The organism is Variovorax paradoxus B4, from assembly GCF_000463015.1.
Taxonomy (GTDB): Bacteria; Pseudomonadota; Gammaproteobacteria; order Burkholderiales; family Burkholderiaceae_C; genus Variovorax; species Variovorax paradoxus_E.
The window spans coordinates 4,644,858-4,701,000 of the sequence record NC_022247.1 but is presented as its reverse complement, the minus strand read 5'-3'; the positions used below and the strand labels follow the sequence as shown (position 1 = coordinate 4,701,000).

50 protein-coding genes and 2 pseudogenes (2 of these 52 only partly in view) are annotated in these 56,143 nt (G+C 65.7%); 33 read left to right on the top strand and 19 right to left on the bottom strand.

Translation table 11 applies throughout. The features are described from left to right. From VAPA_RS33590 to VAPA_RS21870, 12 genes are all read left to right on the top strand, one after another. Positions 1–375, top strand: partial view of an MrcB family domain-containing protein gene (locus VAPA_RS33590; RefSeq protein ID WP_021008955.1) — the final stretch only. Its footprint begins 642 nt before the window's first position; the window shows 375 of its 1,017 coding nt (coding positions 643–1,017); its start codon lies off the left edge, out of view; it ends in the stop codon at positions 373–375. A 562-nt stretch (positions 376–937) separates the two neighbouring features. Beyond that, entirely contained in the window at positions 938–1,963 is a 1,026-nt protein-coding gene (locus tag VAPA_RS34540; RefSeq protein WP_021008953.1) for a hypothetical protein, read from the top strand. A gap of 13 nt (positions 1,964–1,976) precedes the next feature. Next, positions 1,977–2,564, top strand: a complete 588-nt coding sequence (locus VAPA_RS33985) for a hypothetical protein (RefSeq protein ID WP_021008952.1) — start codon at positions 1,977–1,979, stop codon at positions 2,562–2,564. A 288-nt stretch (positions 2,565–2,852) separates the two neighbouring features. Next, complete coding sequence (locus tag VAPA_RS33980) at positions 2,853–4,613, top strand: reverse transcriptase domain-containing protein (RefSeq protein ID WP_021008951.1); 1,761 nt, start codon at positions 2,853–2,855, stop codon at positions 4,611–4,613. Between the two features lie 819 nt (positions 4,614–5,432). After that, positions 5,433–6,323, top strand: coding sequence for a LysR family transcriptional regulator (locus tag VAPA_RS21905; protein ID WP_021008949.1), 891 nt, complete (start codon positions 5,433–5,435; stop codon positions 6,321–6,323). 143 nt (positions 6,324–6,466) lie between these two features. Beyond that, positions 6,467–7,441: a Bug family tripartite tricarboxylate transporter substrate binding protein gene (locus VAPA_RS21900; protein WP_021008948.1), complete on the top strand. Its 975-nt coding sequence runs from the start codon at positions 6,467–6,469 to the stop codon at positions 7,439–7,441. Between the two features lies 1 nt (position 7,442). After that, entirely contained in the window at positions 7,443–8,624 is a 1,182-nt protein-coding gene (locus VAPA_RS21895) for a CaiB/BaiF CoA transferase family protein (protein WP_021008947.1), read from the top strand. Further along, positions 8,621–9,379 (top strand): enoyl-CoA hydratase, encoded by a 759-nt coding sequence (locus VAPA_RS21890; protein ID WP_041946191.1) that lies wholly within the window; start codon positions 8,621–8,623, stop codon positions 9,377–9,379. The genes VAPA_RS21895 and VAPA_RS21890 overlap by 4 nt, the downstream gene beginning before the upstream one ends. A 137-nt stretch (positions 9,380–9,516) precedes the next feature. Further along, the gene (locus VAPA_RS21885; RefSeq protein WP_230558909.1) at positions 9,517–10,458 is read left to right on the top strand and encodes a class I SAM-dependent methyltransferase; all 942 of its coding nucleotides are present in this window, start codon (positions 9,517–9,519) and stop codon (positions 10,456–10,458) included. Between the two features lie 640 nt (positions 10,459–11,098). Then, on the top strand, positions 11,099–12,337 hold the full coding sequence (locus VAPA_RS21880) for an HlyD family secretion protein (RefSeq protein ID WP_230558908.1): 1,239 nt from the start codon (positions 11,099–11,101) through the stop codon (positions 12,335–12,337). Positions 12,338–12,380: 43 nt separating this feature from the next. Next, entirely contained in the window at positions 12,381–13,724 is a 1,344-nt protein-coding gene (locus VAPA_RS21875; RefSeq protein ID WP_021008943.1) for a hypothetical protein, read from the top strand. Then, on the top strand, positions 13,712–17,122 hold the full coding sequence (locus VAPA_RS21870) for an efflux transporter outer membrane subunit (protein ID WP_021008942.1): 3,411 nt from the start codon (positions 13,712–13,714) through the stop codon (positions 17,120–17,122). Before VAPA_RS21875 ends, VAPA_RS21870 begins: the two co-directional genes overlap by 13 nt. Positions 17,123–17,209: 87 nt before the next feature. Here the strand turns inward: VAPA_RS21870 and VAPA_RS21865 are convergent, their stop codons facing one another. Next, positions 17,210–17,491, bottom strand: coding sequence for an HU family DNA-binding protein (locus tag VAPA_RS21865; protein WP_015867040.1), 282 nt, complete (start codon positions 17,489–17,491; stop codon positions 17,210–17,212). Between the two features lie 279 nt (positions 17,492–17,770). Between VAPA_RS21865 and VAPA_RS34900 the strand changes: the two genes are divergently transcribed. Genes VAPA_RS34900 through VAPA_RS21850 form a run of 3 tightly spaced genes read left to right on the top strand, consistent with a single transcriptional unit; the run spans position 17,771 to position 18,606 of the window. After that, a complete protein-coding gene (locus tag VAPA_RS34900; RefSeq protein ID WP_021008941.1) occupies positions 17,771–17,923 on the top strand; it encodes a hypothetical protein in 153 nt (50 codons plus the stop codon). 37 nt (positions 17,924–17,960) lie between these two features. Then, positions 17,961–18,368, top strand: a complete 408-nt coding sequence (locus VAPA_RS21855) for a hypothetical protein (protein WP_021008940.1) — start codon at positions 17,961–17,963, stop codon at positions 18,366–18,368. Next, entirely contained in the window at positions 18,361–18,606 is a 246-nt protein-coding gene (locus tag VAPA_RS21850) for a hypothetical protein (RefSeq protein WP_021008939.1), read from the top strand. Before VAPA_RS21855 ends, VAPA_RS21850 begins: the two co-directional genes overlap by 8 nt. A gap of 209 nt (positions 18,607–18,815) precedes the next feature. Here VAPA_RS21850 and VAPA_RS21845 read toward each other — a convergent pair. From VAPA_RS21845 to VAPA_RS21825, 5 genes and pseudogenes are all read right to left on the bottom strand, one after another. Beyond that, positions 18,816–20,172 (bottom strand): annotated as a pseudogene (locus tag VAPA_RS21845) (IS1182 family transposase). 80 nt (positions 20,173–20,252) lie between these two features. After that, the gene (locus VAPA_RS21840; protein WP_021008938.1) at positions 20,253–22,259 is read right to left on the bottom strand and encodes an AsmA family protein; all 2,007 of its coding nucleotides are present in this window, start codon (positions 22,257–22,259) and stop codon (positions 20,253–20,255) included. A gap of 192 nt (positions 22,260–22,451) precedes the next feature. Continuing rightward, positions 22,452–22,898 carry a universal stress protein gene (locus VAPA_RS21835; protein WP_021008937.1) on the bottom strand — a complete coding sequence of 149 codons (447 nt, stop codon included), beginning with the start codon at positions 22,896–22,898 and terminating at the stop codon, positions 22,452–22,454. Between the two features lie 130 nt (positions 22,899–23,028). Beyond that, on the bottom strand, positions 23,029–23,721 hold the full coding sequence (locus VAPA_RS21830; protein ID WP_021008936.1) for a response regulator: 693 nt from the start codon (positions 23,719–23,721) through the stop codon (positions 23,029–23,031). Beyond that, complete coding sequence (locus VAPA_RS21825; RefSeq protein ID WP_021008935.1) at positions 23,718–25,307, bottom strand: ATP-binding protein; 1,590 nt, start codon at positions 25,305–25,307, stop codon at positions 23,718–23,720. Before VAPA_RS21825 ends, VAPA_RS21830 begins: the two co-directional genes overlap by 4 nt. A gap of 152 nt (positions 25,308–25,459) precedes the next feature. On the opposite strand from VAPA_RS21825, the gene VAPA_RS33975 reads away from it, so the two are divergent. The 3 genes from VAPA_RS33975 to VAPA_RS33970 are packed head-to-tail and all read left to right on the top strand — an operon-like array spanning position 25,460 to position 26,846. Beyond that, positions 25,460–25,741 (top strand): hypothetical protein, encoded by a 282-nt coding sequence (locus VAPA_RS33975; protein WP_230558907.1) that lies wholly within the window; start codon positions 25,460–25,462, stop codon positions 25,739–25,741. Then, positions 25,738–26,568, top strand: a complete 831-nt coding sequence (locus VAPA_RS21815; RefSeq protein ID WP_021008933.1) for an intradiol ring-cleavage dioxygenase — start codon at positions 25,738–25,740, stop codon at positions 26,566–26,568. Before VAPA_RS33975 ends, VAPA_RS21815 begins: the two co-directional genes overlap by 4 nt. A gap of 47 nt (positions 26,569–26,615) precedes the next feature. Continuing rightward, positions 26,616–26,846: a hypothetical protein gene (locus tag VAPA_RS33970; protein ID WP_230558906.1), complete on the top strand. Its 231-nt coding sequence runs from the start codon at positions 26,616–26,618 to the stop codon at positions 26,844–26,846. Here VAPA_RS33970 and VAPA_RS21810 read toward each other — a convergent pair. From VAPA_RS21810 to VAPA_RS21800, 3 genes are all read right to left on the bottom strand, one after another. Beyond that, on the bottom strand, positions 26,807–27,487 hold the full coding sequence (locus VAPA_RS21810) for a response regulator (protein WP_021008931.1): 681 nt from the start codon (positions 27,485–27,487) through the stop codon (positions 26,807–26,809). The genes VAPA_RS33970 and VAPA_RS21810 overlap by 40 nt on opposite strands. Positions 27,488–27,503: 16 nt before the next feature. After that, positions 27,504–29,906, bottom strand: a complete 2,403-nt coding sequence (bamA, locus tag VAPA_RS21805) for an outer membrane protein assembly factor BamA (protein WP_021008930.1) — start codon at positions 29,904–29,906, stop codon at positions 27,504–27,506. 74 nt (positions 29,907–29,980) lie between these two features. After that, the gene (locus tag VAPA_RS21800) at positions 29,981–30,649 is read right to left on the bottom strand and encodes a nuclease-related domain-containing protein (RefSeq protein WP_021008929.1); all 669 of its coding nucleotides are present in this window, start codon (positions 30,647–30,649) and stop codon (positions 29,981–29,983) included. Between the two features lie 201 nt (positions 30,650–30,850). On the opposite strand from VAPA_RS21800, the gene VAPA_RS21795 reads away from it, so the two are divergent. The 3 genes from VAPA_RS21795 (at position 30,851) to VAPA_RS21785 (ending at position 33,680) form a co-directional block, all read left to right on the top strand. Continuing rightward, positions 30,851–32,008: a porin gene (locus VAPA_RS21795; protein WP_021008928.1), complete on the top strand. Its 1,158-nt coding sequence runs from the start codon at positions 30,851–30,853 to the stop codon at positions 32,006–32,008. Positions 32,009–32,388: 380 nt separating this feature from the next. After that, positions 32,389–33,012: an ATP-binding protein gene (locus tag VAPA_RS21790; protein WP_021008926.1), complete on the top strand. Its 624-nt coding sequence runs from the start codon at positions 32,389–32,391 to the stop codon at positions 33,010–33,012. 155 nt (positions 33,013–33,167) lie between these two features. Continuing rightward, the gene (locus VAPA_RS21785; protein ID WP_230558905.1) at positions 33,168–33,680 is read left to right on the top strand and encodes a hypothetical protein; all 513 of its coding nucleotides are present in this window, start codon (positions 33,168–33,170) and stop codon (positions 33,678–33,680) included. An 11-nt stretch (positions 33,681–33,691) separates the two neighbouring features. Here VAPA_RS21785 and ureG read toward each other — a convergent pair whose 3' ends face one another. From ureG to ureE, 3 genes are all read right to left on the bottom strand, one after another. After that, a complete protein-coding gene (gene ureG, locus VAPA_RS21780) occupies positions 33,692–34,342 on the bottom strand; it encodes an urease accessory protein UreG (RefSeq protein ID WP_021008924.1) in 651 nt (216 codons plus the stop codon). Between the two features lie 18 nt (positions 34,343–34,360). Further along, positions 34,361–35,032 carry an urease accessory protein UreF gene (locus VAPA_RS21775; RefSeq protein WP_021008923.1) on the bottom strand — a complete coding sequence of 224 codons (672 nt, stop codon included), beginning with the start codon at positions 35,030–35,032 and terminating at the stop codon, positions 34,361–34,363. Positions 35,033–35,097: 65 nt separating this feature from the next. Then, positions 35,098–35,700 (bottom strand): urease accessory protein UreE, encoded by a 603-nt coding sequence (gene ureE, locus VAPA_RS21770; RefSeq protein ID WP_021008922.1) that lies wholly within the window; start codon positions 35,698–35,700, stop codon positions 35,098–35,100. Between the two features lie 71 nt (positions 35,701–35,771). Here ureE and VAPA_RS21765 point away from each other — a divergent pair, with 71 nt between their 5' ends. Continuing rightward, on the top strand, positions 35,772–35,999 hold the full coding sequence (locus VAPA_RS21765) for an AbrB/MazE/SpoVT family DNA-binding domain-containing protein (protein WP_021008921.1): 228 nt from the start codon (positions 35,772–35,774) through the stop codon (positions 35,997–35,999). Continuing rightward, the gene (locus tag VAPA_RS21760; protein WP_021008920.1) at positions 35,996–36,400 is read left to right on the top strand and encodes a type II toxin-antitoxin system death-on-curing family toxin; all 405 of its coding nucleotides are present in this window, start codon (positions 35,996–35,998) and stop codon (positions 36,398–36,400) included. The genes VAPA_RS21765 and VAPA_RS21760 overlap by 4 nt, the downstream gene beginning before the upstream one ends. A 3-nt stretch (positions 36,401–36,403) precedes the next feature. On the opposite strand, the gene ureC is transcribed toward VAPA_RS21760, so the two are convergent. The 4 genes from ureC to VAPA_RS21740 are packed head-to-tail and all read right to left on the bottom strand — an operon-like array spanning position 36,404 to position 39,397. Then, a complete protein-coding gene (gene ureC, locus VAPA_RS21755) occupies positions 36,404–38,152 on the bottom strand; it encodes an urease subunit alpha (RefSeq protein ID WP_021008919.1) in 1,749 nt (582 codons plus the stop codon). Beyond that, positions 38,152–38,457, bottom strand: coding sequence for an urease subunit beta (locus tag VAPA_RS21750; protein WP_021008918.1), 306 nt, complete (start codon positions 38,455–38,457; stop codon positions 38,152–38,154). The genes ureC and VAPA_RS21750 overlap by 1 nt, the downstream gene beginning before the upstream one ends. Positions 38,458–38,465: 8 nt before the next feature. Next, positions 38,466–39,062 carry a HupE/UreJ family protein gene (locus VAPA_RS21745; RefSeq protein WP_021008917.1) on the bottom strand — a complete coding sequence of 199 codons (597 nt, stop codon included), beginning with the start codon at positions 39,060–39,062 and terminating at the stop codon, positions 38,466–38,468. A 32-nt stretch (positions 39,063–39,094) separates the two neighbouring features. Continuing rightward, entirely contained in the window at positions 39,095–39,397 is a 303-nt protein-coding gene (locus tag VAPA_RS21740) for an urease subunit gamma (RefSeq protein WP_015867014.1), read from the bottom strand. 105 nt (positions 39,398–39,502) lie between these two features. Between VAPA_RS21740 and VAPA_RS21735 the strand changes: the two genes are divergently transcribed. Together VAPA_RS21735 and VAPA_RS21730 are read left to right on the top strand one after the other, a co-directional pair. Then, positions 39,503–43,138 carry a hybrid sensor histidine kinase/response regulator gene (locus VAPA_RS21735; protein WP_041946188.1) on the top strand — a complete coding sequence of 1,212 codons (3,636 nt, stop codon included), beginning with the start codon at positions 39,503–39,505 and terminating at the stop codon, positions 43,136–43,138. A gap of 27 nt (positions 43,139–43,165) precedes the next feature. Further along, the gene (locus VAPA_RS21730) at positions 43,166–44,275 is read left to right on the top strand and encodes a response regulator transcription factor (protein ID WP_041946552.1); all 1,110 of its coding nucleotides are present in this window, start codon (positions 43,166–43,168) and stop codon (positions 44,273–44,275) included. Between the two features lie 219 nt (positions 44,276–44,494). Here the strand turns inward: VAPA_RS21730 and VAPA_RS21725 are convergent. Further along, a pseudogene (locus VAPA_RS21725) lies at positions 44,495–45,851 on the bottom strand (IS1182 family transposase). Between the two features lie 168 nt (positions 45,852–46,019). Here VAPA_RS21725 and VAPA_RS21720 point away from each other — a divergent pair. Next, positions 46,020–46,673 (top strand): hypothetical protein, encoded by a 654-nt coding sequence (locus VAPA_RS21720; RefSeq protein WP_051255401.1) that lies wholly within the window; start codon positions 46,020–46,022, stop codon positions 46,671–46,673. 12 nt (positions 46,674–46,685) lie between these two features. Here the strand turns inward: VAPA_RS21720 and VAPA_RS21715 are convergent, their stop codons facing one another. Continuing rightward, positions 46,686–47,606 carry a LysR substrate-binding domain-containing protein gene (locus VAPA_RS21715; protein ID WP_021008913.1) on the bottom strand — a complete coding sequence of 307 codons (921 nt, stop codon included), beginning with the start codon at positions 47,604–47,606 and terminating at the stop codon, positions 46,686–46,688. A 289-nt stretch (positions 47,607–47,895) separates the two neighbouring features. Between VAPA_RS21715 and VAPA_RS21710 the strand changes: the two genes are divergently transcribed. Together VAPA_RS21710 and VAPA_RS21705 are read left to right on the top strand one after the other, a co-directional pair. Next, a complete protein-coding gene (locus VAPA_RS21710) occupies positions 47,896–48,918 on the top strand; it encodes a pyridoxal-phosphate dependent enzyme (protein ID WP_413470475.1) in 1,023 nt (340 codons plus the stop codon). Between the two features lie 31 nt (positions 48,919–48,949). Continuing rightward, the gene (locus tag VAPA_RS21705; RefSeq protein ID WP_021008911.1) at positions 48,950–49,933 is read left to right on the top strand and encodes a Bug family tripartite tricarboxylate transporter substrate binding protein; all 984 of its coding nucleotides are present in this window, start codon (positions 48,950–48,952) and stop codon (positions 49,931–49,933) included. A 49-nt stretch (positions 49,934–49,982) separates the two neighbouring features. On the opposite strand, the gene VAPA_RS21700 is transcribed toward VAPA_RS21705, so the two are convergent. Beyond that, positions 49,983–50,291, bottom strand: a complete 309-nt coding sequence (locus VAPA_RS21700; RefSeq protein ID WP_021008910.1) for a hypothetical protein — start codon at positions 50,289–50,291, stop codon at positions 49,983–49,985. 195 nt (positions 50,292–50,486) lie between these two features. On the opposite strand from VAPA_RS21700, the gene secA reads away from it, so the two are divergent. The 5 genes from secA to VAPA_RS21675 all read left to right on the top strand — a co-directional run. Continuing rightward, positions 50,487–53,285, top strand: a complete 2,799-nt coding sequence (secA, locus tag VAPA_RS21695) for a preprotein translocase subunit SecA (protein ID WP_021008909.1) — start codon at positions 50,487–50,489, stop codon at positions 53,283–53,285. Between the two features lie 29 nt (positions 53,286–53,314). Beyond that, a complete protein-coding gene (argJ, locus tag VAPA_RS21690; protein ID WP_021008908.1) occupies positions 53,315–54,544 on the top strand; it encodes a bifunctional glutamate N-acetyltransferase/amino-acid acetyltransferase ArgJ in 1,230 nt (409 codons plus the stop codon). After that, on the top strand, positions 54,541–55,416 hold the full coding sequence (locus VAPA_RS21685; RefSeq protein WP_021008907.1) for an ATP-binding protein: 876 nt from the start codon (positions 54,541–54,543) through the stop codon (positions 55,414–55,416). Before argJ ends, VAPA_RS21685 begins: the two co-directional genes overlap by 4 nt. Beyond that, positions 55,413–55,868 carry a (deoxy)nucleoside triphosphate pyrophosphohydrolase gene (locus tag VAPA_RS21680; protein ID WP_021008906.1) on the top strand — a complete coding sequence of 152 codons (456 nt, stop codon included), beginning with the start codon at positions 55,413–55,415 and terminating at the stop codon, positions 55,866–55,868. Before VAPA_RS21685 ends, VAPA_RS21680 begins: the two co-directional genes overlap by 4 nt. Positions 55,869–55,932: 64 nt before the next feature. Further along, positions 55,933–56,143: the beginning of an acyltransferase family protein gene (locus tag VAPA_RS21675; protein WP_021008905.1), read on the top strand. Its footprint extends 1,736 nt past the window's final position; the window shows 211 of its 1,947 coding nt (coding positions 1–211); it begins with the start codon at positions 55,933–55,935; the stop codon falls past the right edge of the window.

Below are 56,143 nucleotides of genomic sequence, written 5' to 3'. Positions count from 1 at the left end.
ACTCTCAGTGCCGCGGGCGAGCTGCCGTCCGGGTCCCTGGATGGCGCCAAGAAAGTGATTGTGCATAAGCAGATTGAGAGGAGACATCGGGATAGAAAGCTAATCGAGCGAGTGAAAAAGCAACTTGGTGTTGAGTGCCAGGCCTGCCACTTCGACTTTGCTAGCGCATATGGATCCCTGATGGAAAAGTTCATCGAGGCTCATCACAATGTGCCGATTTCAACCCTGCCAGATACGGGCGCTATTCTCAAACCGACTGAAGCCGACTTCATGGTGCTTTGCAGCAACTGCCACCGTGCGATTCACAGGGCTGGCTGCCCGGATCTCATGGAGTTCAAGAAGCACCACGTCAAGGGGCACTTCTACAAGAGCTAACAGCGGGCGATTCACGCCTAGCAAACCATCGCGAATTTTGCAGATGGCTACCCTGCGCAGGTCGCACCGGAACGGATCGTCTGCGCATCTCGGCAAGATAAGCGCGGACGGCATCACCTGAGTTGCAAACAACTCTCACCCGCGCGTGCTGCGTCTCCGAACATCACAGGGACTCAGTCCATTAGCGCACTTCATGCGGCTCGTTGAATGCGATCAACTTGCGACCCAGGCAAGTTTTTTGGGGTTCGCTGCCATGATTCTTCTCGCTGTTGTCGCGGCGTCAACCATGGCTCGGAGAAAAATCAGCGGGAAGGCCCCGAAGATGCGGCGCAGTCGTTTTTTACGCTTCTCGCTGACGATAGCTCTCCTACACTGGCGCCGCGTCCTGCGAGGCAGACGGCAAGACGAGCATGAAGGTATCGAAGCTGAGCGACGAGGCGCTTCAGCGTAAATGGAAGCAAAGGCTCTCGGCGAACAGGAAGACAGAAGGAAACTACCTAGTAGTTTTTTATGACATCGTGTTACAAGCCTTGCAACATAAACAGATGCGGGAGCGTCCGGCATGCGAGAGGAAGCACGAGTCACATTGCTAAAGTTAAAAGCATGCGGCTATTTTAGATGGGGCGTCAACCATGCACCTGAATTTGGCGATGTCGTTGAGACGCTTCGCGATTTGAATCGCTGGGGTCAAGGAAAACAACTAGGACTTACCAAAACCTTCGATGGTGATGAATCGAAGCTACCTGCCTATTTGGTTAACGTTCACGAGCGGCGAGGGGATTGGTTACTTACGCTCTGGAATGAGATAGAGAGTACCGATGGCGCAGTGGCGTCGATTGACGGCTACGGTCAGGTGGGTGATGCTGACGTGACCATGAATGAATTTGAGGCGGGAGCAATCCCCGGCTTTGCGACCTATTTTTGGTTTATGCCAAATGAAGGCCTAGTCGCAACTGTGCGTTTTCAGCATTCGTCCGCTGGGCACTATCAGATGAATAAATACCTGCACGGATTTATGAGCCAATTCTCGCCGCACGTCGTGGTGGGAGAGGAACTTGGTGACGATGGGGAAGTTCAAGTGCTCGGGTATCGAGAGAATGATGCTGCCGCATTAACCCGCTTTAGACCTCGCTTCAAATCTGAATTGTTGCGCAAGGCTGGTCCCATAGATTTTTTGCTCGAAAGAACTGACAGAATTAGGAAAATCACCAAGCGGGCGAATCTATTATTGGAAGAACGACCAAAGCGTGCACTTTGGGAAAAGATGCTAGATCAGTTGCACCTCACCGCGCCGAATGCTCGACCGCACGAAGTCAAAGTCAATTACTCAGTCGAAGTCGACGGTCTTTCCCCCCTCGCCCTGAGGGGTATTGTGGCGGAATGGGCGCAGGAGGAACAAGAGGACAACAATTACGGTTTCGACCTGCGCGGCGAAAGCAACAACACATATTGGCTCGATCACGCCTTTGTTAAGGATGCGCTCTGGGTCGATATTGATAGAAAAGATGCAGAAATAATTGAGCCGAATTCGTTGCTTTCGGCATTGCAGGGGCATCGGCGTTATATGCTTGGACGGGCTAACGAATAGCCCGATAAGTCGCATGATACAAAAGACACTCGGCTGGTCAATTGTCGTCGCACTTGTTGCCGCTGCTGGATGGTTTGGCCGAGTTGTGCCTTTTGCGGAGCAGTGGCCGATGTTCGAAGCTCTTCGAACTACGGCGGCAATTATCTTCGCGGTAATCGGTGCATGGATGGCGATTATTTATCCCGAACGCTTGAAGCTCTCTATGCGAAATCCCGATCAGGCCGAGCAGGGAAATTCGAGCGGGATGGGGCAGTTGTTCACTCCGGTGGTAAATTCCACGGCGATCCTTTGTGTCATCTTAATCTTGGGTGCGGTTGCACCGGTTGCGAAGAAGTATCCCCTTCCTTTTGATCCAAGTCTTGCGAGGGGGATTTCGTACGCGCTACTAGTTGCTCTCACTATTTGGCAGCTGTGGACCGTGATTTTATCGTTAGTGCCCGCAAGCTTGATTAAGTCATACGCTGATCGTGAAGACGCGACTACGCGGGTGCGAAATGGAATGTTTGCTATCGCCGGTCGGCTGAAGGCCGATGTGAAGGACGCGGGGGGCGGGGAAGTGCCCACAGTGCCGTCGAAACATACGCCCGAACGTGACGCATAAGCGGACGCATCGAGGAACAACGTTGACGCTCATAGAGCCGTTGATTTTCAGGCTTACCGCTTCCTCGATGAAACCGCGGGTATCCCCCCGGGGCGAGCCTTTGGAAATTGTAGTTTCACGTCAGAAACATGGCTACACTTTGTGGGCCGCCTCGGCAGAGACTTAATCTTGCCCGCGTTAACGCAGGCATTGCAGCATGGTAACCCCGATGCTGGTCGATCCTAACGTATTCGCCAATATTATCGCTGGTCGTAAAGGTGAAAGATACCGAGGCGGCACCTTATCGGAATGGCAATACTCGGTAAAAACGAATTTCATGACTTTCTGCTCCGAGCAGACGTGCCTTATTTCTCGCGGCACATCTTTGGGGCTGAATATTGGAAAATTGAAGGCCTCCTTTATCCTACTCCTCGGTACACGAATTTCGTGATCGCCAAGGCGAATGGTAAAAATCGTCATATCGCGGAGCCGAGCAAGAAGATAAAAGCGCTCCAATATCGGGCGCTCGCGTATTTAAAAGGAACCGTGCCCCCGGCTAAACCATGTGTGCATGGCTTTGTCGAGGGGCGCAGCATCCTCACTAACGCGGAGAAGCACTTAGAGCGTCGGCCGTATCACATTTTGAATCTAGATTTGTCCGATTTCTTTCCGACAATCACCTTTTTTCGCGTCCGAGGTGCGCTCATGGCGCCCCCCATGAAGTTTTCCTTTGAGATGGCTACGATGCTTGCGCACCTTTGCACGCATGAAGGTTCGTTGCCGCAAGGGGCTCCGACCTCCCCTTTTCTCGCCAATCTGATTTGTCGCACACTTGATTCGCAACTGACCTTATTATCCAAAAGGCATAGAGCAACGTATACGCGCTATGCAGATGATTTGACCTTTAGCTTTTCTCATCGCAGCGCTGAACGTCTGCCTGCAAATGTTGTTGCGTTTGATGGAGGGACGGTAAGCATTGGGAGTGAGCTTAGATCGATAATCGAATCAAACTCATTTCACATAAACGAGGGAAAGACACGAATCTCCACTCGTCTACGGCGCATGGAAATTACAGGTGTTGTGGTCAATGAATTTCCCAATGTCACCCGAAAGTTTATAGACAAAATTAGAGGTGCCTTGCATGCATGGGAAGCGCACGGTTATGTTGCCGCTCAAGCAACTTGGACAGCGCGGATCACTGAGAAGCTAAAAAATCCCCCGCGAGAACGGCCTTGGGCACGTCAGACCCGCACAGGCAACATCCCATCGTTGCAGAATGTTTTGTGGGGGCGGCTCTTATTCGTTCGAATGATCCGAGGAAATGATGACCTGCTATACACACGATTGGCTGAGAAATACAATCATCTTTGCCGGCTGCATCAAACGATCGATCCAGGATTTCGAGGTGCTTCGTTACCGATAGATCTTCAAGTCAGAAACACGCTGGATGTTGATTTCGCGACTTTCGTTCTAGAATGGAGTGGTGACTACACCGCCCCTGGCACGGACGAGTCGGAACCATTAGTGTCGCAGGGTACAGCATTTGCGTACGGAACAGGGCGCAGATTCATTACATGCAATCATGTACTTACGGGACAATCAAAGGATGAAGAAATTGATATTTCGAATCCATTCGTCCAGAACGTCTCAATAGTATTGAGAAACCCTCTGACTGGTACGGTTTCTCCTGCGCGAGTGCTGAATCGAGACTCGGCGCGAGATTTGGCGCTCCTAGAATTTGTTGATTCTGAGACTCGTGCACAGCGATATTTCGATGGCCGCCCTGAACCGTTGGAGCGTTCGGCCCAAGCCCGATTAATTGGATTTCCTAATTGGACTCCTGGGCGGACGGCGAATAATACAGAGGTTTCTGTTCAGCATCGCTTTGCTAGAGCCGGATTGCAGCGGCTCGAAATTGGACAAACGATCCGCCAAGGAAATTCCGGTGGACCGCTCGTTGATAGTTCGTATAAATTGGCCGGCGTAGCGCAGCAGGGAGCGTCTCAATCGAGTGGCAATGATGAGTGCCTCTGTGTCATGGAATTGGATCGATGGCTAACCGCTTTGTGAGCGGTGTCATAGTCGAGGAGCAAAACGAGCGGACTCGGTGTCTCTGCTATCACCGGCAGTCACCATCTGCTTGTGAGCGAGTCTCCAGTCTCCGCACGAAGTGCCTACAGAGCATCTAGCGAAACTCAAGGCGTGGCATCTATCATGGTATTCTGAGACTAAGATATTGATTCAGATACAAAAATTGCTCCCACACTCTCCGCCAGAATCCATCTTTGGCAGTTTCTTGAAGTCCCGCGCAGTTCATGCGACGGGACTTTTTCATTGGGGATGCGTCCGTCTGAGTTCGGCAAAGGCGACGCGCTTGAAGACGATCAAATTCGGGAATTTGCAGCAGTGCGTTCCCGCGGCCACCAGCAGAAGTTATGCGTATTTCGGCCATCATTTCTACAACCCGATCTCATCCATCTCTTTTAGCCATTGGTGGTCGATGATTCAGCTCTAATTCCGACCGCTCGATTGGATGGATCTTCTGGCGGTCATTCGCCAAGGACAGGTATGGCGACGGAAAAACTGTGCGCCCAGCGGCAGGTGCCCGGGGATGTGGTGCCGCTTTTACAGGCGCAGTGTCGCGACCCAGGCATAGCAACGCTCTCCCGGCCTGCGCACAGGCTTTTCCACCGTCTTATCCACCGCAATGGTGGAGAACTCGCCCTCTGTGATGCGTGGGCCTGGAGGCGGCGCGGAGCAAAGTTGTACACATTTGGTATTACATATCAGTCATAACTAACTGTGCAAAACGAGCGTTGGGCCCCTCCACCGCTGCTGGCTTCATCACAATGCCCGGCATACCCCCGCCGTGCCCTGACCCCCACCCTCATGAAGCTCGACTCCACCACCGTCCAACTCGTCCTGTGCATCGCCGAGGAAGGCAGCATCTCCCGGGCCGCCGACAAGCTGAGCCTGGCCGTGGCTGCTGCGTCCAAGCGCGTGAGCGACCTGGAGGCGCAGTTGGGCGCCAAGCTGTTCAAGCGGGTGCCCCACGGCGTGTTGATCACCGAGGCCGGCAGCCGGCTGATGGCGCACATCCGGCAGATCGACAACCTCATCGGCCGGCTCGAGGGCGATGCCCAGGTGCTGAGCCACGGTCAGGACGGGCGCATCCTCATCGGCGCGCCGAAGGCGGCCATCATCCAGTTCCTTGCGAAGGACATCGCCCGGCTGCGTGACGCCTACCCGCAGATCACGCTGAAGATCCTGGAAGAGAACAGCAAGATCGTGCAGCAGTTGCTGCGCGACAAGGTGATCGACGTCGGCATCTACGAGAAGAAGAGCGGATTCCTGGACCTGCCGAAGTTCGACTATCGGCAAGACAGGCTGGTGCTCGTGTACAGCCGCCGGCATTTCCGGTTTGCGGATGGGCCCGTGGGCATCGACGACTTTCTGGATCTGCCGATCGTGAGCCTCGGCAAGGGCTCGGCGATCCTGTCGGCCTTGCAGGGGGCCTACCGCAGCCGCGGCCGATCGTTCCCGAACAATTTCTCGACCAGCGGTTTCGACACCATGCTGGCACTGGTGCGCCATGGCCTGGGCGTGGGCCTGATGCCGCCGGACGTGCTGCGCAGCTTCCATCCCGAGGACGACCTGGGCTCGGCCGAGATCCAGGGCGACTGGCACCAGCGTGCCTATGTGCTGTCGTGCGTGGAAGGCCATGCGCAGGAGCAGACGCTGCGCAACGTGGTGGCCCAGTTGATCGGCACCAGCACCTAGGAAGAAAAGAAAGCGGCTTTCCTGCGGCACTGGCTTCGCGGATCACGAAGCCAGGCATGCATTCCACGTTCTTGCGACGTCCTCTGCGCTACGGGAGAGTAGCGGCACTACTACTACGACAGAGACAGAGGACGCACGACATGATGAAACGCCGAGACTTCATTGCGGCCAGCGCCGGCGCGCTGGCCGCGCCCTGGGCCCTGGGAGCCACCGAGTTGCCCAAGGGCATCGTCAAGATCTACGTGGGCTGGGCGCCCGGCGGCGGCACCGATGTGTTCGCCCGCATCGTGGGGCAGAAGCTCTCGGAGCTGTGGGGCCGCTCGGTGGTGGTCGAGAACAAACCGGGCGCCACCGGCGCACTGGCCGCGGACTTCTTTGCGCGGACCCGGTTCACCGAGGGCGTGAACCTGCTGATGGCCCACGTCAACACGCATGCCATCTCGCCGCACATCTTCAAGAGCATCACCTACGACCCGCTGAAGGACTTCGCGCCCGTCGTCATGGTTGGCGCGACCCCGCACATCCTGGTGACCAGCGCGAAGAATTCCACCGGCTCGGTCAAGGAGGTGGTCGAGCAGTGCAGGAAGAGCCCGGGGAAGATCAGCTTCGGCTCCTCCGGCACGGGATCGGTGCAGCACCTGGCGGCCGCGATGTTCAACATGGCTGCCGACGTCAAGAGCATCCACGTGCCCTACAAGGGGTCGGGTCCGATGCAGACGGACCTGATCGGCGGGCAGATCGACTACAGCTTCGACACCATGACGGCGGCCACGGCCCAGGTCAAGGCCAAGCGGATGACGGGCATCGTCCAGACGCGCCTGCAGCGGGCCAAGGGCTTTCCGGAGTTGCCGACCATGGACGAGCAGGGCTTCAAGGGCTTCGACGTGTCCAGCTGGTATGGCGTGGTCGGCCCCAAGGACATGTCGAGGGACCTGGCCCTGCAGATCAACGCCGACATCAACAAGGTGCTGGCGCTGCCGGATGTGGTCACGCGCTTCGATGGCTACGGCGTGGAGGACGGCGGCGGTTCCGTCGACAAGTTCGCGGCCTTCATGGCCGCAGAGTTCAAGAAATGGGGCGACGTGGTGCGCACCGCCAAGGTCACCGAGGAGGGCTGAAATGAACCACGCACGACAACTGCCGCTGCAGGGCATCCGGGTTCTGGACGTGAGCCAGGTCATGGCCGGGCCGTTCGCCTGCATGCTGCTGGCCGACCTGGGCGCCGATGTGATCAAGGTCGAGCCGCCGAGTGGCGACCAGACCCGCGGTGCCATGGGTTTCAAGATGAAGGGGCCGGACAGCATGGGCTTCCTGAACATGAACCGCAACAAGCGCTCGCTGACGCTGGACCTCAAGAGCGAGGAAGACCGCGCGTCCTTCTACAAGCTGGCCCGGACCGCCGACGTGATCGTCGAGAACTACCGCCCCGGCGCGGTGCAGCGGCTGGGCATCGACTACGAGTCGATCAGGAAGATCCACCCGAAGATCGTGTACGTCAGCATCTCGGGCTTCGGCCAGAGCGGTCCGTGGGCCGACCGGCCGGGCTTCGACCTGATGGCGCAGGCCATGTCCGGCGTGATGAGCGTGACCGGCTACCCCGGCGAGAAGCCGGTCAAGGCCGGCGTGCCCGTGGCCGACATCGGCTGCGCGCTGTTTGCCACCTACGCGCTGCTCGCGGCCTACATCGGCGCGCAGAAGTCGGGCGTGGGCCAGCACATCGACGCCTCGCTGTTCGACGCGGCGATGGCCTTCTCGGTATGGGACATGTCCGAGTACTGGGGCACGGGCGTACGGCCGACGCCGCTGGGCACCAGCAACAAGATGAGCGCGCCCTACCAGGCGGTCAAGGCGCGCGACGGCTACTTCGTGATGGGCGCGACCAACCAGAAGCTCTGGACCCGGCTGTGCGAACTGCTGCAGCGGCCGGACCTCGTCGAGCACGCGGACTACGCGAGCGTGTCCCTGCGCCTGAAGAACCGCGAGGCGCTGATCGAGGCGCTCGAGCGGGAGTTCGGCCAGCGCGACAGCGCCGACTGGATCGACGCCATGCTGGCCGCCGGCATTCCGGCCGGGCCCATCCTGTCGTATCCCGAGGCTTTCGAAGGCGAGCACGGCACGCACCGCCGCATGTGCATGGAGATCGAGCATCCGATCGAGGGCAAGGTCAAGAACATCGGCTTTCCCGTCAAGCTGCTGGGTACGCCGCAGCAGGTGCGCCGGCACCCGCCGTTGCTGGGCGAGCACAACGAGGAAATCATGGCCGAGATCAACGTGCCGGCCGGCGCGGCGGTGGCCTCATGAGTCTTGCCGAATGCGTGCAGCTCGGCGTCCATGCCTCGGGCGTGGCCGAGATCGTGATCCATCGCCCCGAACGCCACAACGCGATGACGCGGCAGATGTACGAGGCACTGCTGGACCACATCGGCGCGTGCGCGCGCAATGGCGCGGTGCGCAGCGTGCTGTTCAAGGGGGCGGGCGGCAAGTCCTTCATCTCGGGCACGGACATCGCCCATTTCAAGGACTTCCGCGAAGGCCGCGACGGCATTGCCTACGAGGCGTTCGTGGAGCGCGTCATCGATGCGGTCGAGCGCATTGCCGTACCCACCGTGGCCGTGATCGACGGCTGGGCCGTCGGCGGTGGCCTGGCCCTGGCCACGGCCTGCGATTTCCGGGTCTGCAGCGACGCATCGCGCTTTGGTGCGCCAATTGCAGGGACGCTGTCCAACACCTTGTCGTCGCGCAACATCGCGCGGTTGCAGGCCGCCCTGGGCGTGCCGCGCGTCAAGCGGATGCTGCTGCTCGCCGACTACCTGGCGGCACAGGAAGCGCTGGCCTGCGGCTATGTGCATGCCGCCTGCGCGCCGGGCGAACTGGATGCCGCTGCCCATGCGCTGGCGCAGCGGCTCATGGCGCTGTCGCCGGTCACGCACAAGGCCGTCAAGGAGAGCATTCGCCGCATCGTCGTCGAGCAGCGGCTGGACGACGACGACCTGATCGAGGAGGTGTATGGCAGCCAGGCTTTTCGCGACGGGGTGGCCGCTTTCATTGGCCGATGACGGCGGATATCGGTGCCTGATATCGCCCAAATGAGGTAGCCAATAGGGCAGTTTTTAAATAGCGCAACTTGTAAGCGTATTAAAAATATTAACGATGAAATCGGAAGTCATGTAATTCTTGGGCATAACTTGTCTCAATGTCGCGCCAGATTTTTGAAGGATTCAAAATGTTCGGAGACATCTTATTGCCAGAAGTGAATTTGAAGCGTTCGGGGGCTTACTTCGAATCAGGGTTCGAATGCAAAACCGATGCCATTACGGCCAATGCCACCTATTTTGGAAATACGCAATGGGCCCAGGAATACCTGGATTTCTGCCACCGCGACGCGCATTTCAAAAGCCGGTGGCTCGCAGCTGCCGGCGACTGGACGGACAAGGTGGTCATCGATCTGGGCTGTGGGCCGGGCAACATCTTTGCCACCCTGGGTGGTAAGCCGCGCCTCCTGATCGGCGTGGATGTGGCCCCCGGTTCGCTGGAACTGGCGGCCAAGCTGGGCTATACGGCGGTGCTGGCCGATGCGGCCTACACGCCTTTTCGCTCGCAGGTGGCGGACATCGTCGCCATCAATGCGTCGCTGCATCACTGCGACGACATGGCCGCGGTGCTGCGCGAGGGCGCACGCCTGGTGAAGCCTCATGGCGTGCTGGTCACCGACCACGATCCGCAGCTCACCGCGTGGAACTACAAGGGCCTCGCCAAGCTGATGTGGGATGCGCGGCTGTGGATTTATCGCGCGATCGGGCATGGCTTTCACAAGACCGGCAGCCAGCAGTCATGGGGCCTGCGAACCGAGGTCCATCATCAGCCGGGCGACGGCGTGACCAGGGAGTTCTTCCACTCCACGCTGGAGCCGATGGGTTTCGAGGTCCGCGTCTACCCGCACAACCACCAGATCGGTGCCGATGCGCTGCGCGGCGTCGTGGGGCCGGCGCAATGGAAATACCGCGTGGGCAACGTGCTGTCCGGCCGGCGGCCTTCATCGCCTGCGAGCGCGCTGTCGCTGATGTGCGTGGCAAGGCGTCGCGGCGATTCCGTATCAGCTGTGCCAGCAGCGTCAGAACAGCGAACGTCAGGATGACTCCGACGCCCGGATAGAGCATCGCCAGCTGCGTTCCCGGCGCAATTGCCGCGGTCACCACCGCGAGCCCGCAGGCCCCGCCCACCTGCAGCGAACTGTTGAGCAGCTCCGCGGCAATTTCCGCGCGTGGATGCTCGGCGAAACAGGCTGAACCTGCCCGGGACACGATCAGTATCGTTACTGAATCTTCCCCGCAGCCACATTCCTGCCGCTTCGCGGTCAAATGTCGAGGTGCCCGCCATGCCGGGTGGGATGCACCCTGCGCCCTGGCCTCCCGAGGGGAAACCCGGCTCTCGCACCCTCTGCATGCCCAATGCAGCCTTTTGTGGTCAATTGCGCGCAATCTGACACCAATGTAGGACTTTATCTCGACCTTCGGTGTTGCCGGAATGTGAATCCAGCACATCTTGTTTCGCTCCGAAGCAGTCCGGATCCGGGTTTCGACGTACCTTGATATTGCACCGCAACATGCGGACGCCGGCCCTTGGCTCGGCGTTCCTTCGTTGCGGGGCGGTCCTTCAATCCTGGATGTCGCGCCGCTCATTGGGGCGCGACTTGGTTCTCACGAGAGGTGGCTATGCGTGCGTCAAAACCGAGTTCGGTTCTCTTTTTTCACAGCCAGCGGCGCATCGCTGGTGCCATGGGCGGTCGCGTTCCTGGCGCTGGTTGTCGGCGCCGGCAGTCGGGCGCCTTCGTCCCCAAGCTCGCGGCCTATGCGCTGCTGGCCTTCGTGCTGTGGCTGATGGTCGCAACGCTGGTCCAGCCGCTGTTGTCGTCGCAAGCCACCCGCGCCGTCTTGCAGGCGCCCGTGGCGCTGATCACCTCGCCGATCAACGGGGTGGTGTCGCAGATGGTGGTGCATGCGCGCGACAAGGTGGAGTCCGGCACCATCGTGGCCACGGTGCGCAACCCGACCGTGAGCCAGGAAATCCTCACCACCCTGAGGTCGCAGCACCTCGCGCTGCAAAGCCAATTGGCCCAGCTGGGCAACCAGTACAAGTCCGACAACCAGGAAATGAGGTCGGTCGGGCAGGAGGCCGGCGTTCACCGCGAGGCCTCGCTGGCCCAGGCCTGGGAGGCCTGGCAGATCGCGCGGCGGCAGCGCGACGTGGCGCACAGCGTGGTGGAAGAGCAGGAAAACAAGGTCCGGACCAACCAGGCCCTGCTGGAGCAGGGAGCGATCAGCGAGCAGGTCATGAACTCGTCCATGGCGCAGCTGAATACGGCGCGTGCCAATGCCGCGGTGGCGGAACAGTCCTTTGCCGGGCAGGCCCAGACGGTGGCGAGCGCCGGGCAGGGGGCCTTCGTGGGCACCGGGGGCAGCAACCTGTTCCAGACGCTCGCAAGCCGCCGCGAGGCGCTGCGCAACAGTGTCGGCCGCGCCCAGCAGGACGCCACCGCGATCTTCAAGCAGCTCAAGCAGGTCAGGGACCTCGAGGAAGAGGAACGCCGCCGGGTGGAAAAGCTGTCCTTCTACGAAATCAAGGCGTCGCAGGCGGGGCAGGTTCACTCCGTGCTCGCACCCGAAGGCGCGTATGTCACGGCGGGTGCCTCGCTGGTGCGGGTGACCGATTGCAGCCGGCTCGGCGTGGTGGCGGTGTTTCCGGCGCGGGTGGCCAAGCGGCTGGGTATCGGCTCCGTGCTCGACGTGAAGCTCGCTGAATCCGCCAGGCCGGTGCCGGCGCGCGTGGAGCAATTGCTGCCGGTGGCATCGGACGCCCTGCAGAGCACCTACAGCGTGCCGTTCCCGTATGCCGAGCAGGGCTCCATCTATGCCGTGGCACGCATCGAAGGCAAGGAACCGCAGGAGGCTCCGCCGGACGGGGGCAGCAACATGTGCGCACCCGGCAAGGTGGTGTCGGCCAGCCTCAGGTCCTGAGCGCAGGCAGAAATGCACCACCCAACCGCATCGGAACAGAGCCATGTCGGTCTTTCCCTTTTCCCGGACCCTGGTGTCCTGTGTTGCCGCATTGGCGGCCTCGGCCTTGCCGATGCCGGGGGCCTTCGCCCAGCCGTCCGGCCGGCAGGCCGGCCCGCAAGCCGGCAGCGCCACGCAGCAAGCGCTTGCACGGCAGAGCTGCGAAGGGCTGCGGCGGGCGGTTGCGGAGGACCAGAAGGGCGCGGCTTCAGGACCGCTGTTTCTCACCAGCTACCGCCTCGCCGACCCGAAGCAGGGCACGCCGCTGGAACCCGCGCTGGCGGGCGCCGCCTTCACCTATGACAACGCGCTGGCCGGCATCGCGCTGCTGGCCTGCGGCGACGCGGCCTCGGCCCGGCGCATCGGCGACGCGGTGGTGCGCGCGATGGAGCGCGACCCGAACGCGGCCGACGGGCGCGTGCGCAACGCCTACCGCGCCGGCCCGATGACCGAGGAAAAGGCCGCGTTGCCGGGGCGCTGGGATGCGGCCAGGAACCAGTGGATCGCAGACGCCTACCAGGTGAGCACGGCCACCGGCAACGTGGCCTGGGCCGCCTTGCTGCTGCTGAACCTGAACGAGGCCGAGCCGTCGCCCGCCTATCTGGCAGGCGCACGCAAGCTGCTCGGCTGGATCGAGCAGCGCACCCGCGCCAGGAATGCGCCCGACGGCTACAACGGCGGCTGGTATGGTTGGGACAACGCGCAGCGTGCCCAGACCTGGAAATCCACCGAGCACAACATCGACATCGCGATGGCGGCCGCCTGGGCGGCGCGCGCCGGCGGGCAGGCCGAGGCCGAACGCCAGCAGGCGCGCACCGCGCTCGACTTCGTGGGCCGCATGTGGAACGCGTCGGAGCAGCGTTTCAACATCGGCACCAAGGAAGACGGCGCCACCATTGCAACGGATGGCTCCGGACTGGATGCGCAGCTGTGGCCGCTGCTGGCGGCGCCCGAGGGCTCCTGCCCCTGGATGCGGGGGCTCGACTGGGTGGAGAAGCACCATCGCTTCGGTGAAGGCTACGGCTTCTCTCGCAACCCGGACGGCATCTGGACCGAGGGCACCGCCCAGGCGGCCGCCACGTTGGCGGCGCGCAAGGGCGCGGCGCCCGAGGCCTTGTGGCAGCTGCTGGCCTCGCAGCGCGCCGGCAACGGCCTGTACTACGCAACCCCCAGCTCCCGCATTTCCACCGGGCTGGCCATCGGCCCGGATTCGACCGGCGCCGACTTCTTCTACTACCGCTGGCCACATCTGGGCGCGACCGCATGGATCGCGCTGGCCGCAACGGGGTTCAACCCCTTCACCGGCAAGACCGCCGCAACAGGAGCCACGCCACCATGTCCCACCTGATCGCCACACCGGAATTCCAGCTCAATGCACTCGTTGCGGGGCTGGCGCTCCTCCTGATGACATGGGGGCGCGTCGACCGCACGTCCCACCGCATGCTATTCGGCGCGTTGACCGCGCTGCTGCTGATGCGCTATGCCGTCTGGCGCGTGGTCGCCACCATGCCGCCTTCGGACCTCGGCTTCGAAACCCTGTTCGCCTGGGTGTTCCTGTGCTTCGAGCTCACGGCCATCGTCTACACGCTGATGTCCATCCACATGCTGGTTCGGCGGCGCGACAACCATCAGCTGGCCGACCGCGGCGAAGCCGCGCTGCGCAGCCGCGGCGCGCAGGTGCCGGCCGTGGACGTCTTCATCTGCACGTACAACGAAGAGCTGGCCGTGCTGGAGAAGACCATCATCGCCGCGCAGGCCATCGACTATCCGCAACTGAAGGTGTGGGTGCTCGACGACACCCGGCGCGACTGGCTGCGCGACTATTGCGAGCGCAGGGGCGTGCACTATGCGCGCCGGCCCGACAACAGCCATGCCAAGGCCGGCAATCTCAACAACGGGCTGCGCATTTCGGCGGACGTGACCAACGCGCCGTACATCCTGGTGCTCGATGCCGACTTTGCGCCGCAGCGGCAGATCGTCTATCGCATGCTGGGCCTGTTCGCGGACCGCAAGGTGGGTCTGGTGCAGACGCCGCAGTTCTACTACAACGCCGACCCCATCCAGCACAACCTGCGCGCCACCGACAGCTGGGTCGACGAGCAGCGCGTGTTCTTCGACGTGCTGCAGCCCGCCAAGGATGCGGTGGATTCGGCCTTCTGCGTGGGCACTTCGTTCATCGTGCGGCGCGACCTGATCACCGCCGCGGGCGGCTTTCCGGTTGGCAGCGTGTGCGAAGACATCCACACCACCTACCTGCTGCTGCGGCATGGCCACATCACGCGCTGGCTGGGCGAGCGGCTGTCGAACGGCCTGTCGGCCGAGAGCATCATCGACTACATCAACCAGCGCAGCCGCTGGTGCCTGGGCACGGTGCAGCTCGCGCTCCTGCCTCAAGGGCCGCTGCGCGGCAAGGGCTTCAGCCTCTCGGCACGGCTGCACTTCCTGCATGGCCTGCTGCACTGGCTCGGCAAGCCTTTCATGGCGCTGATCATGCTGGCGCCCGCGCTCTACTGGTATGCCGGGGTCTCGGTATTCCATGCCACGCCGCAGGCCTTCGCCGCCTACGGGTTGCCGCCGCTCATGATGTTCTGGGCCTACAGCTACTGGATCAGCCAGCGGCGCTGCCTGCCCGTGTTCAGCGAGGTGAGCCAGCTCGTGGCGGCCATGGCCGTCACCAGCACGCTCGCGAGCGCCATGCTGCGGCCCTTCGGCCGGCCTTTCAAGGTGACGAACAAGGGGCTCGACCGCTCGAAGACGGTCGTGCACTGGAAGCTGGTTGCCATGTTCGGCGGGCTCCTGGTGGCGCTGCAGCTCGGCGGCGCGTCGGTCGCCTTGAGCGGCGAGGCGCTCACGCCGGGCGACGAGCTCAACCTGGTGTGGACCGGCATCGCACTGCTGCTCTGCCTGGCCGCGCTCATGGCCTGCGTCGACCTGCCACGGCCGGAGCAGGAAGAGCGCTTCCCGTGGCGGGCGCGCACCAGGGTCCGTACCGCGGCAGGCGAGGGCGATGCGCGCTTCGTCAACATCGCGGCGGACGGCGCCCTGCTGGAAGCCAAGGCGCCGCTGAAACGCCTGCGCGTGGGACAGCCGCTCGAGGTGCATGTCGATCCCGTGGGTTGGCTTCCGGCGCGCCTCGCCCGCAAAAGTTCCGCGGGCGCCGAGTTGCGCTTCGACGGCATCTCCGAAACCCAGCGCGAGCAGCTGGTGAGCCACGTGTTCACCGTGCCGCCGAGCCATGTCGCGGTCCAGGTGCGGCCGTGGCGAGCCGCTTCGGCATTGCTCGCCAGCGCGGGATTCGGAGCGCCCGGAGCGGGGTTCATGCGCCTCTTTCTGCGGCTGTTCCTGCTGGTGCTCGCGACGTGCGTGGTGCTGGTGGTGAGTGGATGCAATCTCACGCCACCGCTCAAGCAGCCCGACCTGACAGTGCCTGCGCAATGGCCGGCCGGCGCGACGGTACCGAACGCGGAACCCGTCGACTGGCGCGGCTTCGTGCAGGACGAGGAACTGCGCGGGCTGATTGCAACCGCCCTCGCGCAGAACCGCGACCTGCGCGCCTATGCCGCCCGCGCCCGCGAAGCCCGGGCCGTGTATGCCGGCAGCCGCGCCTCGCTGTTCCCGCAGATCGGCCTGTCGGGCCATGCCCAGCGGGCGCAGACCACCACGCAAGGATCGCTCAGCCCGCTCGGCAACGTGCCATCCGATGGCCGGGTTTCGAACAGCTTCGACATCCAGGCCGGCGTGACCTCGTACGAGCTCGACTTCTTCGGCCGCCAGCAGAGCGCGACCCAGCAAACCGGCTCGCTGGCCGAGGCGGGCAACAAGGACTTTGCGGCCGCGCACATGAACCTGGTGGGAGAGGTGTCGAATGCCTACCTCACGCTGCGCGCCGACCGTGCCTTGCTCGCACTGGCCAATGCCAACGAGTCCGGCCTGTCTGCCAATGCCGACATGATCGGACGCGCCAAGGCGGCAGGCGGCGCGGCACAGCTCGACGTCTACCGCTCGCAGTCGCTGCTGCAGAACGCCCGCGTGAAGCAGGAAGAATTCCGCATGCGCGTCGCCCAGGACATTCAATGGCTGAACGTGCTCGTCGGCCAGCCGGTGTCGCCCGACACCGGCAGTGCCCGGCCCTGGCCGGAGCGCTCCACGGCGCAGGTGGCCGCGGGCCTGCCGTCCAGCCTGCTGCAGCGCCGCCCCGATCTGCTGGCGGCCTATTCCCGCGTCGAAGCCGCCAATTCAGGCGTGGGCGCGGCCAAGGCCGCGATGTTGCCGACCATTTCGCTCACGGCGCTCGCAGGTGGCGTCAGCAGGGAGCTGTCGACGCTGCTGAGCAGTGGCAACAGCAGCTGGGCCGGAGTGCTGGGGGTGTCGCTGCCGCTGTTCGACTGGGGCCGCCGGTCGGCCAACATCACGGCCAACGAGGAGCGGCTCGTGGCGGCCATGGCCTCCTACGAACACGCGGCGCAAATGGCGTTCCGCGAGACCGCCAATGCCCTGATCGCCGACGACCATCTGCGTCCGCAACTGGAGGCGCAGCAGGCCCGCGTGCAGGCGCTGGAAAAGGTGGCGAACATTGCGCGCACGCGCTTTCGCAGCGGCCTGGAAGACTACTTTGCCAGCCAGGATGCCCAGCGCGAGCTCTATGCCGAGCAGCAGCAGTTGATCGAACTGCAGCTCAAGGAGGCCGTGAACATGGTCAATCTCTACAAGGCCCTTGGGGGCGGATGGCAGGGCGCACAGGCCTGAGCGCGCCGGCGGGAGGAACCATCGCGTGCGATCCGTCCTCCTCGCCCGGCGCCGACTGCCTCGCCCAGGCACCGGTTCGCCCCGGGATCAGCCCACCTGGTTGATGGCGTCCTTCAATGCCTTTCCTGCCGCGAATTTCGCGCTCTTGCTCGCCTTGATCGTGATCTGCTCGCCGGTCGACGGGTTGCGGCCGGTGCGCTCGGCACGGTCCGCGACGCTGAAGGTGCCAAAGCCGATCAGCTGGACGGTCTCCCCGCGGACCAGGGCGCGCGAGAGTTGCTCGAGCGCAGAGTCGAAGGCGCGGCCGGCGTCGGCCTTGCTGAGGTTGGTGTCTTCTGCGATGGCGGCGATGAGTTCGGTCTTGTTCAAAACAGGAATTCCTTTCGATAGAACAGTTGTGAAAACCACGGGTGGTCGTCCCCGAGTTTGACCGAATGCGGCGGCCGGATTCCCGGCCGGCCTGCAGAAGTGCTTCTAAATCTGCGGACCTGTGACGGATGTCCGCTTCGCACAACCGTGAAGTACTGGGCAGAACTGCGGCCCGGTTACCGTTTCTCACGTAAACCAAAGTCGATCGTGAAGCATTTCCTGTCTAAATGTTAGTAATTCACATATCTTGTGCCCTATTGATTTCACCAAGGAGCCCACATGAAAAAAACCGCCGCCACCGTGATCTTCTCGTTTGCGATGTCCTTGCTCCTGAGCGCCTGCGTGTACCCCGTGGTGGACCCGGGCCCGGGCCCGGGGGCGGGGAAGGGCGGCTTCTGCCCTCCTGGGCAAGCCAAGAAGGGCAACTGCTGATCCGCTCGCCGCAAGCAGCCTGCTGGCGCGCTGCCTCATGACTTCCGTATACAAGCTCAGCCAGAACCGGATCGCGCTCGTGGACTCCGACGCCCTGCAACGCATGTGCACGGGCAGTTCGCTGAAAGCCATCGGCATCGACCACGCTTCCTTCGAGCATCTTCATGGGCTGATCAACGCCGTGCGCGAAGGGCGGCGCTTCGATGCCATTCTTCTTGGGCTGCACGCGGATGCCACGCCGGACGTGGCGCTCATTTCCGACGTGTGGAGCGCGCTCGGCCAGCGCGTTCGCGTGTTCTTCATGGCGCATTCGACCGAACTGCGCCATGCGCGAGAGGCGCTTTCCCGGTCGGCTGTCGGCGGCTTGCGTTCGGAGGTGATTCTTTCCCCCGCGAGCGATGCCGAATTGCGCGCCGTCTTTCATGGGGAGGGATTCCATGCGTAGCCCGTTCCTCGGAGACCTGAGTCCGGACGAGCCGCCTCCACCTCCCGCGCGGCCGGCCTGGCTGGCCTTGCTGCCCGTGTTCCTGTACGTTCTGGCGACCATTTCCTTCCTGGCCATGGCCATGCGGGTGCCGAACATTGTTGCCGCGGCCCTGTTCGTGACCGCGGCCATCGTGTCGCTCGGGGCGGGCGTCATTCTCGGCTTGAGCCTGTGGCTCTTTCCGGAGCTTCCGCGCTAGTTCTGTTGCCGCGCTGCTTCCTCGGCATCCAGCGCCGCTAGGAGACCGTCGGACTTGAGCTCGAACGAATCTGAATGATGGCAGCGACGGAGTTTTTTGGATGGCGTCGGGCTGAATGAGCACCCCTGATGGTTGCCGAGGCACTGTGAGGGCGCATGGGGTCGCGCGGCGACTCGATTTTTGCGTGATCGGGGCGCACTTTTTTTCCTTCAAGTGGCTCGCAGCACGTGCATGCGCTTGATGTTCCATGCCATGGTCACGAGGTTCCACTCGCCTTGCGCCTTGGCCAGCCCGCGCATACTCATCTGACGCCAGCCCATCACCCGCTTGATGATGCCGAACACCGGCTCGACCGTCTGCTTGCGCAGTTTGTACAGTGCCTTGCCGACTTGCGTGGACAGCCGGTGAACCATATTCACGACCGCATCTGTCGTCTGCGGCGCATCGGGGTCGGGTGCAAATCGCTCCATCAGGGGTTCGTGATGCGACTGTCGCTTGATCGCCAGCAGCGGCTCGATCCCCGCCTGCGTGCACGCGACCACGTTGGCTTGGCTGAAGAAGCCGTTGTCGGCGATGAGCGTGTGCACCGTGCCTAACGCCTCGGGCAGCGTATCGATTTGCTTGAGCGTGGGCACCACTTCGCGCTTGTCGTTACACGCCTGCGTGACGTGCGCGGTGATCACCATCATCGTGTCGGTGTCCACGCCGGCCTGCGCGTTGTAGCTCTGCTCGAAGCCCCCGCCGGACACCGGCATGATGCGCGACTGCTCATCTGTGAGGTTGACCTGGTCGCCGTCCTTGGGGCCGGCCTGGGGCGGCTCGGGGTCCTTGCCGCGTGGCTTCTTGCCTGCATCACGTTGATGCCTTGCGCTTGGCCTGCTTGCCCTCGAATTCCTGTTGCTCGCCCTGGTAGCGTTCGCCCGCACGCTGCTCGATCTTGGCCTTGGCCTGCGTGATAGCGCTCAGGCGGTCTTCACGCCTGGCAATCTCCGCTGGTACGTCCATGCCATCGGGTAGCGCTGTACGGTCGCTGGTCTCCGCCAGCGCCAGCAGGGCCTGCACTTCCCGGCGCAACTGCGCTTCGATCTTGTTGGCGTGCGCCCAGGACAGCGCCTTGTGCTTGCTGGCGCTGGCGCCGATCTTGGTGCCGTCCAGCGCGATGTGGCCGAGCTTGAGCAGCTTCATCTCGCGTGCGAGCACCAGCACCTGCACGAACAGCGCCTCGACCTCCTTCAGGAAGCGGCGGCGGAATGTCGCCAGCGTGTCGTGATCGGGGTGGGTATTGGCCGCCACGTAGCGAAACGCCACCGAGTCGTAAGTCGCGCGCTCGATCTTGCGGCTGGAGTGAATGCCGTTGGCGTAGCCGTAGATCAGCAAGCCCAGCAGCACCGCCGGATGGTGAGCGGCCGAGCCTCGCCCCGCATATTGGCGGGTCAGATCACTCAGATCGAGCTGCTCGATGACTTCGACCACGAAGCGCGCCAAGTGATCATCAGGCAACCATTCGTCCACCGACGGCGGCAACAGGTACGCAGTGTCTCGGTCTACAGGTACGAAGCGGCTCATCAGGGCGGACTCTCAGTTGTGCAGCAGCAATTGTCTCGGATAGCGCCTTCAGCCGGAAGACTGCTAAGCCCGACGGGCTCCTAGCGTGCCGTGGGCTGCTTGCCGGCCTTCGGCTTCTGGCGTGCGGCAGCCTCCAGCGGCGCACATTCCGCGAACTCCTGCGAGCCCATGTTCAACAGCGGCAGCAGCGCAGCAGCAGGCGCCACCGCGCCCAGCGCAATCGCCGAACCCAGCTTGAGCGCGACGGCGCCCTTGTCGACGCCGACGTCGGGGTTCTTGAAAGTGCCCTCGACGTACAGCGGCGAGCGCAGCGAAAGAACGCGCAGCGCCTTGTTCCTCGGCTGGATCTCCAGCGCAAGCTGTTCCCTGGAAAGATCGACGAGCCCGCTCACGTTGACGACCGATTCGTCCGTGTCCAGAACGAAGGAGCGCGTCTGCATGACACCCTGCGTCACCTTGAAGTCGCTCGCCAGGCAGTTCAGCTGGACCTGCCTGTCGCCGAACAGCTTGGTCGCCACCACGCTGCCGATGTTCAGGCCCATGGCCTCGAGCAAGAACTTGCTCATCGTGCCCTTGCTCACTAGTGCCTTCACCTCGCCATTGGAAGTGCCCAGCAGGGCCGCGACGGAGTTGCCGGATGCGGACAGCGCCGCATCGCCGCCGACTTCGCCCAGGCTGGCCCGCATGGTGTCCAGCGTCGGGAAGAGTTCCTTGATCCTGAGCCGGCGCGCCGAGAGCTGCAGGTTGGCGCGGATCGGGTCCTGCCTGCCGTCGAGCTTGACCGTGGCGGCCAGGTTGCCGCCCGCAACGCCAAAGCTCAACGGCGTGAGCGAGAGCACGCTGTCCTTCAGGTGAAGATCCGCCACCAGGCTGTCGATGGGCAGGTCCTTGGCATGGAAGATCTTGCGGCCGGCAAACTTCACGTCGGCGTCGATGCTGCCCCAGCTTGCGGTGTCGAACTTCTCCACCGGCAGCACCTTGCCCGCCGGCTGGACGGCTGCGGCTCCCCGCTTGGCCTTGCTCGCGTTCGAATCGGCACCGATCAACGGCGCCAGGTCTTCCAGGCGCAGCTGGTTGGATTGCACCTGCCCGCGCAGCAGCGGCCGCGGCTGCTGCGACACGTATTCCAGCGTGCCCGCAATATCGCTGGCACCCACGCGGCCCTTGAAGTTCTCGTACAGCCAGCGCCCGCCGGCCTTGTCGAGCTTGCCGACCAGATGGCCTTCGGTGCTGAACGGGGGTGTGTTGGGCAGTGTGATGCCGGTGATGGGGTACAGGTGCGCCATGCTCGCGCCCGCAAGCTTGAGCCGCAGGTCCAGTGCCGCCAGCGCGTCGGGCTTGGTCAGCGTGCCGGCGATGTCGATGCGCGTGGCGCCGATCTGCACGCCGGCCTGCAGCGGGTAGGGCTTCGTGTCCTGCTGCAGCGAGAGCACGGCGCCGGCCTTGCCGCTTCCTTGCACGGGCGCCTGGCGGAAGGTGCCGCTGAGCTTCCAGCCGACGCCATAGCCCTCGGCGCTTTCCTTGGGCAGGCTGTCGATGTCGACCTTGAGGTTGAGCTTTTCCGTCGCATCGGCAAGCTTCACCGTGCCATGGCTCAGCACCAGCCGTTGCAGGTCGAGCTTCCAGCTCGAGGGCTCTGCGTTGCCGGCTGCCAGCGTCCAGTTGTTCTGGCCGTCCGCGGTGCGTTCGAGAGAAAGAACGGCGCCGGCGAGTTCGAGCGTCGGAATGCGGATCGTGCGGTTCAGCAGGGGCAGCGGGTTCAGCGAGAAAGTCAGCTGCCTGATCTCGGCCAGATGCGGGCCGGTCTTGCCCCAGTCGGCATTGCCCAGGGTGATGTCCTGCGCGCTCAGCCTCGGCCAGGGCACCCAGCGGCGCCAACCTGTTTCGGCTTCGGGGCGATTCCACTGCAGGACCAGGTCGCCGCGGATCGCGAACGGGCGGCCCGTCGCTTCGCTCACGCGCTGGTTGATCCATGGCCTTGCGCGGTTCCAGTCGAAGCTCAAGGCGACCGCGATGCACAGCGCCACCAGGGCCGACAGGAGAAGCAGGCCCCAGCCCACGGCGCGGGGAAACATCGATGATTTCATTTTCACTCCCTTGAGACGGCCCTTGCGCAATGCAGCCATTGCCGGGCACTGTACCTTCCGCAGCTCTGCGCGAGATGCGAATGAGGCAGCAGGAGAGTGATTCGCCCTGAGAGCGACGCGTTCACGAGGGGCGGGCAACGCCGGCGCCCGATCGTGAAAAATTTCACTTCGAGCGCAATTCAGTCGGGGCTTCTATCGCAGCACCAGCACCGGAATGTGCGAGTGGGTCAGCACATGCAGCGTCTCGCTGCCCATCAGCAGCCGCGCAAGGCTGCGCCGGCCGTGCGAGGCCATCACGATCAGGTCGCACTCCTGGTTCTTGGCTGTCGCGATGATGGCTTCGGCCACCTGGTTCGACTTCATGACGATGGCTTGCGCGCTGCGCACACCCCTGGCGATGGCGGCGCTCCTGACCGCATCGACCAGGCGCTGGGCGGCCTGCTGCGTCTGTTCTTGCGAGGCTTCGATCTCGCGCTGGTTCAGCACCATCGAACCTTCGAAATAGCCGTAGGGCTGAAGGTGCGCGACGTTGACGCTCACCAGTTCCGCCTGGGCCAGCAGGGCAAGATCGATGGCGGTGGCGACCGCCTGTTCGGAGAGCGAAGAGCCATCGGTGGCGACGAGAATACGCTTGTACATGGCCGACTCCTTGGCCCCCGGCACTGCGGGTGCCTTCGCATTCAGTCTAGTTCCCGGGTATCGGCCCTGCAAGGAAAGAAGCTGGGCTGCGGCCCCTAATCGCAAACGACGGGAGAGCGCCGATGCAGGCTCAGCCCTGCCCCGGCGCCTCCCATGCAAACCCCACGCCGTAGACGGAGCGGATCCAGTCGTGCGAGGGCGTGACGGCGCCGAGCTTGCGCCGCAGGTTCTTGACGTGGCTGTCGATGGCGCGCTCCGTCACGTCCATGGTGTCGTCGTAGGCCAGCTCGAGCAGGCGGGCGCGCGAGAAGATGCGGCCAGGGTGCCGCGACAGCACCTGAAGCAGGCCGAACTCGCGGCGCGTGAGATTGAGCGGCGTGCCTTCGAGCGATGCCCGCCAATGCACGTCGTCCAGCATCAGGCCGTGCATGCCCTGGAGGGCCTGGCTGCGTTCCGCGGGCGGTGCGGTGCGCCGCAGCACGGCGCGCACGCGCGCCACCAGTTCGCGCGGGGAGAAGGGCTTGCAGACATAGTCGTCGGCACCCAGCTCCAGGCCGAGCAGGCGGTCGACCTCCTCGATGCGCGCGGTGAGCATGATGATGGGATGGCTGGTGTGTTCCCGCGCGCGGCGCAGCACCTCGATGCCGTCGAGCCGCGGCAGCATGATGTCGAGCAGCGTGAGCTCGGGCGGTGACGCGATGAGATGGTCGAGCGCGCTCTGGCCATCGGCGAAATGCGTGGTCTCGTAGCCGGCATGGCGCAGGTAGTCCTGAACCACCGAAGCGATGTCGAGTTCGTCCTCGACGATGACGATGCGGGTCATGGCGATGCGGTCCTGGAGAGCGGGAGCGTGATGGTCACGCGCAGTCCGCCGAGTTCGGAAGCCTGGGCGTCGATGGTGCCGCCATGGGCTTCGATGGTCGCGCGGCAGATCGACAGGCCGAGTCCGGAGCCGCCCAGTTCGCGGCTGCGCGACGACTCGCCGCGGAACAGCCGGTCGAACAGGCGCGGCATTTCCGGTTCGGGAACGCCCGGGGCGCTGTCGTCGAAATGCAGCGTCAGGCTGTTGCCCGTCCAGGCCCCGTCGACCGTGGCGCCGATGCGCAGCTGGCCGCCGGCATCGGTGTAGGCGAGGGTGTTCTCCAGCAGATTCATGAAGACCTGGTGCAGCCGGTGCGCGTCGCCGTCGATCATCGGCTGGGCCTGTGCCGAGACGCGGTCGATGGCGCTGCGCTCGACCGTGATTCCGCGCGCGGCGAAGCGGTCGCGCGTGTGGTCGAGCGCTTCCTTCAGCAGCGAGAGCGGGAACACGGCCGTCGTGAGCAGATCGCTCTGCGGCTCGCGCATGCTGCTGCGCAGGTCGTCCACCAGCTGGCCGAGCCGGATCACCTGGCGATGAAGGCGCAGCGCGGTGCGCTCGTCGAAGGTGCGCACGCCGTCCTGCAGCGCCTCGATTTCTGCGCGCATGGCGGCCAGCGGCGTGCGCAGCTCGTGCGCGGCATCGGCCAGCCAGGCGCGGCGCGAGGCTTCCACCGTGTCGAGGCGCTGCGCCATGTCGTTGAAGGTCTTGCCGAGCAGCGCCAATTCGTCCGAGCCACGGACGGCCACGCGCGTGGACAGCCGTCCGCGCGCCACGTCCTGCGCCGCCTGCGTGAGTTCGTCGATCGGCCTGAACCAGCGGCGCGCCAGCAGCCACGACAGCATCAGGGCAAAGGCCAGCCCGCACAAGCCGGTGAGGGCGATCACACCGGACTGGCGTGCGAGAAAGGCGCGATCGGCCTCGCTCTCGAGGCCCTGCATCGGCGCCAGCACCAGATAGCCGACGACCGACCGGCCATGCCGGATCGGCAGCCGCGCGGCATTCTCCTGATCGATCTTCGCGCCGACCACGTGCGCGCCGTGCGCGTCGACCACGCCCAGGCGCTGGTAGATCGAGTCGGCGGCCTCGCGCGGATCGGGAAAGAACCACAGCGGCGGTGGCGGCGCAAACCGCCTGGGCAGCAGCTCGAGCTGGGGCGAGGGCGGGGGAGGCGGTGGCCGGGACCCGTTCTCGCCACCTCCTTCGGGCCCATTGCCGCCTCCGCCCGGCCCGCGGTTCTCGTACCAGGGCGGGAGCTTTCTTTCGTCGGCGTTGCTTGCGCCATCGAGTACAGCGGCGAGCCGGCCCATCTGCAGGCGATGCCAGGCGTCGTCGTTGCCCTGCAGCTTCTTCCAGTCGCCGTTGGCCGCATAGTGCTTGAGCAGCAGCTGCGAGAGCCAGTCCATGCGCCGGATCTCGATCTCGGCAACGTAGGAGCCGAGGCCGCGTTGCAGCGCAACGATGGAGAGCCCCGCGAAGCTGAGCAGAAGCACGATCAGCAAGGCGGCCAGCGCCAGGAAGATCTTCCTGGAAAGTGTCAGGCGCGGCATGGGCTCGGGGGATGCATGGCCGCATTCTGCGGCATGCGCTCAGGGCGGGGAGGCGTCATGGGAAACGGCCGATCATGGCCGCGAATCGAGGAGGAAATTGGGAGAACCCTCTCTCCCACATTTCTCCCGAATCGGATCGCACGATGCGTGCCATGAACCCGTTCACGCACCGATGCCCAACGAAGAAGAGGACCTTCCAGGCCCTTGTTGCCCCCGCGCTCGCATGGGCGAGCCCGGCGTACTGCGCGCCGGCGTCTTCACCGTGGTCATGGGCAGAACTCTGGTCCGACCCGGGCATCGACACGCTGTTGCTGCTGCTGGCCGCGCTTTTCTGGGCGGTGACCCATGTCTGGGCGCTGCTGGTCGTGTGGGCAGAGGCGCGCGCCACCCGATCGGCCGGGATCGGCATCGCGGCAGGAAAAGAGAAGCCATGACGACACATGACAGGAAACCCGGGGCCGTTGGGCGCCGCGGCCTGCTGGCCGCCATCGGCGCGGCAGGGCTTTGCGCCGCGGCGCCCTCCAGTGCAGCGGCTGCGCGTGCGCTGCCCCTGACCGCGCAGGCCACGGAGGGGCCCTACTACATCGACGCCGCGAAGCTCCGCTCCGACATCACGGAAGGCCTCGCTGGCGTTCCGCTGGAGGTTCGCTTCACGGTGCTCGACACGGCCGGCAAGCCGCTGCGCGGCCTGCGTGTGGACCTGTGGCATTGCGATGCGCAAGGCCGCTATTCGGGCTTCGGCGAACAAGGCGAAGACCGCAGCCTCTCGTTCGAGGGCAGGACCTTCCTTCGCGGAAGCCAGCACGCCGACCGCACCGGCGCCGTGGCGTTTGCCACCATCTATCCCGGCTGGTATGCAGGGCGTACCACGCACATCCACTTCAAGGTGCTGAACGGAGCACGCACGGTTCTCACTTCGCAGTTCTTCCTTCCCGATGCGCTGAGCGAATACCTCTACGCGCAGGTGGCAGGCTACAAGCGCGCACGGCTTCGAGACACGCTCAACAGCACCGATGGCATCGCATTGAAGGCCGGCCACACGGTGGTCGGCGCGGTGCGGGAAGAACGCCAGCGCTACGTGGCAACGCTGACGCTGGTGGTCGACCCGGCTTCCAGTCCGGCGGCGGAGCATCCGCCGGGGCCGGGCCCGAACCGCGACGCGCCTGCCAGCGGCTTCCCTGGTCCTGGGGAAGGGCCGCCGCAGCCTTCGGCGCCCGAAGGCGAGGCACGTACACGGGCCATCGTGCCCCGGCGCGCTTGAGCGCCGTCTGGCACGCCCGCGCCGAGGCTGCGGAAGACCAAGGACCCATGCTGGCGCAGCGCCTCCTGGGTTTGCTGGCCGCTTGCGGCCTGGTGATCGGCGTCGTGGTGGCGGCGAGCGGCGGGTGCGCCGCGGCCGACGAGGCCCGCGCAGGGAGTTCCGGTCTTTCCACCCTGGCGCCGATCATGGCCACCGACAGCCGCGCGGCCCGGCCGCCGCGCGCCGCTTGCACCCGGCCTCAGGCCGGCCGTTCCTCGAAGGTGAAGCCGACACCGTAGATCGAGCGGATCCAGTCGTGCGAGGGCGATGCGGCGGCGAGCTTCTTGCGCAGGTTCTTGATGTGCCCGTCGACCGCGCGCTCGTTGATGTCGAGCGCGTCGGCGAACGCGGCTTCGAGCAGCGCCGAGCGTGAAAACACCCGGCCCGGCTCGCGGGAGAGTGCCTGCAGCAGGTTCAACTCGCGGCCCGTGAGCGCGAGCAGCCGCCCCTCGATCTTCACGCTGCGGGCGCTGCCGCCGAACGCCACCGAAGGCGAGGGCATGGCGATGCGCTGGCGCTGCGCATGCCGGCGCAGCACCGTGTTCACGCGCGCCACCACTTCGCGCGGCGAGAAGGGCTTGCACACGTAGTCGTCGGCGCCCAGGTCGAGGCCGCGCAGGCGGTCGGCCTCGCGCGTGCGGGCCGTCAGCACGATGATCGGATGGTCGCTGTGCGAGCGGACCTTCTCCAGCACCCGAAGGCCGCCGATGCGCGGCAGCGCGGTGTCGAGCAGCGTGAGGGCCGGCGGTGAAGTGAGGATGCGGTCGAGCGCGGCCGCGCCATCGGCGATGTGCTCCACGTGGTGGCCGGCGCGCTGCAGCCCTTCGAGCAGCGCGGCGGCCATCTCGCGGCCTTTTTCGGCCAGCAGGATGCGGCTCATGGATGGGTGCTCCGCTTCAGAACGACGTGCCGATCTGGAACTGGAAGCGCTGCGTCCGGTCCGCCGCAATGCCGTTGGCTTCGTCGAGCTTCTGGTACACGAGCGGCACCGCATAGGCCAGGCGCAGCGGGCCGAGCGGAGAAATCCAGCTGATGCCCACCCCCGCCGATGCGCGCAGGCGGTTCTGCGCCTTCCACTGCGCGTCGGTCATGCTCGCGGTGCGCTCCGCGAACACGTTGCCGGCATCGACGAAGGTGTAGAGCCGCAGCGACCGGTCGTTGCCCGCGCCCGGGAAGGGCGTGCTGAACTCCATGTTGAAGATGGCCTTGCGCGTGCCGCCGAGCGCACCGCCCGTGACCGCATCGGTCGGCCCGAGCGAGTTCTGCTCGAAGCCGCGGATGGAGCCCAGCCCGCCCGCATAGAAGTTCTTGAAGATGGGATACGCGGTGCCGCCCAGCGCCTTGGCATAGCCGAGCTGGCCGTTGATCGCCAGCGTGTATTGCTTGGAAAGCGCGAAGTACTGCTGGTACTGGTAGGTGCTCTTCAGGTAGCGCAGCTCGCTGCCCACGCCCACCTCGAGGTTGGCGCTCTGCAGTCGGCCCTTGGTCGGCACCAGCGCACTGTCGCGGTCGTCGCGCGCCCAGCCGATGGTCGCGGGAATGCCCACCATGTTCTTCGATGCGCACACCACGCTCGGCGCGGTGCCCGTGCACTGGAAGTAGTCGAGGTAGGCCTGCGGCGTGCCTGTGTACACATAGGAGCCGTCGACCAGCGTGTAGGCGCCGTTGGTGCCCGGCGTGAAGCTGTAGCGCTCCACGCCGATGCCCAGGTAGACCGTGTCCAGCTCCCCGAGCGGCAGCCCGAAGCGCACCGAGCCGCCGTCGCTCGCGAGCTTGTAGTTGCCGTCCGCCTCGTAGTAGGGGCGGGTGGTGTTGTGGAACACGTTGAAGGTGCGCGAGATGCCGCTTGGCGTGAAGTACGGGTCGGTGGCGGTGAGGGAGATGGTGCGGTTGTACGAGCTCGTGTTGACCTGCAGGCCCAGGTAGTTGCCCGTGCCGAACACGTTCTCCTGCGTGATGCCGAAGCTCAGCGACACCTTGTCGGTCGACGAGTAGCCTGCGCCGAGCTGCAGCGAACCGGTGGGTTTTTCGGTCACGTTGACCGCCAGGTCGATCAGGTCGGGCGATCCCGGCACCTCGGTGGTTTCGACGTTCACGTCGGTGAAGAAGCCGAGGCGGTCCACGCGGTCGCGCGAGAGCTTGATCTTGTTGCCGTCGTACCAGGCGCCCTCGTACTGCCGGAACTCGCGGCGGATGACTTCGTCGCGCGTTCTTGCATTGCCTCCGATGTTCAGGCGCCGCACGTAGGCGCGCCGCGAGGGCTCCGCCCGCAGCACCAGCGTGACGCGGTTGTTGTCGCGGTCGATTTCGGGTTCTGCCTTGACGCGTGCGAAGGCATAGCCGAAGGTGCCGAAATAGTCGGTGAAGGCCTTGGTGGTTGCGCTCACGTCTTCGCCGTTGTAGGGCTGGCCAGGGCGGATCGCCACGAGCGACTTGAACTCGTCCTCGCGGCCCAGGTAGTTGCCCGCGAGCTTGACGCCGGCCACCGCGAACTTCTGCCCTTCGGTGATGTTGACCGTGAGCGTGAGCGTCTCCCGGTCCGGCGAAATGGCGACCTGGGTGGAGTCGATGCGGAACTCGAGATAGCCGCGCGTGATGTAGAAGGAGCGCAGCGTCTCCAGGTCGCCGTCGAGCTTGCTGCGCGAATACTGGTTCGACTTGGTGTACCAGCTCAGCCAGCCGCCGCTGTCCTGGTCGAACAGGTCGAGCAGGGTGCTTTCGCCGAAGGCCTGGTTGCCGACCACGCGCACTTCCTTGATGCGCGCGGACTCGCCTTCGGTCACGGTGAAAGTCAGGTTGACCCGGTTGCGCTCCAGCGGCGTCACGGTGGTGATGACCTGCGCGCTGTAGAGGCTGCGGCCGACGTACTGCCGCTTGAGCTCCTGCTCCGCGCGGTCGACCAGCGCCTTGTCGTAGGGCTGGCCCTCGGCCAGGCCCACGCTGCGCAGCGCCTTCTGGAGCGCGGCCTTGTCGAACTCCTTGGTGCCGACGAAGTCGACGTCGGCAATCGAAGGGCGTTCCTCGACGATCACCACCAGCACGCTGCCGTTGACGTCGATGCGCACGTCCTTGAAGAGGCCGAGCTCGAACAGCGAGCGGATGGCCGCGCTGCCGCGGTCGTCGCTGTAGGTGTCGCCCGCCTTGATGCCGAGCCTGGCAAAGACCGTTCCGGGCTCCACGCGCTGCAGGCCCTCCAGCCGGATGTCCCTGACGGTGAACGGATCGGCGGCCCAGGCGGGAAAACACGCGGTCGAGATGAACAGTGCGGCAAGGGCGGATGCGGTCTTGAAAGGATTCATCGCCGCATGGTCCCTGCCAAAGTCGGAGAAATCTGGGACGCCCTGCGTCCCGCGGGGGCGTGCCCGAGGCGCCGCTACTGCAGTCCGATGCCGGCGGCCGCAGCGGCGCCCGCGCCGTTCCAGCGCGTGGAAATCTGTTCGCTTCTTTCGCGGCAGTTCTGCATGTGGTCGTCGAGCGAAAGGCTGCCCTGGATGTCGAGCAGCCGCTGCGCGGTGCGGTCGATGGCGTCGGCATCCAGCAGCGGATAGGTGCGCGCGGTGCGGCCGTTGTTGCGCACCAGGCGCGCAATGTAGGGCAGGTCCTGCTGCGTGATCACGGCGGCGGGCATCACGCCTTCGAGTTCGACGCCTTCGCAGGGCAGCAGCACGAAATACTGCAGCCGCAGGTCGTCGCACAGCAGGCTTCGCAGCTGCGTGGTCTTGCGGCCGCCCTGCCATGCGGGGTCCTTCACCTCGCGTGCCCGGCTGCAGCCCTGCAGGCGCAGAAACCAGCGCGGCGGTGCCTGGTCCGACTTCTTGCGGTAGACGAAGGCATTGCGCCAGGCCTTGATCTCGAACAGGTAGACGCCGGTTTCGCACACCAGCACCGCATCGATCCTGGCGGTGCGAACCGGGCTCCCCTCGGGCATCGGGATGATCAGGTTGCGAAGAATGCGCAGATGGGAAAAGGCCGGGCTGAATGCGCTGGCGAGCTGCTGCACACCCAGCGAGGCTGCGATGGTGTTCTGCAATGCAATGGTCATGTCGGGCTCCTTCGGGTGCCGAGCATTGCGTGCCATTTGGGAGATTTCTGGTACGAGGCCTTGCATGGCCGAGGGGCTTGGGCGTGCGCACAAACAACAGTCGATGCAAAGCAGGCTGCATCGACCAGATTCCTCCAAATTTGAACAGGACCATCCGTCCAGCTGCTCGATGAAGAGCTGCTGAAAACCGGAGAAACCTGAATGAAGAAATCCCTCACGGCACTCGCCGCGCTGGCCGTTACCGGCCTGGCCTCTGCCCAATCGTCCGTCACGTTGTTCGGCGTCATCGATGCCGGCGTGACCTACCAGTCGGCCACCTCGCGCGATGCGACCACGGGCCTCACCTCCAAGCAAAGCAAGTGGAGCCTCGCCAACTCGGGCTACAACTCCAGCCGCATCGGCTTCCGGGGCACGGAAGACCTGGGCGGCGGGCTGGCCGCCAGCTTCTGGCTCGAAGCGCCGATCACCAACGACGACGGCGCCACCGGCATCTCCACCTTCAACCGCCGTTCCACCGTGAGCCTTTCGGGCGGCTTCGGCGAGGTGCGCCTGGGCCGGGACTACACCGCCACCTTCTGGAACGACACGGTCTTCGATCCGTTCGGCACCAACGGCTCGGGCTCCAGCGTGATCAACACCGTGAGCGGCAGCACCGGCCTGAACAACGCCAACTACGTGCGTGCCAGCAACATGGTCGGCTATTTCCTGCCGCCCAACCTCGGCGGCTTCTACGGCCAGCTGCAGTACAGCCTGAACGAGAACACCAAGACCAGCGCCACCGACCTCACGGCCGCAACCAGCAGCAGCGCCGGCCGCTACGTCGGTGGCCGTTTCGGCTATGCGAACGGGCCGCTCGACGTCGCATTGGCGATGGGCGAGAACGTCGCCGTGGACACCACCTCGCTGACCCGCAAGGTGCAGACCATCAACCTCGGCGCGTCGTACGACTTCGGTCCCGTCAAGCTGTTCGGCGAGCTCTCGAACGTGAAGAACAAGTTCGACCTGGCCGTCGGCAACAGCCACGACAGCTACAACGGCTACCTGATCGGCGCGAGCATGCCGGTGGGCGCGGGCGTGATCCGCGCGTCGTACTCCACCGTGCGCTACGACGAAGGCGCCGTCGGCATCACGGGCGAAGATCCGCGCGCACAGAAGCTGGCCATCGGCTATGTGCACAACCTCTCGAAGCGCACGGCCCTGTACGCGACGGTGGCACGCGTGAACAACCGCAACGATGCGGCCTACACCGGCAGCCTGAGCGCCGCGAGCACCACCGGCTACGGCAGTGCCGGCGTCAGCTACACGGGCCTGCCGCGTTCGTCCACCGGTTACGACTTCGGCATCCGGCACGCGTTCTGACGCGTGAGGCGGTGTGCGGCGGGGCCGCGCAATGCGGGGCCCCGCCGCACGTGCCCGTGAATTTGTTCATGAGTTTCAAATGATCAGAATCCATCACCTGGCGAGCTTGCTCGCCGCTGCCGGTTTGTCCGGCTGCATCATGCTTGCGCCACCGCCGCCCCATGGTCCGCCACCCGGCTGGAGCGGGCACGCGGGTTTTCGCGGCGAAGCGCCGCCAAGGCCGCCGATGGCCGCATGGGATGTGTGCGCCGGCCAGGCCGAAGGCGCGCGCCCGGTGCTTCCGGGCCCGCGCGCCGACAGCTTGTCGGGTACTTGCGAACGCGGCCCCGGCGGTGCCCTGGAGTTCCGGCCGCCGCAGGGGCGTTGAAGGCGCACGACCCATGTATTCAAGCAATCTGGGCCTGGCCATTGCCATCGTCGTCGCACTCGGCCTGGCCGCGGTGCTGGCCTTCATCGCCTCCCTGCTCGTTTCCAATCTCAAGGCCGGCGCGCAAGCACGCGAGATGGCCGCACAGGCCCGGCGCGAGGCGCAGCAGAAGATGCACGAGAGCAGCATGCAGGACCTCCGGCCGCTTGTTGCGTCGCTGCGGAGTCTCGAAAGTTCCGAAGGCGCATCCGGCTGGCCTATCCGCTTCGACATCCGGGTTCCGCACGAGGTGGTGCCTGTGTTCGGCATCGAGGCCGAGCTGGAGGATCTGCTCTCGAAGGTTGCGCGGTATGCGGCAAAAGTCATGTCCCCCGGCGCCACGCTGCAGGTCTCGGCGCGGGTGGAAAGCGGCCAGGCCGTCGTCCACTGGAGGGATCTCGACGCCTCCGACGCGAGCCCGCCGCTGGCGCGCTTCCTCGAGGCGACGCAGGCCGCCGGCCATGCCAGTGCACGCGTGTGCGAGCGCATTGCCAGCCGCCACGGCGGGCGCATCTATGCGGCGCCGCACGCGGGCGGCGCGCTGGGCCTGACGCTGCGCCTGCCGCTGCCTGGGCAGACAACATCGGTGGCGGGCTGAGCACCAGGCTCTGCATGCTGCGCCAGCCGTTCACGCGGGTCATTCGATACCGCCGAGAACGCCGGCCTTCGCCCCGCGCGATACTTGCGGCCGTCTGTCCTGGCCGCCAGTGTTTATTGCTTGTTCCGATGTCGAAGCTGCGATCCGTTGTTCTCTTGCCCTCTTTCGGTCCTTTCGTCCGCGCATTCGCCGCGGGCGCTGCAGTCTTCGCTGCCGGGGCGCTGCATGCGCAGGCCTTGCCGCCCGGCGTGCGGCTCGGCATGACGCCCGGCGAACTGCAGGCCGCGATGCCTGCGCTCGAGCGTGTGCAGCGGCCGCAGCGGCTCGCAGGTGGCCTGATCGGCAGCTGGCAGGCGGCGCCGGTCTCGATGGCGGGGCTGGTGTTCGAGCCGATCTTCTTCTTTGCCGATTCGCAGCTGCGGCGCGTCGAGTTCCTCGCATCCGCGCAGGCCCTGCCCGACGGCGGTGCGGCCGCATTTGCCGAACTGCTTCGATGGGGGCGCGGGGCTTTCGGCGGCGAACTGGCGTCGAACGATCCCGGCACCGCCTACGCGGCGTGGACGAGCGAAGCCGCCGACGTGTACCTGCAGCACGTGCGCGATGCACGCCGCGCGAGTGTGCGGCTGGTCTACAAGGCGCGGCAGGTCCGCGATGGCAGCGAGCTCTGAAGGAGAGCGGCTCAGGCCGCGTCGAGCATGCCGCGTTTCTCGATGAACGCCACCACCTCGGCCACGCCGGTGTGGGTCTTGAGGTTGGTCATCACGTAGGGCCGCTGCCGGCGCATGCGCTGCGTGTCCTGCTCCATCACGTCGAGGTTCGCACCGACGTAGGGCGCAAGATCCGTCTTGTTGATGACGAACAGGTCGCTCTTGGTGATGCCGGGGCCGCCCTTGCGCGGAATCTTCTCGCCGGCCGCCACGTCGATCACGTAGATCGTCAGGTCCGACAGCTCGGGGCTGAAAGTGGCCGCGAGGTTGTCGCCGCCCGATTCGACGAACACCACGTCGGCATCGGGAAAGTCCTCGAGCATGCGGTCGATGGCCTCGAGGTTGATCGAGGCGTCTTCCCGGATGGCGGTGTGGGGGCAGCCGCCGGTTTCCACGCCCATGATGCGTTCGGCGGGCAGGGCGCCGGCCACGGTCAGCAGGCGCTGGTCTTCCTTGGTGTAGATGTCGTTGGTGATGGCGACGAGGTCGTACTTGTCGCGCATGGCCTTGCAAAGCATCTCGAGCAGCGTGGTCTTGCCCGAGCCGACCGGTCCGCCGATGCCCACGCGCAGCGGCGGCAGTTTCTTGGTGCGATGGGGAATGTGGTGCAGGGCGGAGGTCATGGGCGTTGTCCGGTTCGGTCAGCTTCTGAAGAGGCGCGAGTATTGTGTTTCATGGCGTGCCGACAACACGGCCAGCAGGGGCGCAAAGGCCTGGCGCTCGTCGTCGCCGAGGCGCATCGCACGCTCGACGGCGGCGGGAATCTCGTTTGCCAGCCGCGCCAGGATGCGCTGGCCCGCGCTCTGGCCCAGCGGCACCGCCTTGACGGCCGCGGCCACCATGTTCTCGGCCCAGCCGAAGGCGAAGGCCAGGCAGCCGTCGTGCACCGGGGCACCGGTGCGGCTCGCGGCAAAGGCAAAGGCGATGGGATAGCTCGCAGGCAGGTCGGCAAAGACCGCGGCCGTGTCGTCGTGGTGCAGCTTGAGCCATTCGACAAAAGAGCGGCCCATCTGCTCGGTCTGCAGGAAGAACTCGGCCGATTCGCGCGTGGCCATGACCCAGCCGTTGAGTTCGCGGATGCGCGCTGCATCGCCGGCGCGCCAGGCGGGGATGGCCTGCGCCACGAGCGCGAGGTCGCCGCGCGCGAAGCTCAGGTGCAGCTGGTCGGAGAGCCACTCGATGGCCTTGGCTTCCGAATCGATGCCGACCCATTCGACGGCCGCCTCGACGCCTTCCGAATAGGAAAAGCCGCCCACGGGCAGGGCCGGGGAGGCGAGCCAGATGAGCTGCAGGAGGCTATGGGCGTCGGGCATGTCAGCTTTTCGCCGCGCGTTGTGTTGCGGGGTGCTCGCGACGAACCGGGAAGCAGGATCTCATTTCAGTGAGAGTGCCCGTGATGGCCGTGGTCGTGACCGTGCGAATGGTCGTGGTCATCGAGCAGTTCCGGTGCGAGCACGAGCGGCTTCGGACCTTTGCTGTTGCCATGGTCGTGCGCATGATCGTGGCCGCCGCCATGCGAATGCTCGTGCGACCCATACGCGCCGCCCTCGGGCTCGAAGGCTTCCTCGGCCGCCACGACGATCAGGTGCATCGATCGCAGCATGTCGGCCAGCACATGGTCGGGCTCGATCTTCAGGTGGTCGGGCTTGAGCTCGATCGGCACATGCCGGTTACCCAGGTGATAGGCCGCGCGCGTCAGGTCGAACGGCGTGCCGTGGGCCGTGCAATGCGTGATGCGCAGCACCGGCTGCGGCGCCGCGATGACGCGGATCAGCGAGCCGTCTTCGGCCACCAGCACGTCGCCGCCGCGCACGGCGGTGCCACGCGGCAGGAACACGCCGATCTGCCGGCCCTGCGAATCGGTGGCGTCGAAGCGGCTTTTCTGGCGCACGTCCCAGTCGAGTTCGATGGTGGCAGCGCGCTTGAGCAGCACGGGCGCAAGGCCGCGGCCTTGGGGCATGAGTTTGTTGGCGGTGAGCATGGTGGCTTGCGACTCCCAGTGAGGCGGAATAATATAACGCTTGTTATAACTTCGATTGAATGGAGCTTTCCATGTCCGCCCTCAAACTGACCCAGATCGGCAACTCGGTCGGAGTCATCCTGCCCAAGGAAGTGCTGGCGAGCATGAATGTCGGCAAGGGTGACACGATTTACCTGACGCAAGCCGCAGGCGGAGGGTTCACCCTGACTCCGTATGACGAGGAGTTCGAGCGCCAGATGGAAGCAGCCCGCCGCATCATGAAGAAGCGGCGCAACGTGCTGCGCGAGCTCGCCAAGTGAGCGCCGCGAACGACGCCTGGGTCTGGCTCAGCCTTCAATTGATTCATGCTGTCCACGAAGAACAGCTGGCCGAGCATGGAGGTCCCGCCGGAGTACGCGACGAGGGGCTGCTCGTTTCCGCCATGGGGCGACCGCAAAACCGGGCGCTGTACGAATCGCCCGACGCGGCGGCACTGGCTGCGAGCTACGCCTTCGGGATTGCCCGCAACCATCCATTCACCGACGGCAACAAGAGAACGGCTTTCGTCGCCATGGAAGTTTTTCTGGACCTCAATGGTTTCGAGCTTCGCGCGACCGACCACGACTGCGTGCTGACCACACTCAAGCTCGCCGCAGGCCAGCTCGACGAAGAGGCGCTCGCGGAGTGGGTCCGCGCTCATCTCGCGCCTCGAAGCAGCTGACATTCAGAACAGGAAATACCGCTGCGTCAGCGGCAGCTGCACCGCCGGATCGCAGGTCAGCAGATGCCCGTCGGCACGCACCGCATAGGTCTGCGCATCGATCTCCATCTTCGGCGTGTAGCCGTTGTGGATCAGGTCCTTCTTGCGCACGTTGCGGATGTTCTTCACCGCGCTGAGGTGCTTCGAAAGGCCGTAGCGCTCCTTGATGCCTGCGGCCAGCCCGGCCTGCGAGACGAAGGTCAGCGAGCTCCTGGCCAGCGAGCCGCCGTAGCTGCCGAACATCGGCCGGTAGTGCACCGGCTGCGGCGTGGGAATCGACGCGTTGGGGTCGCCCATGGCGGCCATCGCGATGGTGCCGCCCTTGATGAGGGTGAAGGGCTTCACGCCGAAGAAGGCGGGTTTCCAGATCACGAGGTCGGCCCACTTGCCGACCTCGATCGAGCCCACCTCGTGCGCGATGCCGTGCGAGATGGCGGGGTTGATCGTGTACTTGGCCACGTAGCGCTTGGCGCGGAAGTTGTCGTTGCGCTCGTTGTTGTCCAGCGAGTCCGCACCCGTACCGGGCGCGGGTGGCAGCCAGCCGCGCTGCAGTTTCATCTTGTGCGCCGTCTGCCAGCAGCGCAGCACCACTTCGCCGACGCGGCCCATGGCCTGGCTGTCGGAACTGAACATGCTGATCGCGCCCAGGTCGTGCAGCACGTCTTCGGCGGCAATGGTTTCCTTGCGGATGCGAGACTCGGCAAAGGCCAGGTCCTCGGCAATGCCGGCGTCCAGGTGATGGCACACCATGAGCATGTCGACGTGTTCGTCGAGCGTGTTCACCGTGTAGGGCATGGTGGGGTTGGTGGAGGAGGGCAGGAAGTTCTCCTCGCCCACCACGCGCAGGATGTCGGGCGCATGGCCGCCGCCCGCGCCTTCGGTGTGGAAGGCGCAGATCGCGCGGCCGCCCACGGCGGCGATGGTGTTCTCGACGAAGCCCGATTCGTTGAGCGTGTCGCTGTGGATCGCCACCTGCGTGTCGGTGGCGTCGGCCACGTCCAGACAGTTGCTGATGGCCGAAGGCGTGGTGCCCCAGTCTTCGTGCAGCTTGAGCCCGATGACGCCGGCTTCGATCTGCTCGTGCAGCGCATCGGGAAGGCTCGCATTGCCCTTGCCGAGGAAGCCCAGGTTCATCGGGAACGCATCGGCGGCCTGCAGCATGCGTTCGATGTGCCAGGGGCCGGGGGTGGCGGTGGTCGCGAAGGTGCCGGTGGCGGGGCCGGTGCCGCCGCCCAGCATGGTGGTGATGCCGGAGGCGAGCGCCTCCTCGATCTGCTGCGGGCAGATGAAGTGGATGTGGCTGTCGATGCCGCCGGCCGTGACGATGTTGCCCTCGCAGCTGATGATCTCGGTGCCCGGTCCGATGACGATGTCCACGCCCGGCTGCACGTCGGGATTGCCGGCCTTGCCGACGGCGGCGATGCGGCCGTCCTTCAAGCCGATGTCGGCCTTCACGATGCCCCAGTGGTCGAGGATCAGCGCGTTGGTCAGCACGGTGTCGACGGCTCCCTGTGCGCGAGTGCGCTGCGACTGCGCCATGCCATCGCGGATGGTCTTGCCGCCGCCGAACTTCACCTCTTCGCCGTAGCCGCCGGCGCGCAGCGTGTAGTCGGCCTCGACTTCGATCAGCAGGTTGGTGTCCGCAAGACGGACGCGGTCGCCCACGGTGGGGCCGAAGATTTCAGCGTAGGCACGCCTTGAAATGGTCGCCATCAGAGCTTCCCTTGAACGAGGCCGCGAAAGCCGTAGACGATGCGATCGCCCGAAAAATCGACGAGCTCGACCGTGCGCTGCTGGCCCGGCTCGAAGCGCACCGCGGCGCCCGAGGCAATGTTCAGCCGCATGCCGCGTGCGGCCTCGCGGTCGAAGCCGAGCGCGCCATTCGTCTCGGCAAAGTGATAGTGCGAGCCGACCTGGATTGGCCGGTCGGCGGTGTTCTGCACCACCAGCGTGAGCGTGCGGCGGCCGGGGTTGAGCGCGTGCTCGCCGTCGTCGGTGAGGAGTTCGCCAGGGATCATGGCCGGCCTCAGATGGCCTGGGCCAGCAGCGTTGCGCCCAGGCCGAGCACAGCGGCGCCGGCCACGCGTGGCAGCCAGGCGTTGGCGTGGCGCAGCGCCCAGCCCATCGCGATGCCAGCGGCGTGCAGCAGCACCGTGGCGCAGACCATGCCGGCCAGCGTGAGGGCCGCACCGTCTTCGCTGGCCAGCTCGTAGCCGTGGGCCACGCCGTGGAACACCGCGAACACGCCGACCACCGCCATGGCCACCACGGCCAGCAGATGCACGCGCGTGACGACCAGCAGGCCCAGCACGAGCAGCGAGGCCGCGATCATCGGTTCGACGGCCGGCAGCTGCACGCCCGCCAGCCCCATCAGCGCGCCCACCAGCAGCATGCCGGCGAAGGCCAGCGGCGCCCACAGCAGATCGGGCCAGGCGCGGCGCGCGGCCAGCGCGCTCCAGAGGCCGACTGCGACCATCGCGGCCAGGTGGTCGGCGCCGGCCAGCGGATGCAGGAAGCCGGTGGCGAAGCCGTGGTGCATGCCGCCGTCGGCGCCGGTGTGGGCGCCGGCCGCGAGCGGCAGCAGCATGGCAAGCAGGGTGAGGGTCTTGGAGGAGTTGCGCATGGCAGGGTCTTCTTTCTTTCTTGTTTGGCGGCTCAGACGATGGGTTGGTGCACGGTGACCAGCTTGGTGCCGTCGGGAAAGGTGGCTTCCACCTGGATGTCCGGGATCATCTCGGCGATGCCGTCCATCACGTCGGCGCGGGTGAGCACCGTGCGGCCTTCGCTCATCAGCGCCGCGACGCTCTTTCCGTCGCGCGCGCCTTCCATCACGGCGGCGGAGATCAGCGCGACGGCTTCGGGGTAGTTGAGCTTCAGCCCCCGCGCCTTGCGGCGTTCGGCCAGCAGTGCTGCAGTGAAGATCAGCAGTTTGTCTTTTTCGCGCGGGGTCAGTTCCATGGGAGGCGGCTTCGGGAGGCGTGGAGGTCGGCCATTATTGGGCAGGCTTCGTCTTTGCAACAGTCGTGCCGGTGTTCGCCAAAAGACGTATGGATGGCACGAAAGATGCACCGAAACGGTGTGAACCCCGACGCCGCCACCCCCAGCCCCGACGACGCGCCCCAGCGCATCGTCAAGGTGCGGCGCGACTACAACAGCTGGGTGGCGAGCGAGACGCTCGAGGACTATGCGCTGCGCTACACGCCGCAGCGCTTTCGCAAGTGGTCCGAATGGCGCGTAGCCAACACGGCGTTCGGGGCGGCGTCGTTCCTGATACTGGAGGCGGTCGGTGCGACGCTGCTGGTGCAGTACGGCTTCGCCAACGCGTTCTGGGCCATCGTGGCGACGGGGCTCATCATCTTCCTGGCCGGCGTGCCGATCAGCGTGTATGCCGCGCGCTATGGCGTCGACATGGACCTGCTGACGCGCGGCGCGGGCTTCGGCTACATCGGCTCCACGCTCACTTCGCTGATCTACGCCTCGTTCACCTTCATCTTCTTCGCGCTCGAGGCGGCGGTGATGGCCTACGCGCTCGAACTCGCGCTCGGCGTGCCGCCGGTGTGGGGCTACCTGGTGTGCGCGCTGGTGGTGATTCCGCTGGTCACCCACGGCGTATCGGCCATCAGCCGTCTGCAGCTGTGGACCCAGCCGCTGTGGCTGGTGATGCTGGTGGTGCCCTTTGTCTTCGTGCTGGTGCGCGATCCTGGTGCGTTTGCGGGCATCGTGCACTACAACGGTGTGAAGACTGGCGCCAAGGGCTTCGACCTGCACCTGTTTGGCGCTGCGTTGACGGTCGGCATCGCGCTGATCACCCAGATGGGGGAGCAGGCCGACTACCTGCGCTTCATGCCCGCGCGAACGGCCGCGGGCGCCCGGCGCTGGTGGGCCGGCGTGCTGGCGGGCGGGCCGGGCTGGGTGGTGCTGGGCGTGCTCAAGATGCTGGGCGGGGCGCTGCTGGCCTATCTGGCGATCACGCACATGGTGCCGGTCGAGCGCGCGGTCGACCCGAACCAGATGTACCTGGCGGCCTACGAGTACGTGTTTCCGAACTACGGCTGGGCCGTGGCCGCGACCGCGCTGTTCGTGGTGATCTCGCAGCTCAAGATCAACGTCACCAACGCCTATGCGGGCTCGCTGGCCTGGAGCAACTTCTTCTCGCGCGTGGCGCACAGCCATCCGGGGCGCGTGGTGTGGGTGGTGTTCAACGCGCTCATCGCCTTCATGCTGATGGAGATGAACGTTTTCGAGGCGCTGGGCGACGTGCTCGGCCTGTTCGCCAACATCGCCATCGCCTGGATGATGGCGGTGGTGGCCGACCTGGTCATCAACAAGCCGCTGGGCCTGTCGCCGCCGGGCATCGAGTTCAAGCGGGCCCACCTGTGGGACATCAATCCGGTGGGCGTCGGCGCGATGGCGCTGGCCTCGGTGCTGTCGATCACCGCCCACCTGGGCGTTTTCGGGCCGCTGGCGCAGGCCTTCTCGGCGCTCATTGCGCTGGGCACGGCGCTGGTGGTTTCGCCGCTGCTGGCCTGGGCGACGGGCGGCAAGTACTACCTGGCACGGGGATCGGCCGGCCATGGCGCGGTCGCCTTTGTACCGGCCGCGGGCCCGCGCGCGGTGCGCTGGGCACGGGTCGAGCACGCCGTGGACGAGGGCGGCGCGGAAGGCAGCTATTGGCGCCTCAAGGTGCAGCACTGCGTGATCTGCGAGCGCGAGTACGAAGGCCCCGACATGGCCCACTGCCCGGCCTACCAGGGCGCGATCTGCTCGCTGTGCTGCACGCTCGACGCGCGCTGCGGCGACCTGTGCAAGCCGCATGCGAGCCTGTCGGCCCAATGGTCGTCGGTGCTGCGCTGGCTGCTGCCACGCTTCAGCTGGCGCTATCTCGACACCGGCCTGGGACACTTCCTGCTGCTGATGCTGATCATCGTGCCGGTGCTGGCGGTGGTGTTCGGCGTGCTCTACCAGCAGGAGCTGCGCGCATTGGGCGAGAGCGCGCTGCAGCTGGCCTCGCAGTCGCAGTCCGAGGTGGCCGAGGCGCTGGCCGGCGTGCAGCAGTCGGCATTGCGCTCGGGGTTTCTCAAGGCGTACATGGCGCTGCTGGTGATTGCGGGCGTGGTGGCCTGGTGGCTGGTGCTGGCGCACCAGAGCCGGAGAGTCGCGCAGGAAGAATCGAACCGCCAGACCCATCTGCTGATGCGCGAGATCGAGCTGCACCGCGCCACCGACCGGGCATTGCAATCGGCCAAGCAGACGGCGGAGGAAGCGCGCGAAGTCGCCGAGCAGGCCAAGCTCGCGGCCGAGCAGGCCCGCCGCGCCGCCGACCAGGCCAACCAGGCCAAGAGCCGCTACATCAGCGCCATCAGCCACGAGCTGCGCACACCGCTCAACAGCATCCTGGGCTACGCGCAGCTGATGGGCGAGGATCAGTCCGTGCCACCGCATCGCCAGCAAGCCGTGGCGGTGATCAAGCGCGGCGGCGAGCATCTGCTGTCGCTCATCGAAGGCACGTTGGCCATTGCGCACATCGAGGCCGGCAAGCTCACGCTGCATGCAAGGCCCATGCGCTTTGCAGACACCCTGCGCGAGCTGGCCGACATGTTCGAACTGCAGGCGGCCGAGAAGGGGCTGCGCTTCCGCTTCGAGACCACGGGCACCTTGCCCGAGGTGGTGCGCGCCGACGAGAAGCGGGTGTGCCAGATCCTCATCAATCTGCTGGGCAATGCCATCAAGTTCACGGCCGCGGGCGAGGTGAGGCTGCGGCTTTCTTATGCGCGCGAATTCGCCTCGGTCGAGATCGAGGACACCGGCCCCGGCATGACGGCCGAGGACATCGAGCGCATCTTCGAGCCCTTCACGCGCGGCGATGCGGCCGCGGCATCCACGCCCGGCGCGGGGCTGGGCCTCACCATCGCCAAGATGCTGACCGACCTGATGGGCGGCGAGATGAAGGTGCGCAGCACGCCGGGGGAAGGGTCGCTCTTCTGCGTGCGGCTCTTCCTGCCGCGCGTGCACGACACGGTGGGCGCCTCGGGCCGGCCGGTGCCGGTGCAGCGTGCGCGGCGCGGCTACGAAGGCCCGCGCCGGCGGCTGCTGGTGGTCGACAACGAGGAGGCCGACCGCGACCTGCTGGGCCACGTTCTGGCGCCGCTCGGCTTCGACCTGCGCAGCGCCGCCAGCGGCCACGACGCGCTCGACCTCATCGCGGCCGGCTACCGCCCCGATGCGATGTTCGTCGACCTCGCGATGCCGGGCATCGATGGCTGGGAGACGATCCGCCGCGCGCGCAAGCTCGGGCTGGCCGATGCCTGCGTGGCCATCGTCTCGGCCAATGCCTTTGACAAGGGCCTGGAGAACGACGTGGGCATTGCGCCGGAAGATTTCTTCGTCAAGCCGGTGCGCCACACGGAACTGCTCGACTGGCTCGAACGCCGCCTCGGCCTGCGGTGGACCGACACCGCCGCGAAGCCGGCGCCCGCTGCCGCGGCGCGCGCCATGCTGGCGCCTTCGCTGGCGCGGCTGCGCGCACTCGACGAAGCGGTGAGCCTGGGCTACTTTCGCGGCATCATGAACCAGCTCGACGAGATCGACGCCGAACAGCCCGAATGCCTGGCCTGGACCGAGGCGCAGCGCGTGCTCGCGCGCCAGTTCCAGTTCGAGGCCATGAGCCGGGCGCTGGCTGCCGCAACGAGCGCAGGCTGAGAAAAGATGGCGACCGGCATCACTCCCATGGAAACCACACCGCTTGCGAGAACACTGCGCGAACAGGGCGCCAACAGCGACCTGGTGCTGATCGTCGACGACGTGCCCGACAACCTCGCGGTGCTGCACGACGCGCTCGACGAGTCGGGCTACACCGTGCTCATTGCCACCAGCGGCGAACAGGCGCTGCAGCGCGCCGCGCAGGCTCGCCCCGACATCGTGCTGCTCGACGCGATGATGCCGGGCATCGACGGCTTCGAGGTGGCGCGCCGGCTCAAGGCCGATGCCGCGACGGCGCACATTCCCATCGTGTTCATGACCGGCCTCACCGAAACCGAGCACCTGGTGGCCGCGCTCGAGGCTGGCGGCGTCGACTACGTCACCAAGCCGATCAAGCCCAAGGAAGTGCTGGCCCGCATGAACGTGCACTTGCAGGGCGCCCGCCGCGCCCGGCAGGACGCGCGCCAGGCCGGCCAGGCGCGCAATGCGCTCGACGCCTTCGGCTACGCGAGCATCACCGTGCGCCTGCCCGAGGGCCGGCTGATCTGGCAGACGGCGCTCGCGCGTGAGCTGCTGCAGCGCTATTGCGACACCCGCGCGCCCGAGACGCCGCCCGTGGTGCTCGAGTGGCTGCGGCGCCATGCGCCCGATGCCAGGCAGCAGGGCATCGAGCCGCCGGCGCTTTCCATCGTGCGGCCGAGCGTAGGGGGCACGCCGAGCGCCGCCGGGCCGCCCCAAGGCGCGAGCGGCCCCCTCGGGGGGCAGCGAGGACACGCAGTGCCGAGCGTGGGGGCCACGCCGAGTGCGAGCAGCCTCAGCCTGCGCCTGCATCGGCAGACCGGCCAGGACGACGACGGCGACGAATGGATGATCGTCATGCGCGAGGTTTCCGACACTGCTGTGATCGAGGCCATGAGCCTGAGCCTGAAGCTCACGGCGCGCGAGGCCGAGGTGCTCTACTGGGTGGTGAAGGGCAAGACCAACAAGGACATCGGCGAGATTCTCGGCAGCAGCCCCGCCACGGCCAAGAAGCACCTGGAACGGGTGTACGTGAAGCTCGGCGTCGAAACCCGCACGGCGGCCGCCGGGGTGGCCATCAAGCGCATCCGCGAGCTGCAGCCGCAGTTCGAGATCTGAGAACCTGCGGGGCAGGCGCCGCGCCACCGCGGCGACTTTCGCCATCCCTAGGAGACCGTCGGACTTGAGCTCGAACGAATCTGAATGATGGCAGCGACGGAGTTTTTTGGATGGCGTCGGGCTGAATGAGCACCCCTGATGGTTGCCGAGGCACTGTGAGGGCGCATGGGGTCGCGCGGCGACTCGATTTTTGCGTGATCGGGGCGCACTTTTTTTCCTTCAAGTGGCTCGCAGCACGTGCATGCGCTTGATGTTCCATGCCATGGTCACGAGGTTCCACTCGCCTTGCGCCTTGGCCAGCCCGCGCATACTCATCTGACGCCAGCCCATCACCCGCTTGATGATGCCGAACACCGGCTCGACCGTCTGCTTGCGCAGTTTGTACAGTGCCTTGCCGACTTGCGTGGACAGCCGGTGAACCATATTCACGACCGCATCTGTCGTCTGCGGCGCATCGGGGTCGGGTGCAAATCGCTCCATCAGGGGTTCGTGATGCGACTGTCGCTTGATCGCCAGCAGCGGCTCGATCCCCGCCTGCGTGCACGCGACCACGTTGGCTTGGCTGAAGAAGCCGTTGTCGGCGATGAGCGTGTGCACCGTGCCTAACGCCTCGGGCAGCGTATCGATTTGCTTGAGCGTGGGCACCACTTCGCGCTTGTCGTTACACGCCTGCGTGACGTGCGCGGTGATCACCATCATCGTGTCGGTGTCCACGCCGGCCTGCGCGTTGTAGCTCTGCTCGAAGCCCCCGCCGGACACCGGCATGATGCGCGACTGCTCATCTGTGAGGTTGACCTGGTCGCCGTCCTTGGGGCCGGCCTGGGGCGGCTCGGGGTCCTTGCCGCGTGGCTTCTTGCCTGCATCACGTTGATGCCTTGCGCTTGGCCTGCTTGCCCTCGAATTCCTGTTGCTCGCCCTGGTAGCGTTCGCCCGCACGCTGCTCGATCTTGGCCTTGGCCTGCGTGATAGCGCTCAGGCGGTCTTCACGCCTGGCAATCTCCGCTGGTACGTCCATGCCATCGGGTAGCGCTGTACGGTCGCTGGTCTCCGCCAGCGCCAGCAGGGCCTGCACTTCCCGGCGCAACTGCGCTTCGATCTTGTTGGCGTGCGCCCAGGACAGCGCCTTGTGCTTGCTGGCGCTGGCGCCGATCTTGGTGCCGTCCAGCGCGATGTGGCCGAGCTTGAGCAGCTTCATCTCGCGTGCGAGCACCAGCACCTGCACGAACAGCGCCTCGACCTCCTTCAGGAAGCGGCGGCGGAATGTCGCCAGCGTGTCGTGATCGGGGTGGGTATTGGCCGCCACGTAGCGAAACGCCACCGAGTCGTAAGTCGCGCGCTCGATCTTGCGGCTGGAGTGAATGCCGTTGGCGTAGCCGTAGATCAGCAAGCCCAGCAGCACCGCCGGATGGTGAGCGGCCGAGCCTCGCCCCGCATATTGGCGGGTCAGATCACTCAGATCGAGCTGCTCGATGACTTCGACCACGAAGCGCGCCAAGTGATCATCAGGCAACCATTCGTCCACCGACGGCGGCAACAGGTACGCAGTGTCTCGGTCTACAGGTACGAAGCGGCTCATCAGGGCGGACTCTCAGTTGTGCAGCAGCAATTGTCTCGGATAGCGCCTTCAGCCGGAAGACTGCTAAGCCCGACGGGCTCCTAGAATGCCCGTGTCTTCGAGATGCCGGCGATGAAAAAGTACAGACGCAGAACAACAATTCGATGGCCGCAACCCGCCTGGTTGCTGGTGGCGGCCTGCCTTCTGGCAAGCGCGGCGGGCGCACGGGCGGCAGGCCATTTCGACGTCGACGATGCCGGCCTGCTCGATGCTGGCCAATGCCAGTACGAAGCCTGGTGGGGCCGCACCGGCCCCGAGCCGGTGACCGGGCTGCACATCGGTCCGTCCTGCCGCGTCGGGCCCGTCGAGCTGGGGTTCAACATCGACCGGCTTTCTGCGCAGGGCGCGCATTCGGCCACCGCGGGCCCGCAGCTCAAATGGAACTTCTTCGGACCGGCGGCCGATGCGCCGCTGAGTGTGGCCCTGTCGCTCGGTGCCGTGTTCGACCTGACGCACGGCGGGCGTGCGGGTGGCCAGTTCGTGCTGCCGGTCACATGGCGCCCGCTGGGCAGCCTGCAGATCCACGCCAACCTCGGCGCCGACTGGGCCACCGGCACCGGCGCTCGCACGCCGCGCGGCGGGCTGGCGGCGGAGTGGGCGCTCGACGACAAGGTTTCGCTGATCGCGGAGCGCAACCGCGCGTCGGGTGTCTGGACCTCGCGCGTCGGCGGACGCTTCAGCCTCACGCCGCTGGTCAGCGTGGATGTCAGCGCCTCCAGGACGGGGCCCCGGGGCGTGCGAGGCTTCGTCGTGGGGCTGAACCACGAGTTCGCCTGGAAGTAGGCCGGTGCGCAATCAGCGCAGGTAGCGCTGAATGCGCTTCTCGTCTTCCGCAAGTTGCCGGCGCATGAGCGAAAGAAAGTCGCGCGCGGTGGTGGACAGCACCTTGCCCGTGGGCAGGGCCAGCACGCAGGAAAAGAATACGTCGACCGAGAGCCGGCGCACCACGAGGCCGCGCTCAGCGTAGTCGAGCGCGGTGATCGGGTTGACCAGTCCCACCCCCAGGCCGCGCACGGCCATCTCGCACACGCTGGCCGCGTAGGGCGTCTGCACCGTCACCCGGAGCGCCGCGCCGCGTTCGGCCAGTGCGGTTTCGAGCCCGCGGTGCGAAGGGTCTTCGGGATTCAGGGCCAGGAAGGGCACTTGTGCGAGCTGCTCCGGCTCGACGCGCTTGAAGCGCGCCAGCGCATGGCCTTGCGGCATCACCACCACGCCGGGAAACCGTGCGAAGGTCGAGTGATCGATGCCTTCGAGCGGCAGTTCGTCGGCCATCAGGCCGAAGTCCGAGATGCCCTTTGCCACGCGGTCGCGCACGTCCTTGGAGCTGAGCACCTGCAGCGACACCTGCGGCCAGGGACTGTCGCCGCGCTGCGCCTTCAGGCGTTCCAGCGCACGGGGCATGAAGCCGAGGCCGAAGGCCGGATAGCAACTGAGCTCGAGCTGGTTGGTGCCGAAGTCGCGCAGGCTGCGCATGCGGTGCTCGATGGCCTCCATGCCGATGAAAACCCGCTCCACTTCTGTCCACAGCGCGCGCGCCTCGGGCGTGGGCACCAGCCGCCCACCGGTGCGCTGGAACAGGAGCATGCCGGCCTGCGCCTCCAGCCGCTTGAGCGACTGGCTGATGGCGGGCTGCGTCACGTGCAGCAGTGCCGCGGCCTTGCGGGTGGAGCCGGCGCGCATCAGGGCCCGGAACGTCTCTATTTCGGTGAAGCGCATCGATAAGTTTTCTTATCGCTTGAGTATTTCAAGCTGAATTATTTTATTTCCAGATGCCTAAGATTTCGGCACGACTTCCCCAGCCAAGACCCTTGTGAACACACCTGCGCCCATTCTGGACATCAAGTTCGCCCCGTTTTCCGGCCCGCCGGCCAACCCCTCGGGTAGTGCGCCGGCCCGCACGCCGCCCCCTGTGAGAAACCCTCGCCTGCAAGGCTTCCGGTGCCTGCGGTGCGACGCCCCTTATCCGCTCACATTGGCGAACGATGGCTGCCCCGCCTGCCGCGGCATGGGCATTCATGCCGGGTTGCGCGCCAGCTACATGCCCGACAGCGGCAGCCCCATGCCCATGCCCTACGCGCCGGGCTTCACGCTGGGGGAGGGCCGAACGCCGCTCGCGGACATGCCGGAGCTGGCGCGCCAGTTCGGCGTGGCACGCCTCGCGCTCAAGGACGAATCGGGCAACCCCACGGGCTCCCATAAGGACCGCATGACCGCGGTGGGTGTGGCCCAGGCGCTGGATTTCGGTGCCCACACGCTGGTGCTGGCCTCTTCGGGCAATGCCGCGATCTCGGCGGCGCACTATGCGTGGGCCGCGGGCCTGGGCTGCGAAGTGGCAACCTACGAAGGCCTGCCCCCCGCCTATGCGCGGCAGCTCGACGCCCTCGGTGCCCGGCGCTACGTCTTTTCCGACAACGCCGGCCGCTGGGCTTTCGTGCGTGAGCGCTCACAGCATCCAGGGTATTTCGCGCTGACCAATTACCGCCTGCCCGCATTGGGAAGCGCGCCGCTGGCGATCGAGGGCTACAAGCCCATTGCCCTGGAGTGCCTGGCCGAGGGCGGCCTGCCCGATCACATCGTGATCCCCACGGCGCGCGGCGATCTGGCCTGGGGCATCTACGCGGGCTTTCGCGACCTGCTGGCCGCCGGGCGCATCCCGCGCCTGCCGCGGCTCTGGCTGGTGGAGCCTTTTGCGCGTCTCTCGCGCGTGCTGGCCGGCGATGCGCTCAACGGCACGTATCCCGGCCACACCGCGCAGTTCTCCACCGCCGGTGCCACCGTGACGTTCCTGCAGTGGCAAGCTGCCGTCGCCTCGGGCGGCGGCGCAGTGGTGGTGAGCGACGACCAGGCCCGCGCGGCCCGGCGAAAGCTCACGGCGGCCGGCGTGAGCGCCGAGCTGTGCGCAGCGGCCGGACTGGATGCCCTGCGCCAGCTGCGCGAGGGCAACGCCATTGCCGGCGATGCCCACGTGGTGCTGATGCTCACCGCCAACGCCTCGCGCGACCCGAGCTGGCCCGACCAGGCCGTCTGAACGTCCGAACCACCCAGAAGGAATCGAAACCATGCAAGCAATGCAACGCCGCGCCTTCCTGGCTGCCGGTTCGGCCGCCCTCTTCACCGCCACGGCGCAGAGCGCCTGGGCGGCCTTTCCCGACAAACCCATCAAGCTGATCGTGCCGTGGGCAGCCGGCGGGAGCACCGACGCCATTGCGCGCGCCATGGCGCAGCGCATGAGCCAGACGATCGGCAGCTCGGTGATCGTCGACAACCGCCCCGGCGCCGCGGGCCAGATCGGCACCGATGCAGCGGCCAAGGCCGTGCCCGACGGCTACACGCTGGCCATCGTCGAGTTGCCGCACGCCATTGCGCCCGCGGTGACGACGCGCCTGCCCTACGACCTGCTGCGCGACTTCACGCCGGTGACGATGATCGGCACCTCGCCCCTGGTCTTCTTTGCGGGCATGAACGACGACAGCCGCGATTTCAAGACCTTCATCAGGACGGCGGCCGCCCGGCCGATGCCGCCGCCCATCGCGCACAGCGGCGCCGGCACGGTGAGCCACCTGGCGGCCGAGCTGCTGGCGAGCCGCACGAAGATCAAGTTCAACATGGTTCCCTATCGCGGCTCGGCGCCGGCGCTCACCGACGTGGCGGCGGGCACGGTGGCCGGGCACTTCGCGACGCTGGCCAGCGGTTCCAGCCTGCTGGGCGCCAACAGGATCCGCCCGCTGCTGGTGACGAGCGCCCAGCGCGTGAACATTCCGGGCCTCAAGGATGTGCCTGGCCTGGCGGAGAGCGGACTCAAGGGTCTCGAGATCGACCAGTGGTGGGCCATGGTGGCGCCCGCCACCACGCCGCTGGAGGTGATCGAGCGGTTGCGGCGCGAGGCGATCGCGGCACTGGACCATCCGTCGGTGAAGGAGCGCATGGCCGTGCTCGGCGTGCAGCTGAAGGGATCCACCACGGGCGAGCTGCGGGCTTTCATGCGCGCGGAAGCCGAGCGCTGGCAGAAGGTGGCGCACAACATCGGACTTCAGCCGCAATAGGCCAGGCCCCGATGGGCCGGGCCGTTTGCGCGGCCGGCCGCTTTTCCGTTCAGCGCCCGGATTGGACCTTGATCCGGATCGTGTTCACGTCCCAGCCCTTGTTGCGCAGCCGGGTGACCAGCATCGGCGACAGCTGGCGCAGCTTGGCCGCCGCCGCGCTGCCGTTGACCAGCAGGCACCACACGTCCCCTTCGGCCGGGCCGGCCTGGACGGCCGGGCGCATGGCCGGCGGGATCAATCCCTCGACCGCCCGCAGCCGGTCGCTCGCGTCGCGCGCACGGGCGATCAGGCTCGCCAGGGTGGGCGAGCCTTCGGCGGCCTGCTGCAACGTGAAGGGTGGGACGGAGCGGCGATTCATGGGTAATCCGGAGGGGGGAACAAGGACAGCTAAAATGCCCGGTTTGCCGACGCTTGCGCCGGCAGATCCGGTCTGGAGCCGCTTGCTTTCTTCGGAGCTTGCATTCGAAGAAGGTGCGCCCAACTGCTTTCACCATATCTTAGGGAATCCGGTCGCAGTGCCTGTCGTGTCAGGTGCCCGCCCATCTCCACGCCAATGGCAACCAACTTCCTGACCCAGATCTTCGGCAGTCGCAACGACCGGCTCCTCAAGCAGTATCGCAAGACGGTGGAGCGCATCAATGCGCTCGAACCCGAATTCGAGAAGCTCAGCGACGATGGGCTGCGCGCCAAGACCCAGGAGTTCAAGGACCGCATCGCCAAGGGCGAAAGCCTCGACGCCCTGCTGCCCGAAGCATTCGCCACCGTGCGCGAAGGCTCCAAGCGCGTCATGAAGATGCGCCATTTCGATGTGCAGCTGCTTGGCGGCATGGCGCTGCACAACGGCAAGATCGCCGAAATGCGCACTGGCGAGGGCAAGACCCTCACGGCCACGCTGCCGGTGTACCTGAACGCGCTGTCGGGCAAGGGCGTGCACGTGGTCACGGTGAATGACTACTTGGCCAACCGCGACGCCCAGTGGATGGGCCGCCTGTACAACTTCCTGGGCCTGACGGTGGGCATCAACCTGCCGCAGATGCCGCGCGAGGAAAAGCAGCAGGCCTACGGCAGCGACATCACGTACGGCACCAACAACGAGTACGGCTTCGACTACCTGCGCGACAACATGGTGTACGAGCCCGGCGACCGGGTTCAGCGCAGCCTGAACTACGCCATCGTCGACGAGGTGGACTCCATCCTGATCGACGAGGCCCGCACGCCGCTGATCATCAGCGGCCAGGCCGAAGACCACACCGACCTCTACCTGGCCATCAACAAGGTGGTGCCCCTGCTGACCAAGCAGGAAGGCGAGGCCGACCCGCGCACGGGCGAAGGCGTCACGGTGCCGGGCGACTTCACGGTGGACGAAAAGACCCACCAGGTGTTCCTGACCGAAGACGGCCACGAGAAGGCCGAGCAGCTGCTGGGCGAATTCAAGCTGCTGCCCGAGGGCGCGTCGCTCTACGACCCGGCCAACATCACGCTGATGCACCACCTGAACGCCGCGCTGCGTGCACGACACCTGTACCACCGCGACCAGCATTACGTGGTGCAGCAGGGCGAAGTCGTCATCGTCGACGAATTCACCGGCCGCCTGATGACGGGCCGCCGCTGGAGCGACGGCCTGCACCAGGCCGTGGAAGCCAAGGAAGGCGTGCAGATCCAGGCCGAGAACCAGACGCTGGCCTCCATCACCTTCCAGAACTACTTCCGCCTGTACGGCAAGCTGGCCGGCATGACCGGCACGGCCGACACCGAAGCCTACGAGTTCCAGGAAATCTACGGCCTCGAGACGGTCATCATTCCGCCGAACCGCATCAGCAAGCGCGACGACCAGCTCGACCGCGTCTACAAGACCACGCGCGAAAAGTACGAGGCGGCCATCCAGGACATCCGCGAATGCTACGAGCGCGGCCAGCCGGTGCTGGTGGGCACCTCGTCGATCGAGAACTCCGAGATCATCGACGGCCTGCTCACCCAGGCGGGCCTGCCGCACCAGGTGCTCAACGCCAAGCAGCATGCGCGCGAAGCCGACATCGTGGCGCAGGCCGGCCGCACGAAGATGATCACCATCGCGACCAACATGGCCGGCCGCGGTACCGACATCGTGCTGGGCGGCAACATCGAGAAGATGATCGAGGCCATCGAGAACGACGAAGGCCGCGACGACGCCACCAAAGAGGCCGACATCGCGCACGTGCGCGCCGAATGGACCAAGGACCACGAGTTCGTCAAGTCGCTGGGCGGCCTGCGCATCATCGCGACCGAACGCCATGAGTCGCGCCGCATCGACAACCAGCTGCGCGGCCGTTCGGGCCGCCAGGGCGACCCGGGCTCCTCGCGCTTCTACCTGAGCCTGGACGATCCGCTGATGCGCATCTTCGCGGGCGACCGCGTGAAGGCGATCATGGATCGCCTCAAGATGCCCGACGGCGAAGCCATCGAAGCCGGCATCGTCACGCGCAGCATCGAGAGCGCGCAGCGCAAGGTCGAGGCGCGCAACTTCGACATCCGCAAGCAGCTGCTCGAATACGACGACGTGTCGAACGACCAGCGCAAGGTGATCTACCAGCAGCGCAACGACATCCTCGACGCGGGCGACCTCACGGCGCAGATCGCGGCGCTGCGCGAAGGCTGCTTCACCGATCTTGTGCGGCAGTACGTGCCGGCCGAGTCGGTCGAGGAGCAGTGGGACCTCGACGGCCTCGAGAAGACGCTCTTCAACGAGTGGGGCATCGACATGCCCCTGAAGAAGGACATCGAGGCGGCCGAGGCCGTGGGCGACGACGACATCGTCGAGAAGGTGGTCAAGAACGCCAACGACAGCTTCGGTGCCAAGGTGGCGCTGATCGGCCAGGAAAACTTCACCCAGTTCGAACGCATGGTGCTGCTGCAGAGCATCGACACGCACTGGCGCGAGCACCTGGCCTCGCTCGACTACCTGCGCCAGGGCATCCACCTGCGCGGCTATGCGCAGAAGCAGCCCAAGCAGGAATACAAGCGCGAGGCCTTCGAACTCTTCGGCCAGCTGCTCGACTCGGTCAAGAACGAAGTCACGCGCCAGCTCATGACGGTGCGCGTGCAGTCGGGCGAGCAGCTTGAAGAAGCCGCCGATGCGCTCGAAAGCCGCGGCGAGAACGTCTCGAACATCACCTACAGCGCGCCGACCGAAACCGGCGAGGTCGAGGTGCGCCTGGACGAGGAAAACCAGCGCCGCATCGCGGCTGCGGGGCTGGGGCTCGGCACGCTCGGCGCCGAGGCCGAGGCCGCGGCCTTTGCCCGCGTCGGCCGCAACGACCCGTGCCCCTGCGGCAGCGGCAAGAAGTACAAGCATTGCCACGGCAAGCTCAGCTGACCCAGAAACTCCCGAGAAGAGAACCCGCCATGCCCGTGAACCTGTCCGCCCCTGATCCTGCCGCCTTGTTCGCGGTGCCCGGCGTCCGCATCGGCGTGGCCGAAGCGGGTGTGCGCAAGGCCAACCGCAAGGACCTGACCGTCGTGCTGATCGACGAAGGCTCCGCGGTCGGCGGCGTGTTCACGCAGAACCGCTTCTGTGCGGCGCCGGTGCAGGTGTGCCGCGACCACCTAGCGGCCAACTACGGCATTCGCGCGATGGTGATCAACACCGGCAACGCCAACGCGGGCACGGGCGAAGATGGCCTGATGCGCACGCGCTCCACCTGCATTGCGCTCGCGCGCCAGCTGGACATCGCGCCCGAGCAGATCCTGCCGTTTTCCACCGGCGTGATCATGGAGCCGCTGCCCGTGGACCGCATCGAGGCCGGCCTGCCCGCCGCGCTGGCCGATGCTTCGGAGAACCACTGGGCGCGTGCTGCCGAAGGCATCATGACCACCGACACGATCCCCAAGGCGTTCAGCCAGCAGGTCCAGGTCGGCGGCGCCACCGTCACCATCACCGGCATCAGCAAGGGCGCCGGCATGATCCGCCCGAACATGGCGACCATGCTGGGCTTCATGGCGACCGACGCGAAGATCGATCCGGCCCTGATCCAGCCGCTGGCCAAACGGCTGGCCGACGCCTCGTTCAACCGCGTGACCATCGACGGCGACACCTCGACCAACGACTCCTTCGTGGTCATCGCCACCCAGAAGGCCGCGCACGCCGCCATCACCTCGCTCGATTCACCCGAAGGCAAGGCCCTCGTCGAAGCCATGCAGAATGTCGCGCGCCTGCTGGCGCAGGCGATCGTGCGCGACGGCGAAGGCGCCACCAAGTTCATCACCATCCAGGTCGAAGGCGGGCGCGATGCCGCCGAGTGCAAGCAGGTGGCCTACGCCGTGGCGCATTCGCCGCTGGTCAAGACGGCCTTCTATGCCAGCGACCCGAACCTCGGTCGCATCCTCGCGGCCGTGGGCTACGCGGGCATCGAGGATCTCGACCAGACCGGCATCGACCTGTTCCTCGATGACGTGCACGTGGCCGTCAAGGGCGGGCGCAATCCGTCCTACCGCGAGGAAGACGGCCAGCGCGTGATGAAGCAGAGCGAGATCACGGTGCGCATCGGCCTGGGCCGCGGTCACGCCAGCGAAACCGTGTGGACCTGCGACTTCAGCCACGAGTACGTCACGATCAATGCCGACTACAGGTCATGAATGAACAGTTCCAGAAGCTGATCGAGCGCGCCGAGCAGCTGATCGGCCGCATCGAATCGATCCTGCCGCAGCCGCTGGCGGCCCCCGCCGACTGGAACGCGTCGATCGCCTGGCGCTATCGCCGCCGCAGTTCGGGCCACGGCGTGCTCGAGCCCGTCAAGCACGTGGCCGCCATGTCGCTCGACAGCCTGAAGGAAATCGACGTCCAGAAGGAAAAGATCGAGCGCAACACGCGCCAGTTCGTCGAAGGCAAGCCAGCGAACAACGTGCTGCTGACCGGCGCGCGCGGCACGGGCAAGTCGTCTCTCATTCGCGCCTGCCTGCAGGCCTATGCGCCGCAGGGGCTGCGGCTGATCGAGGTGGACAAGGCCGAGCTGACCGACCTGCCCGACATCGTCGAGGTGGTGTCGCAACGGCCCGAGAAGTTCATCGTGTTCAGCGACGACCTGAGCTTCGACGAGGGCGAGCCGGGCTACAAGGCGCTCAAGTCGATCCTCGACGGATCGATTGCCGCATCGACGCCCAACGTGCTGATCTACGCGACCAGCAACCGGCGCCACCTGCTGCCGGAATACATGAAGGACAACCTCAGCTACACCCACACCGAGGACGGAGAAGTCCATCCCGGCGAGGTGATCGAGGAAAAGATCTCGCTGTCCGAGCGCTTCGGCCTGTGGGTCAGCTTCTACCCGTTCAGCCAGAACGAATACCTGGCGATCGTCGCGCAATGGCTGTCGTCGTTCGGCGTCGACAAGGCCGCCATCGAGGCGGCGCGGCCCGAGGCGCTGGTCTGGGCGCTCGAGCGCGGTTCGCGCAGCGGCCGCGTGGCCTACCAGTTTGCGCGCGACTACGCCGGGCGGGCCACGGCATGAGTGGGCAGCCGCAAGGCCGCAAGCACACCGAGGTGGCCGTCGGCGTGCTGATCCGGCCGGCCGACGACGCGCTGCTGCTGTCCACCCGCCCCGAGGGCAAGGCCTATGCGGGCTTCTGGGAGTTTCCGGGCGGCAAGATCGAAGCCGGCGAAACGGTGGAGCAGGCCCTGCGCCGAGAACTGCACGAAGAACTCGGCATCACCATCGCGGGCGCCGAGGTCTGGAAGATCACCGAGCACGACTATCCGCATGCGCTGGTGCGGCTGCACTGGTGCAAGGTCACGGCCTGGAGCGGCGAGTTCGAAATGCGCGAAGGGCAGGCCATGCGCTGGCAGCAGCTGCCGCTGGACGTGGCGCCGGTGCTGCCGGGTGCCCTGCCGGTGCTCGAATGGCTGACCCAGGAGCGCGGGCTGCCGGCCTCGGCGGCGCTGGCGGTTTCGACACTGGCCTGATGGACAGAGCCGTGCGGGCGGGCGGGCGCGTCCAGCCGGCGCCGCAGGCCTGAAGCACGACACGATGCATCCCAAGTACCGCCCCGACATCGACGGCCTGCGCGCGGTGGCGGTGGCCTCGGTACTGGCCTTTCATGCATTTCCCGATGCGCTGCCGGGGGGCTTCATCGGGGTCGACATCTTCTTCGTGATCTCGGGCTTCCTGATCACGACCATCATCCTGCAGAGCCACGCGGCGGGCGACTTCAGCTACCGCGATTTCTACGCACGTCGCA

Coding starts and splice junctions, on each gene's coding strand:
- secA (WP_021008909.1), top strand. CDS start 50,487: ATGGCAACCAACTTCCTGACCCAGATCTTCGGCAGTCGCAACGACCGG.
- VAPA_RS33985 (WP_021008952.1), top strand. CDS start 1,977: ATGATACAAAAGACACTCGGCTGGTCAATTGTCGTCGCACTTGTTGCC.
- VAPA_RS21765 (WP_021008921.1), top strand. CDS start 35,772: ATGTCCGCCCTCAAACTGACCCAGATCGGCAACTCGGTCGGAGTCATC.
- VAPA_RS21870 (WP_021008942.1), top strand. CDS start 13,712: ATGTCCCACCTGATCGCCACACCGGAATTCCAGCTCAATGCACTCGTT.
- VAPA_RS21905 (WP_021008949.1), top strand. CDS start 5,433: ATGAAGCTCGACTCCACCACCGTCCAACTCGTCCTGTGCATCGCCGAG.
- VAPA_RS21810 (WP_021008931.1), bottom strand. CDS start 27,487: ATGAGCCGCATCCTGCTGGCCGAAAAAGGCCGCGAGATGGCCGCCGCG.
- VAPA_RS21715 (WP_021008913.1), bottom strand. CDS start 47,606: ATGCGCTTCACCGAAATAGAGACGTTCCGGGCCCTGATGCGCGCCGGC.
- VAPA_RS21840 (WP_021008938.1), bottom strand. CDS start 22,259: ATGAAATCATCGATGTTTCCCCGCGCCGTGGGCTGGGGCCTGCTTCTC.
- VAPA_RS21795 (WP_021008928.1), top strand. CDS start 30,851: ATGAAGAAATCCCTCACGGCACTCGCCGCGCTGGCCGTTACCGGCCTG.
- VAPA_RS33980 (WP_021008951.1), top strand. CDS start 2,853: ATGGCAATACTCGGTAAAAACGAATTTCATGACTTTCTGCTCCGAGCA.
- VAPA_RS21850 (WP_021008939.1), top strand. CDS start 18,361: ATGCGTAGCCCGTTCCTCGGAGACCTGAGTCCGGACGAGCCGCCTCCA.
- VAPA_RS21880 (WP_230558908.1), top strand. CDS start 11,099: ATGGGCGGTCGCGTTCCTGGCGCTGGTTGTCGGCGCCGGCAGTCGGGC.
- VAPA_RS21745 (WP_021008917.1), bottom strand. CDS start 39,062: ATGCGCAACTCCTCCAAGACCCTCACCCTGCTTGCCATGCTGCTGCCG.
- VAPA_RS21730 (WP_041946552.1), top strand. CDS start 43,166: ATGGAAACCACACCGCTTGCGAGAACACTGCGCGAACAGGGCGCCAAC.
- VAPA_RS21790 (WP_021008926.1), top strand. CDS start 32,389: ATGTATTCAAGCAATCTGGGCCTGGCCATTGCCATCGTCGTCGCACTC.
- ureE (WP_021008922.1), bottom strand. CDS start 35,700: ATGCTCACCGCCAACAAACTCATGCCCCAAGGCCGCGGCCTTGCGCCC.
- VAPA_RS34900 (WP_021008941.1), top strand. CDS start 17,771: ATGAAAAAAACCGCCGCCACCGTGATCTTCTCGTTTGCGATGTCCTTG.
- VAPA_RS21740 (WP_015867014.1), bottom strand. CDS start 39,397: ATGGAACTGACCCCGCGCGAAAAAGACAAACTGCTGATCTTCACTGCA.
- VAPA_RS33975 (WP_230558907.1), top strand. CDS start 25,460: ATGAACCCGTTCACGCACCGATGCCCAACGAAGAAGAGGACCTTCCAG.
- VAPA_RS21710 (WP_413470475.1), top strand. CDS start 47,896: ATGGGCATTCATGCCGGGTTGCGCGCCAGCTACATGCCCGACAGCGGC.
- VAPA_RS21815 (WP_021008933.1), top strand. CDS start 25,738: ATGACGACACATGACAGGAAACCCGGGGCCGTTGGGCGCCGCGGCCTG.
- VAPA_RS21825 (WP_021008935.1), bottom strand. CDS start 25,307: ATGCCGCGCCTGACACTTTCCAGGAAGATCTTCCTGGCGCTGGCCGCC.
- VAPA_RS33970 (WP_230558906.1), top strand. CDS start 26,616: ATGCTGGCGCAGCGCCTCCTGGGTTTGCTGGCCGCTTGCGGCCTGGTG.
- ureG (WP_021008924.1), bottom strand. CDS start 34,342: ATGACCTCCGCCCTGCACCACATTCCCCATCGCACCAAGAAACTGCCG.
- VAPA_RS34540 (WP_021008953.1), top strand. CDS start 938: ATGCGAGAGGAAGCACGAGTCACATTGCTAAAGTTAAAAGCATGCGGC.
- VAPA_RS21750 (WP_021008918.1), bottom strand. CDS start 38,457: ATGATCCCTGGCGAACTCCTCACCGACGACGGCGAGCACGCGCTCAAC.
- VAPA_RS21895 (WP_021008947.1), top strand. CDS start 7,443: ATGAACCACGCACGACAACTGCCGCTGCAGGGCATCCGGGTTCTGGAC.
- argJ (WP_021008908.1), top strand. CDS start 53,315: ATGCCCGTGAACCTGTCCGCCCCTGATCCTGCCGCCTTGTTCGCGGTG.
- ureC (WP_021008919.1), bottom strand. CDS start 38,152: ATGGCGACCATTTCAAGGCGTGCCTACGCTGAAATCTTCGGCCCCACC.
- VAPA_RS21875 (WP_021008943.1), top strand. CDS start 12,381: ATGTCGGTCTTTCCCTTTTCCCGGACCCTGGTGTCCTGTGTTGCCGCA.
- VAPA_RS21835 (WP_021008937.1), bottom strand. CDS start 22,898: ATGTACAAGCGTATTCTCGTCGCCACCGATGGCTCTTCGCTCTCCGAA.
- VAPA_RS21680 (WP_021008906.1), top strand. CDS start 55,413: ATGAGTGGGCAGCCGCAAGGCCGCAAGCACACCGAGGTGGCCGTCGGC.
- VAPA_RS21685 (WP_021008907.1), top strand. CDS start 54,541: ATGAATGAACAGTTCCAGAAGCTGATCGAGCGCGCCGAGCAGCTGATC.
- VAPA_RS21855 (WP_021008940.1), top strand. CDS start 17,961: ATGACTTCCGTATACAAGCTCAGCCAGAACCGGATCGCGCTCGTGGAC.
- VAPA_RS21830 (WP_021008936.1), bottom strand. CDS start 23,721: ATGACCCGCATCGTCATCGTCGAGGACGAACTCGACATCGCTTCGGTG.
- VAPA_RS21885 (WP_230558909.1), top strand. CDS start 9,517: ATGTCGCGCCAGATTTTTGAAGGATTCAAAATGTTCGGAGACATCTTA.
- bamA (WP_021008930.1), bottom strand. CDS start 29,906: ATGAATCCTTTCAAGACCGCATCCGCCCTTGCCGCACTGTTCATCTCG.
- VAPA_RS21900 (WP_021008948.1), top strand. CDS start 6,467: ATGAAACGCCGAGACTTCATTGCGGCCAGCGCCGGCGCGCTGGCCGCG.
- VAPA_RS21800 (WP_021008929.1), bottom strand. CDS start 30,649: ATGACCATTGCATTGCAGAACACCATCGCAGCCTCGCTGGGTGTGCAG.
- VAPA_RS21705 (WP_021008911.1), top strand. CDS start 48,950: ATGCAAGCAATGCAACGCCGCGCCTTCCTGGCTGCCGGTTCGGCCGCC.
- VAPA_RS21775 (WP_021008923.1), bottom strand. CDS start 35,032: ATGCCCGACGCCCATAGCCTCCTGCAGCTCATCTGGCTCGCCTCCCCG.
- VAPA_RS21735 (WP_041946188.1), top strand. CDS start 39,503: ATGCACCGAAACGGTGTGAACCCCGACGCCGCCACCCCCAGCCCCGAC.
- VAPA_RS21700 (WP_021008910.1), bottom strand. CDS start 50,291: ATGAATCGCCGCTCCGTCCCACCCTTCACGTTGCAGCAGGCCGCCGAA.
- VAPA_RS21890 (WP_041946191.1), top strand. CDS start 8,621: ATGAGTCTTGCCGAATGCGTGCAGCTCGGCGTCCATGCCTCGGGCGTG.